At 69.9% G+C, this 47,785-nt stretch carries 30 protein-coding genes and 8 pseudogenes; 25 read left to right on the forward strand and 13 right to left on the reverse strand.

Annotated elements, in window-relative coordinates; translation table 11 throughout:
• Positions 1-311 precede the first annotated feature (311 nt).
• The 3 genes from ACWFRU_RS38850 to ACWFRU_RS38860 all read left to right on the forward strand — a co-directional run bounded on the left by ACWFRU_RS38850 (position 312) and on the right by ACWFRU_RS38860 (position 3,596).
• Positions 312-605, forward strand: coding sequence for an allene oxide cyclase barrel-like domain-containing protein (locus ACWFRU_RS38850; protein WP_453693036.1), 294 nt, complete (start codon positions 312-314; stop codon positions 603-605).
• Between the two features lie 57 nt (positions 606-662).
• A protein-coding gene (locus ACWFRU_RS38855; RefSeq protein WP_453692982.1) for an IS3 family transposase occupies positions 663-1,900 on the forward strand; the annotation gives its coding sequence in 2 pieces (ribosomal slippage) (positions 663-993 and positions 993-1,900; 1,239 coding nt in all).
• Between the two features lie 745 nt (positions 1,901-2,645).
• Positions 2,646-3,596 (forward strand): MerR family transcriptional regulator, encoded by a 951-nt coding sequence (locus ACWFRU_RS38860; protein ID WP_453693038.1) that lies wholly within the window; start codon positions 2,646-2,648, stop codon positions 3,594-3,596.
• A 180-nt stretch (positions 3,597-3,776) separates the two neighbouring features.
• On the opposite strand, the pseudogene ACWFRU_RS38865 reads toward ACWFRU_RS38860, so the two are convergent.
• Together ACWFRU_RS38865 and ACWFRU_RS38870 are read right to left on the reverse strand one after the other, a co-directional pair.
• Positions 3,777-4,672: pseudogene (locus ACWFRU_RS38865) on the reverse strand (IS5 family transposase).
• Between the two features lie 134 nt (positions 4,673-4,806).
• On the reverse strand, positions 4,807-4,980 hold the full coding sequence (locus ACWFRU_RS38870; protein WP_453692984.1) for a hypothetical protein: 174 nt from the start codon (positions 4,978-4,980) through the stop codon (positions 4,807-4,809).
• An 86-nt stretch (positions 4,981-5,066) separates the two neighbouring features.
• Between ACWFRU_RS38870 and ACWFRU_RS38875 the strand changes: the two genes are divergently transcribed.
• From ACWFRU_RS38875 to ACWFRU_RS38895, 5 genes and pseudogenes are all read left to right on the forward strand, one after another.
• The gene (locus ACWFRU_RS38875) at positions 5,067-5,480 is read left to right on the forward strand and encodes a hypothetical protein (protein WP_453692986.1); all 414 of its coding nucleotides are present in this window, start codon (positions 5,067-5,069) and stop codon (positions 5,478-5,480) included.
• A gap of 14 nt (positions 5,481-5,494) precedes the next feature.
• Positions 5,495-5,674, forward strand: a pseudogene (locus ACWFRU_RS38880) (NF041680 family putative transposase); the annotation flags it as partial.
• On the forward strand, positions 5,641-6,045 hold the full coding sequence (locus ACWFRU_RS38885; protein ID WP_453692988.1) for a winged helix-turn-helix transcriptional regulator: 405 nt from the start codon (positions 5,641-5,643) through the stop codon (positions 6,043-6,045). The pseudogene ACWFRU_RS38880 and the gene ACWFRU_RS38885, both read left to right, overlap by 34 nt.
• Positions 6,046-6,843: 798 nt before the next feature.
• Complete coding sequence (locus ACWFRU_RS38890) at positions 6,844-7,062, forward strand: hypothetical protein (RefSeq protein WP_453692990.1); 219 nt, start codon at positions 6,844-6,846, stop codon at positions 7,060-7,062.
• Between the two features lie 82 nt (positions 7,063-7,144).
• Positions 7,145-8,944 carry an ABC transporter ATP-binding protein gene (locus ACWFRU_RS38895; RefSeq protein WP_453692992.1) on the forward strand — a complete coding sequence of 600 codons (1,800 nt, stop codon included), beginning with the start codon at positions 7,145-7,147 and terminating at the stop codon, positions 8,942-8,944.
• Between the two features lie 831 nt (positions 8,945-9,775).
• Here the strand turns inward: ACWFRU_RS38895 and ACWFRU_RS38900 are convergent.
• A complete protein-coding gene (locus tag ACWFRU_RS38900; RefSeq protein WP_453692994.1) occupies positions 9,776-11,032 on the reverse strand; it encodes a DUF418 domain-containing protein in 1,257 nt (418 codons plus the stop codon).
• A 563-nt stretch (positions 11,033-11,595) separates the two neighbouring features.
• Between ACWFRU_RS38900 and ACWFRU_RS38905 the strand changes: the two genes are divergently transcribed.
• The gene (locus ACWFRU_RS38905; protein WP_453693040.1) at positions 11,596-12,222 is read left to right on the forward strand and encodes a response regulator; all 627 of its coding nucleotides are present in this window, start codon (positions 11,596-11,598) and stop codon (positions 12,220-12,222) included.
• The gene (locus ACWFRU_RS38910) at positions 12,219-13,343 is read left to right on the forward strand and encodes a sensor histidine kinase (protein WP_453692996.1); all 1,125 of its coding nucleotides are present in this window, start codon (positions 12,219-12,221) and stop codon (positions 13,341-13,343) included. The genes ACWFRU_RS38905 and ACWFRU_RS38910 overlap by 4 nt, the downstream gene beginning before the upstream one ends.
• 55 nt (positions 13,344-13,398) lie before the next feature.
• Here the strand turns inward: ACWFRU_RS38910 and ACWFRU_RS38915 are convergent, their stop codons facing one another.
• Positions 13,399-15,909 carry an ATP-dependent Clp protease ATP-binding subunit gene (locus ACWFRU_RS38915; protein ID WP_453692998.1) on the reverse strand — a complete coding sequence of 837 codons (2,511 nt, stop codon included), beginning with the start codon at positions 15,907-15,909 and terminating at the stop codon, positions 13,399-13,401.
• A gap of 1,103 nt (positions 15,910-17,012) precedes the next feature.
• On the opposite strand from ACWFRU_RS38915, the gene ACWFRU_RS38920 reads away from it, so the two are divergent.
• Positions 17,013-18,095, forward strand: coding sequence for an AraC family transcriptional regulator (locus tag ACWFRU_RS38920; protein ID WP_453693000.1), 1,083 nt, complete (start codon positions 17,013-17,015; stop codon positions 18,093-18,095).
• A gap of 180 nt (positions 18,096-18,275) precedes the next feature.
• Positions 18,276-19,396, forward strand: a pseudogene (locus ACWFRU_RS38925) (hypothetical protein).
• 220 nt (positions 19,397-19,616) lie between these two features.
• Here ACWFRU_RS38925 and ACWFRU_RS38930 read toward each other — a convergent pair.
• A complete protein-coding gene (locus ACWFRU_RS38930) occupies positions 19,617-20,237 on the reverse strand; it encodes a short chain dehydrogenase (protein WP_453693002.1) in 621 nt (206 codons plus the stop codon).
• A 70-nt stretch (positions 20,238-20,307) separates the two neighbouring features.
• On the opposite strand from ACWFRU_RS38930, the gene ACWFRU_RS38935 reads away from it, so the two are divergent.
• The gene (locus tag ACWFRU_RS38935) at positions 20,308-21,183 is read left to right on the forward strand and encodes a LysR family transcriptional regulator (RefSeq protein WP_453693004.1); all 876 of its coding nucleotides are present in this window, start codon (positions 20,308-20,310) and stop codon (positions 21,181-21,183) included.
• A gap of 110 nt (positions 21,184-21,293) precedes the next feature.
• On the opposite strand, the pseudogene ACWFRU_RS38940 reads toward ACWFRU_RS38935, so the two are convergent.
• Positions 21,294-22,031 (reverse strand): annotated as a pseudogene (locus ACWFRU_RS38940) (branched-chain amino acid ABC transporter permease).
• 185 nt (positions 22,032-22,216) lie between these two features.
• Here ACWFRU_RS38940 and ACWFRU_RS38945 point away from each other — a divergent pair.
• Positions 22,217-22,507 (forward strand): annotated as a pseudogene (locus ACWFRU_RS38945) (transposase family protein); the annotation flags it as partial.
• 129 nt (positions 22,508-22,636) lie between these two features.
• On the opposite strand, the gene ACWFRU_RS38950 reads toward ACWFRU_RS38945, so the two are convergent.
• The 3 genes and pseudogenes from ACWFRU_RS38950 to ACWFRU_RS38960 form a co-directional block, all read right to left on the reverse strand.
• The gene (locus ACWFRU_RS38950) at positions 22,637-23,068 is read right to left on the reverse strand and encodes a VOC family protein (protein ID WP_453693006.1); all 432 of its coding nucleotides are present in this window, start codon (positions 23,066-23,068) and stop codon (positions 22,637-22,639) included.
• A 783-nt stretch (positions 23,069-23,851) separates the two neighbouring features.
• Positions 23,852-24,414 (reverse strand): annotated as a pseudogene (locus tag ACWFRU_RS38955) (IS5 family transposase); the annotation flags it as partial.
• Positions 24,415-24,519: 105 nt separating this feature from the next.
• Positions 24,520-25,260, reverse strand: a complete 741-nt coding sequence (locus ACWFRU_RS38960) for an SDR family NAD(P)-dependent oxidoreductase (RefSeq protein ID WP_453693008.1) — start codon at positions 25,258-25,260, stop codon at positions 24,520-24,522.
• A 346-nt stretch (positions 25,261-25,606) separates the two neighbouring features.
• On the opposite strand from ACWFRU_RS38960, the gene ACWFRU_RS38965 reads away from it, so the two are divergent.
• The 9 genes from ACWFRU_RS38965 to ACWFRU_RS39005 all read left to right on the forward strand — a co-directional run bounded on the left by ACWFRU_RS38965 (position 25,607) and on the right by ACWFRU_RS39005 (position 42,106).
• Positions 25,607-27,361 (forward strand): non-ribosomal peptide synthetase, encoded by a 1,755-nt coding sequence (locus ACWFRU_RS38965; protein WP_453693010.1) that lies wholly within the window; start codon positions 25,607-25,609, stop codon positions 27,359-27,361.
• Between the two features lie 192 nt (positions 27,362-27,553).
• Entirely contained in the window at positions 27,554-32,329 is a 4,776-nt protein-coding gene (locus ACWFRU_RS38970) for an amino acid adenylation domain-containing protein (RefSeq protein WP_453693012.1), read from the forward strand.
• Entirely contained in the window at positions 32,326-35,754 is a 3,429-nt protein-coding gene (locus tag ACWFRU_RS38975) for a beta-ketoacyl synthase N-terminal-like domain-containing protein (RefSeq protein WP_453693014.1), read from the forward strand. Before ACWFRU_RS38970 ends, ACWFRU_RS38975 begins: the two co-directional genes overlap by 4 nt.
• Before the next feature lie 78 nt (positions 35,755-35,832).
• Positions 35,833-37,425 (forward strand): amino acid adenylation domain-containing protein, encoded by a 1,593-nt coding sequence (locus ACWFRU_RS38980; protein ID WP_453693016.1) that lies wholly within the window; start codon positions 35,833-35,835, stop codon positions 37,423-37,425.
• A 5-nt stretch (positions 37,426-37,430) separates the two neighbouring features.
• Entirely contained in the window at positions 37,431-38,768 is a 1,338-nt protein-coding gene (locus ACWFRU_RS38985; RefSeq protein WP_453693018.1) for an MFS transporter, read from the forward strand.
• Between the two features lie 44 nt (positions 38,769-38,812).
• Complete coding sequence (locus ACWFRU_RS38990; RefSeq protein ID WP_453693020.1) at positions 38,813-39,865, forward strand: MupA/Atu3671 family FMN-dependent luciferase-like monooxygenase; 1,053 nt, start codon at positions 38,813-38,815, stop codon at positions 39,863-39,865.
• Complete coding sequence (locus ACWFRU_RS38995) at positions 39,862-40,464, forward strand: flavin reductase family protein (RefSeq protein ID WP_453693022.1); 603 nt, start codon at positions 39,862-39,864, stop codon at positions 40,462-40,464. Before ACWFRU_RS38990 ends, ACWFRU_RS38995 begins: the two co-directional genes overlap by 4 nt.
• The gene (gene fabD / locus ACWFRU_RS39000) at positions 40,461-41,324 is read left to right on the forward strand and encodes an ACP S-malonyltransferase (RefSeq protein ID WP_453693024.1); all 864 of its coding nucleotides are present in this window, start codon (positions 40,461-40,463) and stop codon (positions 41,322-41,324) included. The genes ACWFRU_RS38995 and fabD overlap by 4 nt, the downstream gene beginning before the upstream one ends.
• Positions 41,321-42,106, forward strand: coding sequence for a thioesterase II family protein (locus tag ACWFRU_RS39005; RefSeq protein ID WP_453693026.1), 786 nt, complete (start codon positions 41,321-41,323; stop codon positions 42,104-42,106). The genes fabD and ACWFRU_RS39005 overlap by 4 nt, the downstream gene beginning before the upstream one ends.
• A gap of 239 nt (positions 42,107-42,345) precedes the next feature.
• On the opposite strand, the pseudogene ACWFRU_RS39010 reads toward ACWFRU_RS39005, so the two are convergent.
• Together ACWFRU_RS39010 and ACWFRU_RS39015 are read right to left on the reverse strand one after the other, a co-directional pair.
• Positions 42,346-43,299: pseudogene (locus ACWFRU_RS39010) on the reverse strand (IS481 family transposase).
• 116 nt (positions 43,300-43,415) lie between these two features.
• A pseudogene (locus tag ACWFRU_RS39015) lies at positions 43,416-43,710 on the reverse strand (helix-turn-helix domain-containing protein); the annotation flags it as partial.
• A gap of 670 nt (positions 43,711-44,380) precedes the next feature.
• Here ACWFRU_RS39015 and ACWFRU_RS39020 point away from each other — a divergent pair.
• Positions 44,381-44,755, forward strand: a complete 375-nt coding sequence (locus ACWFRU_RS39020; protein ID WP_453693028.1) for a hypothetical protein — start codon at positions 44,381-44,383, stop codon at positions 44,753-44,755.
• A 321-nt stretch (positions 44,756-45,076) separates the two neighbouring features.
• Positions 45,077-45,817 carry a hypothetical protein gene (locus ACWFRU_RS39025; protein ID WP_453693030.1) on the forward strand — a complete coding sequence of 247 codons (741 nt, stop codon included), beginning with the start codon at positions 45,077-45,079 and terminating at the stop codon, positions 45,815-45,817.
• A gap of 284 nt (positions 45,818-46,101) precedes the next feature.
• Here the strand turns inward: ACWFRU_RS39025 and ACWFRU_RS39030 are convergent, their stop codons facing one another.
• The gene (locus tag ACWFRU_RS39030) at positions 46,102-46,533 is read right to left on the reverse strand and encodes a Dabb family protein (protein WP_453693032.1); all 432 of its coding nucleotides are present in this window, start codon (positions 46,531-46,533) and stop codon (positions 46,102-46,104) included.
• Positions 46,530-47,162, reverse strand: coding sequence for a TetR/AcrR family transcriptional regulator (locus ACWFRU_RS39035; RefSeq protein ID WP_453693034.1), 633 nt, complete (start codon positions 47,160-47,162; stop codon positions 46,530-46,532). Before ACWFRU_RS39035 ends, ACWFRU_RS39030 begins: the two co-directional genes overlap by 4 nt.
• Positions 47,163-47,785: the final 623 nt, after the last annotated feature.

The raw sequence follows: 47,785 nt of genomic DNA on the forward strand, positions 1-47,785 counted from the left end.
AACGCGCCACCAGGGGCAACCCGTTCCATCCCCCACTGAGCACCATCTCAGTCGAGACGCGTCAGACCAAGATCTCATTCTGAAACGATCAGTTAGCCTTGGACTCCCCAACTCGCTTCGTCGTAGCGTCGGGTTGTTCGCATTCGTGGATCGCCATGGGGATTTTCGATGACGGGGAACAGCCGTAGCCGACGTTTGTTCAAGCCTTTCGCCGCTCTGTCGCTGGCCGCCGCGGCGGTCGGCATTTTCACCACGGGGGCGCGCATGTCGATGCCTCGGACAAGGGCCGGGTCGAGGTCATCGAACTCCGACTGAAGGACCTTGAGTTCGAGTCCGTCGACGTCGGCAAGGCGGGGCCGAGCCTGGGCGACATGAGCGTCTACTGCGCCACCGCGGTGGAGAACGGTCGCGTCGTCGGTCAGGGGGCCGGGACTGCTCAGGTCGTATACGTCAGCGGTGGAAAAGTCACGTCGCAGGCTGTGATCACGATCGAGCTCAAGCGTGGCTCGTTGACGATGCAATCGCTGCGGTCACAGGAGGCGAGTTCCCTCGACATGGCCATCACCGGCGGCACGGGCGCTTTCAAGGACGGGGCCTCCCCCTGAGTGGTGGACACGCTGATACTGGATCTGCTTGATCCGGAGGAAGCGAGAAGACCGCCGATGGCGATGAAGGACTACTCGGACGAGTTCAAGGCCGATGCCGTGGCCCTGTACGAGTCCACACCCGGGGCGATCTACAAGAGCATCGCCGCTGATCTGGGCGTCAACCGGGCGACCCTGCGTGAGTGGGTGCTGCGGGACCGCGAACGCCGGGGCGTCATCGCCGCGGTTGCGAAGCCGGGCGCCCCGCCTCGGGAGGCGGTGCCGTCCGCTGATCCGGACGAGCGGGTGCGGCAGTTGGAGGCCCGGGTGGCCGAGCTCGAGGCGAGTGAGCGCAAGCTCGCCACCGAGCGGGACATCCTCCGCAAGGCGGCCAAGTATTTCGCCGGAGAGACGAACTGGTGATCAGCCGCTTCCAGTTCGTTGACGACCATCGCAACACCTACGAGGTGAAGCGGCTCTGCCACGTCCTGGACGTGAACCGGTCCAGCTACTACAAGTGGCTCGCCGGCGCCGAGGCCCGGGCCACCCGGCAGCGGGAGGACCGGATCCTGGCTGAGGAGATCCGCGAGGTCCACGGCGAGTCCGGCGGCGCTTACGGCTCCCCGCGAGTGACGGCCGAACTCCGCGAAAAAGGGCGGCGGGTCAACGAGAAGAGGATCGCCCGGATCATGCGGACGTTCTCCATCACCGGCATCCGCCTGCGCAGACGCGTGCGCACCACCGTCCCGGACCCGGCAGCCTCACCGGTCCCGGACCTGTTCCAGCGGGACTTCACCGCTACCGAGCCGGGGCGCAAATACATGGGCGACATCACGTATCTCCCGCTCGCAGGCGGGAAGTTCCTTTATCTCGCGACCGTGCTGGACTGCTTCAGCCGCAAGGTCGTCGGCTGGTCCATCGCCGACCACATGCGCACCGGCCTGGTCGCCGACGCACTGCGGATGGCAGCCTCGACCCGTGGCCGCCTGGACGGCGCCGTGTTCCACTCCGACCACGGAGCGCAATACGGATCCCGGGCCTTCGCCGGCCTCTGCGACCAACTCGGGGTCACCCGGTCGATGGGCGCGGTCGGCACCAGCGCCGACAACGCGGCCTGCGAAAGCTTCCACGCCTCCCTCAAACGCGAGACCCTCCAGGGCGCCCACGACTACGGCGACTCCGACACCTGCCGCAGGGCCGTCTTCGCCTGGCTGACCCGCTACAACACCCGCCGCCGGCACTCCGCCAACGGCCACCTCAGCCCCAACGAATACGAACACCGACACCACACCGCTAAACTCACGCTCGCCGCGTGATCAATGACCGCGTGCCCACCTTCACGGGGGAAGGCCCGACGCCCGGGGCAGTGTGCGCTACTGGGACGTCAACACGCTTAAGGAGAGGCTGCGCGCCGAGATCCTGCACTGATGGAAAGGGGGCGCCGTGCTCGCAGCCTTTGCACCTCAGGTCGACCTCTGTCGTGGAGAGGTGCTCGATGCCGGGGCGAAACCAGTGGGGATGGAGCAGATGTCGCGGAAGCGGATTGTGGCATTGAGGACGGCTCGGGTCGGCGGGGCGGGTCAGATCGACGAACTCGCCGTGACAGGCCGCTCTCGGTGTCAGCTTCAGCTTCACTCTTCGGTAGGCGCCTGGGATTTGAAAGCGTGTCAGCGAGCCACGTCTTGGATGTGCAGGGGAGAGCGTCAAGGAGGCCCCCGACCGGCAAGGGCTGGTGGTACAAGCAAATTCCCCGGGCACGGCTGGTTTCTTCGAAAAGCAGCGAACGAAGCTGAAGGTCGCGAGGCGGGCCGTGGCCTCGAAACTGTGTGGGGGCGCAGTAGCCGACGTTCGCCCGAGCTTTGGTGACACGCGAGGCGGGTGGTGGCGATGCGGGAGAGCAGGGTGACATCAACTGCGTTTCAATAGCCGAGTGGTGGATGCCCAAGTCTCCGAAAGTTGCGCGCAACGCCCCGCTCTTGCGGTGGTAAGGGCTTGCACGTTCCGTAGCGGCATGTGGTCCGCTGGATGTGCGTCCTGATGCCTTGAGGAAGGTCCTTGCTCGTGCGTTCGTCTTTCATGCCGCCCCGCCAGGTCAAGATCGGTGACGCGGCGGCCTTCGCCGGCAGCACGCCACGGGCGATTCGTCACTACCATGAGATCGGCCTGCTCCCTGAGCCTGAGCGGGGCGGCGTTGACCGCCGCCGCTACGGGTACCAGGACATGATTCGCTTGCTGTGGATTCGAAAGATGGCCGACGCCGGGATCGCCCTGGACGACATTCGTGACGCCTTTGCCGCCGGCTCGGCTGCCCCTGGCGCGGAGTGCGCAGAAGGTATCGCAGGCGTCTTGGAGCGGCTGGAGGTAACCCTCGCCGAGCAGGAGGCTCAGGTGCGGAGTCAGCGGAGCGCCGTGCAGCGGATGCGAACCCAAGGCAGCCGCATGGGCCTGCTCTCCGACTTCGTCACCGAACGCCTCGAGAGCCTGCCCGAGGGCTCGCTGCGTCAGGCGGACCTGGACAGTCTGCTGGTCACCGAGCGGGTCTTTGGCCCGCTCGGCGCGGCAGCCCAGGCCACCCGCTTCATCGTCCTGGCCACGCATCCCACTCTGCGGGAGGTCTCCGACCGCATCGATGAGGCCGAGGAAGCACTCGATGACAGTGTCGCCGTCGATGACCCCCGGGTGGCTCAAGTGGCCGCCCAGCGGCACGCCTTCGAAAGCCTCCTGCAGGCCGCCATCGAGGAGTCCGGCTGGGGGAGCGACGACGACGCCCTGTTCGACGCCTGGAACATGTTGCATCTTGCCGATGCCGATGCCGATAACAGCGAGGGCGAGGCCGCCCTCGGCTCCGACAGGCGCGAGGCCGATTCCATGAGGGTGGTCGAAGCCATCGGCAAGATGCCCTACGACTTCTCCCCGGCCCGCCTGCGCTGTATGGAACTGGCCGAAGAGCTATCCGCTCAAGAGTCACCCGCTACCTACAACACACCTAGATCGTCCGAACGGAGCGGGTGATGCAGGTTGCGTCATGGCGGGCCTTCCGCGACCTGGGCGCCCGCGCCCGTATCCAGCTCGCCGCGGCGGACCTCAATAAACTCACCAGAGCCGTGAAACGTCGACGTAAGAAGATCCAGTACCACCCTGCCCTCGTCGATGGCTGCATCGCTGCCACTGGCCTGGGCACTGCTTCTCGGATCATGTGCGGAGCCAGATGGTGAGTGCTGCGAGGGTGATGGTGCCGAGGCAGATGTAGGCGCGTTTCTCGTAGCGGGTTGCGACGGCGCGGAAGCCCTTGAGGCGGTTGATGGCCCGTTCGACGGTGTTGCGTTTCTTGTAGCGCTCGCTGTCGAATCCGGTGGGCCGATCGCCGCGGGAGCCCGGATTGAGCCGGTGTCTTTGCTGGTCGAGGCGTTCGGGAGTGGTGTGCGGTATTCCGCGTCGTCGCAGGTAACGGCGGTCCTTTCGGAAGGTGTGGCCTTGTCGGCCAGCACGTGATCGGGTCGGCTGCGGGGCCGTCCAGCTCCGTTGCGGGGCACGGAAATCTGGCTCAGTACCCGCTCGAACTGAGGGCGGGCCGTCACCGTAGTGTCCGGGTGTCAGGACGAAGGTGAGGGGTCTGCACCGTCCATCGGCGGCGAGGTGGATTTTGGTGGTGAAGCCGCTCCTGGAACGTCCCAGGCATTCGCCGAGCGGACCGCCTCCGTCAGCCGAACGACCAGTTTCCGCAACACCGGATCACTTTGGTTCGTACCCAGGCCCGCCCCCTTTTGAGGGCGCGGGGCAGGCGGGGCCTTCCTCGCGCCGGCAGCATGCTGGTGAGCCCGCACCGCGGTGGAGTCCACCGAGATGTCCCAGTCGATCCGTCCCTCGGCATCCTCGGCGGCCTGGACGCGAGAGGGCAGCATCGCCCACGTCCCGTCCGCCGATCAGCGGCGATGACGTTTGTAGACCGTCTCCCAGGGTCCGAAGCGCTCCGGCAGATCACGCCACTGCACACCCGTCCGCACCCGGTACAGGACGCCGTTGATCACCCGCCGGTGGTCACTCCACCGGCCTTCACGCGCACCACCACGAGGCAGGAGCGACTCCAGGCGATCCCGCTCCGCATTCGTTCAGTCCCCACGGCCCATACACCCAGCCTGACCCAACATCCGTGTCAGGTCAGGAGATCCGAGAAACAGCGCCTGAGTCTGGACGCCGACCAACATCGGGGGTCGGTCCCGGATCACGCATCCCAGTCCGCATAGTCCCCGAGCGCCACGTCGTCGCAGAAGGTCTCCCAGAACCCGCCGGCCGCAATAGCGGTCCCGTCGACGCCGGAGATGAGCTCGCGCAACTCTTCCGCCACCTCCTCGCACCTTGCCTCGTCGCCCTCCGCATAGAACGGGAAGCGGGCCACGCGCCGCGTCGAAGGCGCCAGCCGACCGTCAGTTGCAGGTGCTGCGACGCGGGGTGCCTCGTGGCAAACCGCGTACTCTCGACGGCGTGCCACGCCATTCGAAGAAGCCCCGTAGGCTGATCGTCGACGACAGGGTGTACGTGTGGACTATGCGCCACAGCCACCGCAGGGACGATGACGGTCGGGCCGTGGACTGCCGCCAGGTCCTCGTCCTGTTCCCGCAACCGGTAGGCACCGGCGCACCGCTGCGCATTGTCTTCGCCGACGGCCCCGGCCGGTACGTCCCGGGCGGGGCCCCTTTCGGCTCCGGGGACGTGGGTCTCACTCGGGGTGCGAACCTGAACCTGCATGAGCCGGGTGCTGTCCGGGCCCTGCTCGACGTGGCGCTGGCCGGTGGATGGCAGCCGGAGGAGCGGCGAGCGGTGGAGGTCGACGGTTGGTCCCTCCTAGAGCCGGCGGCGGCCGCGCGAGCCGAGGACGCCGACACCGACAGCCCGTAGAGGATCCCCCCGGCAACTGGCACCGCCCGGTCGCGCCGACCAGCGCGGATCGCCTGTTCTGCCACGTCTACGGGCGCGGTGGTCGTCGGTTCTGGGACCAATGCGTGCCCCGGCCGGCCGTACTCGTCCGTCGCCGCCCACGAATCGGGCCGGACTCTGGGTGTCAACTCTTGCATGCTCCGCCCGCCGGACCGGGCCCTGTGCCCGCTGGCCGGCCGAGCAGGGCGAGACCATCCGGCAGATCGTCGAACGGGCCGGCGACAAGTGGGCCGTGCTGGTGATCAGCGCACTGGAGAACGGCCCCCTGCGCTACACCGACCTCCAGCGCTCCATCTCCGGCATCTCCCAGCGCATGCTCACCCATACCCTGCGCCAGCTGCGCCGCGACGGCCTGGTCACCCGCACCGCCTACCCCGAGGTTCCGCCGCGCGTCGAATACGAGCTGACCGAGCTGGGCGCCACGCTGCTCGACGCGGTCACCGCCCTGATCGACTGGGCGGGCGCCCACCACGACGAGATCACGCGCAACCGGGAGCACTACGACAACGAGCCCCTCGGCAGCTGATCCGCTCACCGGACCAGGTGCCTTGCAAGCACCTTCCAGGATCGCGATCCTTTACGACAGTCGTCGTGGCGCGCTTCTACGGGCAATACGTCAATGCGTCTCCGGGCGGGATGAATTCACAAACCTTCACCAGGTGTCCGCCTCACTTTTCTGCTTCTCCCTGCGCAGATTCCCTTGAACCATCACCGACCGCATCATCCCTGGAGGCGGTGATGAGTGGAGCGGACAAACTCGGTAATCTCGGGGCGCCACTGTCGCGGCGGTCCCTGCTCTCCGCGGGCGTTGCCGGATCGGCCACATAGACAAGCTCGACCCAGATCAGCTGCATGACCAAGTGCGCACCCTCGGCCGGGCCATCAACATCGTCGATCGCACCCCGCGGGCGGAGTTGCGGCCGTAAGGGCGCTGACCCTCGTCGCCCTCGCCAAGTAAGCCGACGTCCCCAGAAACGCCCGCGCCCAACGCCACGTGGGGGGAACCAGCAGCTGCGGACTGAACTGGCCACACGAGAGGGACACTTCGCTTGCTGCCCATATGACCGCAGCCGCTGTGGCCGTGAACCGAACACGAATCCGCGGGCGGGGAACGCAAGTGAGTTGAGCGCCACTCACACGCTCGGATACGCGAGACGTGCAGCAGGCCGTGCTCGAGTACGGAGCACGGCGCTGTACGCCGTGGCCGCTGTGAGCGTGGGACACCAGCGGTCACAAGCGTGCTGGGGGTTCCAGCCACTTGGCGGGGGTGTGGCCGACGATCGTCGGATGGCCGACGGAAGGCATGGGCTTCCAGGCTGGTGGCATGACAGAGCGTGCGCACGAGCCGGAGCCCCACACTTCCCGTCGGCCGCAGGCCGGAGCAGGGGACCGTGGGGACATCGGCCGGCGCAGGAGCGCGCTTTGGGAGTTCCTCGGCATGGCGCTCGTGGCGAGCGGCCTCTGTCTGGCTGTCGTCAGCCCTGACCTCCGCGCTGCCGTTGTGCACACGATCGCCGCGACGGCCGTCGAGCTGGCCCGCTGAGCCGAGCGCCACGTCCCCCCCTCGGGCCGATGCCCGCCGCTGCCGACGCGCTGCGCGTAAGACCACGTACGAAAGGAATCCTGTGAACACCGCATCCGCCTCGGAGGCGACGACGGGTGCCGAGTCTCTGCGCGTCCGCGAGACGCTCAAGGCGCTGCACGGGTACGTCCGCCCGCACCGGTGGGCCGTCGTACTCGGTCTGCTGTTGGCGCTGGTGGGGGCGGCCGGAGGACTGCTGCAGCCGCTGGCCACGAAGGCGCTGGTCGACCGGCTCTCATCCGGCGGCACGCTCACCGCCATCCTGCTGGCCCTGACCGTGCTGGTGCTGCTGAGCACGGTGGCCGAGGCGTTCGGCGCCTATGTGCTGGAGCGGACGGCCGAGTCGGTCGTCCTGGCCGCCCGCCGCAGCCTGATCGGCCGGCTGCTGCGGCTGCGGCTCTCGGCGGTGGACCGGATGCAGCCGGGCGATCTGATGTCGAGGGTGACCTCCGACACCACGCTGCTGCGGGCGGTGAGCACCCAGGCGGTGGTCAACGCCGCGACGGGGACACTGACGCTGATCGCGGCCATCGTCGTGATGGCCTTCCTCGATGCCCTGCTGCTCGGTGTCACACTCGGTGTGGTCGTGATCATCGGCGCGGGCGCCGCCCTGGTGATGCCGAGGATCGGGCAGGCCGCCGAGCGCTCCCAGGCCGCGGTCGGGGAGATGTCCACCGGCCTGGAGCGGGCCTTCGGCGCGTTCCGTACGGTGAAGACGTCCGGCGCGGAGGAGCGGGAGACCGCCCGCGTCGAGGCGTCGGCCCGACGCGCCTGGCGGCACGGCGTCCGCGGCGCGAAGTGGGAGGCCCTGCTGGGAACGGCGGACAACCTCGCCGTCGAGCTTGCGTTCCTCGCGGTGCTCGCCGTCGGCGGGGCGCGGGTGGCGTCCGGGGACATCCCCGTCTCCACGCTCATCGCCTTCCTGCTGTACCTGTTCTACCTGATGGAGCCGGTGTACAAGCTGGTCGAGGCCGCCTCGGCATACCAGGAGGGCGCGGCCGCGATATCCCGGATCAAGGAGGTGGACCGTCTGGCGGCGGAGCCGCCGGCCACGCACCTTCGGCCCCAGGCTTCGGCAGCGCTGAGGCGTCCGGCGTCGGTCCGCTTCGAGGACGTGTCCTTCCGCTACGGGCCCGGGCTGCCGTACATCCACCAGCAGGTGGACTTCGCGGTGCCCGGCGCGGGGATGACCGCCTTCGTCGGCCCCTCGGGTGCGGGCAAGTCGACGGTCTTCTCGCTCATCGAGCGGTTCTACGAGACGACCGGCGGACGCATCCTGGTCGACGGCACGGACATACGGCAGTGGCCGCTGTCCGAACTGCGGTCCGCCATCGGGTACGTCGAACAGGACGCACCGGTACTGGCCGGCACGCTGCGGGAGAACCTGGTCTTCAGCGCGCCCGGCGCGACAGACGACGACATCCGCGCCGTCCTCGCCCGGACCAGGCTCGACACCCTCGTCGACCGTCTCCCACACGGCCTGGACACCCTGGTCGGGCACCGCGGATCGAAGCTGTCCGGCGGTGAACGCCAGCGCGTCGCGATCGCCCGCGCGCTGTTGCGCAGGCCCTGGCTGCTGCTCCTGGACGAGGCGACCTCACAACTCGACGCGGTCAACGAGCTGGCGCTGCGGGACGTCATCGCCGAGACGGCACGCGAGACCACCATCCTGGTCGTGGCGCACCGCCTGTCCACGGTGACGGACGCCGACCGCATCGTCGTCATGGACGCCGGCAAGGTCCGCGCGATCGGCACCCATGAGGAACTGGTGGACCGGGACGAGCTGTACGCACGACTCGCCGCGACCCAGCTCCTGCTCCCGACCGGGCCTTCCGGCGGGTGAGAGGAGTGGCCCAAGGGCTGCCCCCACCGCAGGCGGGGGCAGCCCTACAGGGGGTGGCGCAGTGGCACCAGACATCCGTCGGATACCGGCGGACTATGCGACGCATGAGGCTGAGGCCAGCGCCGCATCACCAGGCCGTACGTCCCTCCGCGGTCTTCCCGCCACCTCACCTGGAGCCCCCAGGCCCGTCCTCATGGCCCAGGGCCAGTAAGTCCCGCTGACCAGAGCGGACGGCCACCGGCTCAACCTCACGCGGACGAGCATCGGCCGGCAGCCCGCGCCGCGCCCCGGACCGCTCGGCAGTCTCGCGCTTCACTGGCGAGACCACCCTCGGCACTGTCGCTCTGCTGTACGGCCACCACGGCCGGCCCTCGACACCTTTTTCACAGAGGGCTCAGCCCATCCGGACGGCTCCATCGAGTACATCGACATCGCCGACCCCGCGACGGGGAACGCCACGGACGAGAGGAGGGCCAAGGAGTCGGTTGTCGTCCGCCTGACCCGGCTGCCTCCCCACGCGGACGGCGTCGAGTTCGCCGTCAGCTCCTTCGACGGCAGCGCTCTCGGCACGGTATGGAGCGCGCGCTGCCGGCTTGTTGACGAGAGCCTGGGCCATGACGGCCCTCGGTGAGTCGGTGCGTGCACCACCTTCGCCGATCTCCTCGGCGGGCGCCTCTCCCGTCCACCCGTCCGACGACGCGTGCGGCCTCCCCCTCCTGGACGGAGTACCTGTCCAGGAGGCGGAGGCCGACGATCAGCGGAGCGTCCAGTCGGCGGCGCGGGGCCTGCCAGACGGGCGCGGTCACACAGGCCGGGCGCCCCGGCCCGGCGTCAACGGACGTACCTCGCCGGCTTGGTGGCGGCGTTGAGCAACGCCTCCAGCGGTCCGCGACGGAAGAAGCGCGACCAGACGGCGGCGAACACGATCGCCCCGAGGATGAACGTGAGCACAGGGATCCAGGACGCCTGGGTACTCTCACCGGCCGATACGCCGAGCATGGACTGGGCGAGGAAGTGGCCGACGTAGGCCGTCAGGGACATGGTGCCCACGGCGATGACGGGTTTCGCCAGGCTGCGCAGGCGCGGCAGGCGGTCCATGAGCATTGTCGCACCGACGATCACGAGGATGGCGACACCGACGCTGCCGATGATGTCGAAGGTGGTGCCGCTGTGCGGCCCGGCGGACAGCAGTTCCGAGGCCGCCCGCTGGGGGGCGTCGAAGGATCCGCTGTCGAAGGACGACGCCTTCTCCGACCCGGCGGACGACTTCCCGTCCTCCGCCATGCTGCGCAGCGCGTCCTTGCCCGCCAGGAGCAGGGACAGGCCGTACGCGCCGACGGTCAGGGCGGCGCCGAGCGAGGCCAGGCGACGCTGCACGGCAAGGGCCGACAGGTCCAGGCGGGCCAGCGCCATGCCGGCGACGACGAACGACATCCAGGTGATCGTCGGGTAGAAGCCGGTGAGCAGCAGGTCGAGCACACCGACCTCGCTGACCTTTTTGAGCGGGTCGTAGGTGTTGATGGTCTGCTGGACGGACTCGCTCAGCTGCGAGTTCAGGACGAACGCCAGCTGCGGTGTGATGAGCGCGAGCCCGGCCGCGGTGACCGCCAGTGCCTTGGCGGACAGCCGCAGCAGGGGCAGGGCCAGGAGGAAGTACACGCCGTAGAAGCCGAGGATGATCACTCCTCCGTACTCCATCGCCAGCACCGTGCCCAGAGCCAGCAGCACCACGGCGCGGATCGCGATCCGGGCCTTCGCCTGCCGGCCCGCCAAGCCGGTCTTCGGCTCACGACGGCCGGCGATCAGCATCAGCGAGAACCCGGCGAGGGTGGCGAACAAGGCCGACGAGTGCCCGTCGGCCAGATACCGGATCCAGGTGCCGACGCCGTGCGTGGACGAGAGGACCGGTCCGATGTGGACGATGTACATGCCGAACACCGCCAGCGCGCGGGCCAGGTCCACGCCGACCAGTCGTCCCATCGAGGGGCCGCCCGAAGGTTTCCCGGCGGAGTCGGGCGAGGCTGCGGGCACGGGAGGTGCGTTCTCCCGCGGAGCTGACGTCGCTCGCGGCGGCTGTATCTGTGTCATACGAGGAATCTCCCGGTGGGGCGGGGAGGCGGACCATCCGGCAGGTTTCGGTGGCATCCCCGCCGACCGGCCGGGGCCACCCCGCCGACCGGCGGGCCAGGGCGGACGGACCAGAGGTGGCGGTCGACGGCGGGCAGGAGGTCTTGGAAGGGAAGGTGGCCCCGCAGTCGGCCCCGCAGGCGGGTTCGCCGATGGCGGTCAACTGCCATGCCCCGTTGACGCGCGAGATCTTGGCCATGATCTGGGCGGTGTGCGGTACGAGGGCGACTGCCGCCATCCGCCGAGCCTCACCCGGCGGCCTGCCGATCGGCCGGAGAGCACCCCCCGAACGGCTGGAGCCGACCCGCCGGGTGTCCACACTCCAGGGGTGAGCACGCCAGCACGTACCCTGCCGCACGTACGGTCGACGTGACGGTCGACGTCAGGCGACCCGTACAAGCACGCGAAGCACCTGGGTGGGGTCGCATCGCAGCTGAACAGAGCAGATCAGAGCGTGAGGCGGAACGCCGGTGATCCGGGTAGTGGTGGTGGACGACGAAGCCCTGGTGCGGTCAGGCTTCCAGATGATCCTGAACGCGGCCGACGGCATCGAGGTCGTTGCGACCGCCGAGGGCGCCCGGGCGGTTGACGTGATCCGAGGCGACCTGCCGGACGTCGTGCTCTTGGACATCCGCATGCCGGACGTGGACGGCCTGACCGTCCTGCGGCAGATCCAGGAGCTGCCCGAACCGCCGTACGTGGCCATGCTGACCACCTTTGACACCGACGAGTACATTCTCACCGCCCTGCGCTCGGGGGCCTCCGGCTTCCTCCTCAAGGACACCGAGCCCGAACAGCTCGCGCAGCTGGTCCGCACCCTGGCCGCAGGGGGAGTGGTGATGTCACCGAAGGCCTCACGCGCGCTGCTCCGCAGCCACCCCGGGGCCGGAGCACCCCAGGACGCGGACGTAGCGCGCGTCGGCTTGCTCAGCGACCGGGAACGCGCTGTCCTCACCCTGATCGCGGAAGGACTTTCCAACGCCGACATCGGCACCCGCATCCACCTGAGCCAGGGCACCGTCAAGGACCACGTCAGCTCGATCCTGACCAAGCTGCGGGTCACCAACCGCGTCCAGGCCGCACTCCTCGCCGAGCGCGCCGGACTGCTCGCGCGCACCGACGACGGCCCGACACGGGACAACGGACGATGAGTAGCACGGGCCGGGCACTGTGGCGACGCCTGCCGCCCTGGGCCATCGACACGGGCCTTGTGACACTGGCCGCGCTCGACGCATGGATCAACCTCCTGTTCGAGGGCACCCCTGTGATGTGGGCGTGCGCCGCCATTGGCTCAGCCGGACTGTTCCTGCGCAGACGCTTCCCGCTGCCTGTCTTCCTGCTGACTCTGCCCATGACCCTGTTCATGGACGTCGCGGTCGCCCCGATCGCCGCGCTCTACACACTGGCCGCGTCCACCCGCAACCGCCCGCTACTCGCCGGCTGCGCGCTGCTGAACGCCGCCGCGAGCACCCTCGCATGGCCGCTGTCCGACGCGTTCGACGGCGACCGGACCTGGACACTTGTCCAGTTCGTCTACACGCTCGCCACGGCCCTCGCACCCGTCCTGTTCGGCCAACTCGTCCAGGCCAGGCACGACGTGGCCCGCCAGCTCGTCGAAGTCGAAGAAGCCCGGGAACACGAACGGGCCCTGTACGCCGAGACCGTCCTCGCCCGCGAACGCGCCCAACTGGCCCGCGAGATGCACGACGTCGTCTCCCACCAGGTCAGCCTCATCGCCGTCCAGGCCGGAGCCCTGCAGATGGCCGCCCATGACTCCGGCGCCCGCGAGGCAGCCCGCACCATCCGCACCCTGAGCGCCGACACCCTCGACGAACTCCGCCACATGGTCACGCTGCTCCGCGCCTCGGGCGGCAAGGCAACCGAACTCACCCCCCAGCCCACCCTTGCCGACCTCCGGCAGCTCATCGCCAACAGCGGCATCGAGACCACCCTGACCGGAGAGCTTCCTCCCGGCATCAGCACCACCGCCCAGCGCACCATCTACCGCACGGTCCAGGAAGCCCTCACCAACGTGCGCAAGCACGCCCCCGGAGCCCGTGCCGACGTACGCCTGTGGCAGGACGCACACCACTTCGGCGTCACCGTCACCAACACCGCTCCCACCCGCCCGACCGTCGCCCTGCCCAGCGCACGCCACGGCCTCATCGGCCTGAAAGAACGCGCCGAACTCCTCGACGGCACCCTCACCGCCGAACCCACCCCGGAAGGCGGCTACAAGATCGAACTACAAGCCCCCGGCCGGCCCGCCTGATCGTGGGTCTTTGCTCCGGACAGATCGGTGGCGGTTGCGCGCGTCGGCTGTCCTGTCAGCCCGTCGTGGCCGGCTCGCCGGGGTCCTCGCGGTTGCCGGGCTCCTCCCGGTTGCCGGGTGAGACCCTGCACTCGATCTGGTCGTCCCGCACGTCGCAGATGACGGTGTCGCCGGGGCTCACCTGGCCGTCGAGGAGCATGGTGGACAGCCGGTTGTCGAGTTCGGTCTGGATGGTGCGGCGCAACGGCCTGGCCCCGAACTCCGGCTGGTAGCCCTGGTGTGCGAGCCATTGCTTGGCTGCGTCGGTCACCTGGAGAGTGACCTGTTGGGCGTGCAGCCTGCGGCGGCTGCGTTCAAGCAGCAGATCCACGATGTGCACGAGGTCGTCGCGGGTGAGCGCGTGGAAGACGACCACCTCGTCGATGCGGTTGAGGAACTCGGGACGGAAGTGGCTGCGCAGCTCGGCCATCAGCTCATCGCGGATCTCCTCGACGGCGCCGTGGTGATTCAGGATGAGTTGAGATGCGAGGTTGCTGGTCATGATGACGACCGTTTGGCGGAAGTCGACGGTACGGCCTTGTGCGTCGGTCAGCCGCCCGTCGTCGAGTACTTGGAGCAGCAGGTTGAAGACGTCCGGGTGCGCCTTTTCCACCTCGTCGAACAGCACCACGCTGTACGGCTTGCGGCGGACGGCCTCGGTGAGCTGGCCGGCTTCGTCGTAGCCCACGTACCCCGGAGGTGAACCGACGAGGCGCGAGACCGTGTGGCGTTCCTGGAACTCGCTCATGTCGAAGCGGATCAGCCGGTCTTCCTGGCCGAAGAGGATGTCCGCGATGGCCTTGGCCAGTTCGGTCTTGCCGACGCCGGTGGGGCCGAGGAAGAGGAAACTGCCGGTGGGCCGGTCGGGGTCGCCCATCCCCGCACGCCCGCGCCGTACCGCCTGTGCCACTGCGGTGACCGCCTCGTCCTGGCCGATCACCCGCTCGTGCAGGGTCTCCTCGAGGCGGGTCAGGCGTTCACGCTCGGAGGCCGTCAACTGGGCGACGGGGATGCCGGTGCGCCGGGAGACAACTTCTGCGATGTCCTCCTCGGTGACCTCAGCGGCGGGTGCCCGTTCGCCGTCCAGGCCCGAGAGCCTGCCCTCCGACTCGTCGATCTGCCTCTTGAGCCCGGCGGCTCGTTCGTAGTCCTCGTTGTGGACGGCCTCGTCCTTTTCCCGGTTCAGCCGGGTCAGCTCCTGATGGATCTCATCTGCTTCGGGGCTGTCGGCGCCGCCGCGCAGTGCCACCCGGGCGCCCGCCTGGTCCATCAGGTCGATGGCCTTGTCGGGCAGGAAACGGTCGGTGATGTAGCGGTCGGAGAGGGTCGCCGCGCTCTCCAGTGCCGTGTCGGTGAAGCGGACGCCGTGGTGGGCCTCGTAGGAGTCGCGCAGTCCCTGAAGGATCTCCACGGTCTCCTCCACCGTGGGTTCGGGCACGATGACCGGCTGGAAACGGCGTGCGAGTGCGGCGTCCTTCTCGATGTTCTTGCGGTACTCGTCCAAGGTCGTGGCGCCGACCAGGCTGAGGTCGCCGCGTGCCAGAGCGGGTTTGAGGATGTTGCCCGCGTCCATGGCGCCCTCACCGCCGCCACCGGCGCCGACGACCGTGTGGAGTTCGTCGATGAACAAGATGATGCTCTCCTGCGCATCGGTGACCTCGTCGATGACCTTCTTCAGTCGCTCCTCGAACTCTCCGCGGTACTTCGAACCGGCCACCAGACCTGACAGGTCCAGTGCCACCACCCGCCGGTCCCGCAGGGTCTTGGGCACGTCGCCGGAGACGACGCGCTGCGCGAGACCCTCCACGATGGCGGTTTTGCCGACTCCTGGATCGCCCAGCAGCACCGGGTTGTTCTTCGAACGCCGGGAGAGGATCTCCACCGTCTGCTCGATCTCCTCCGCGCGGCCCACCACCGGGTCCAACCGCCCGGCGCGCGCCTCGTCCGTGAGATCGCGACCGTACTCGTCCAGCGTGGGCGTGGCAGCGGACCCGCCCGCCGCTGCACCGCCGGCCCCGCCATGGCCCCTGCCGCCGCGGCCAGTTCCCGCACCGCCGTCAGAGCCCAGGACGCCGGCCGCGCCGGACGAGGGGTCCTCCACGACCGCGGCAAGCAGGTGCTCGGGCCCGATGTACGACGCACCAGCCTCCTGGGACTTGGCGTGGGCCTTGAGCAGGGCCCGCTTTGCCGCCGGGGTCAGCTGCGGTTCCTCCACCGAGTCGCCGGTGGGCAGCGACTGCTCCACCTGTGCCGCCAGCGCGTCGGGGTCGGCGCCGGCCTGTGCGAGGAGTTGGCGACCGGGATCGACCTGGGTGGCGGCCCACAACAGGTGCACGGTGTCGAGATCGGCCCCGTCCGCGGCGGCCCGCCCGCCGGCCGTCGCCAGAAGTTCCTGCGAGGCGTCACTGAGCAAGCGACCGATGGGCACGCGCTGGACCGCCGGCGGGGAGGCCGCGGGGCTCGTGCCGAAGAAGCGGTTGAACAGGTCCGAGAAGGGGTCACCGGACCCGAAGGGCGAAGTGGTCACAGCGGCTGTCCGTCCTGACGGCGTCCGGCCCACCCGACGAGCCGGATGCCGCGTTCGTTGGCGAGAAGGAGGCGACTCGCGGAGACAAGCTCATGCTGTCGGGCGGTGGCAGGGGTTGCCGGTGCGCGGGCCTTTCCCCACCGTGGTAGCTCAGCGGTGTCGGCGCACGTCAGCCGCCGCGCCGTTCGTCCACGCGAGTGACCCGCCGTTTCGGGGGAGTGAGTGTCGGAGCACTCGCGTCCGGAGCCTGGGGCAACGCCCTTGGCCGGTATTGCATCGGCCGCCGACGTGTGCGTCGACGCGGGCGGGGACAGCCTCAGGCAAAGGAGACCAGAGGCCGCTCGGCCTCTCATCCCTCGAGTGAGGGGAGTGCTTGCGCCTTTGCCTGCGGGGTTTTGCACCCGCACCCTGTAGTAGGTGACTGCCGAGGGTGACTCCTGCTCGCTGAGTGCCGGTACGCCATCCGCGAGGGCCTGTCTTCGGCTGGCGGAGGACCTCGGGGCTGCGCCTGACGACGGAGGGGGCCGCTGAGGCGGGACTGCCGGACACTTGGCACGGCGTGATGATGCTGGGGATGGTCCGCTCGGTAGGGGCCGGGTCGTTCGCGACGGTGGTTGTTTTCCCGGATCGCCGGCATCTGTGTCGCCCCAAGGCATGAGGGCCGGGGGCGCCGATGGAGCTGACCCAGAGCAGCCCGACGTCCCGGGTGCGGGGTCCGGGCACCCGGGACGCGACGGCCGCGGGCGCACCGAGCGGTGTCCCCTTGGCCGGTACTGCGGTAGGGCTGGGGATTGCCCCGGTTCCACGTTAGGCATAACCCTTTGTGGACATGATCCGGTCAGCGCAGGCCTTGATCCTTTAAGCGCAACCGTTTCGTGCCTGCGGCGGAGGTTCAGCGTGAGCTCAGGTGCCGGGACGGCAGACTTGCATGAATGCCGAACTATTCTGTGGCCGATGTTCCGCAGGAATGTGCGATTCCGCCGCTCTGGCCTCGGCCTGCCGACCCGGTGCCGGCCCGCGAGCCGGCCGGCGGTGGAGGACCGGCTCCTCGACCCGGATCGCGCTGTATCAGCCCCGCCCATGTCACAGACGGAGTCACGGCATTGCGCCTGGATGTTGAGACCGACAAGCACCACATGCCGGCCGGCAGGCAGGAGACGGGACAGCCGTCGGCCCGCCCGGCCGCGCATCAGGGAGCGGCTCTTCGCGCCGAAGCCACCCGGCCGGTCCGACTCCGTACCGGTGACCTGGACGAAGCCCGGCAGATCATCGAGCAGAACTTCTACAGCAACGCCGTCGACCTGCTCCAGCCAACGGCCGCCCTCTCCGGGCGCTTCGCGGTCAGCCGCCTCAGCGGTGTGACACTCGGCGTCCTGCAGTTCGGCGCGGATCTGCGGATGCGGTTCGGCGAGCTCGGCGCCTACCACGTCGACATACCGCTTTCCGGGACCATGGCATGGCACCAGGGACGCGTCGAACCTCTTCTGGCGACGGTGGACGAAGCCGCCGTCTTCCAGCCGGGCCGCACCACGGTGCTGGACCGGTGGAGCGGTGACTGCCAACTCCTCGCGGTGAAGATCGAGCGGCCCGCGCTGGAACTGCAGATGGAGCGTCTGCTCGACGCCCCGCTCCGGCTGCCCCTGCGGCTGCGCCCCGCCATGGACGTCTCTCGTGGCCATGGACGCAGCTGGGTCCGGCTGGCCCAGACGGCGGCGGAGGATGCTCAGGCATCCCAAGGGCTCACCGGGCAGGCACTGGTGGCCGACCGGCTGCACGAGGCGCTGTTGATCGGCCTGCTGCTGGCAGCGGAACATCCTTACCGCGAAGAGCTGGCGCGGCCGGTCCGGCCCAGCCGTCCCGCCCCGGTCAAGCGCGCCATCGACGCGATGGAGGCACACCCGGAGCATCCGTTTACCGTGGCAGCCCTCGCGGAGATCGCCGGGGTGGGCATCCGACGGCTGCAGCAGGGTTTTCGCCAGCACGTGGGCATGTCTCCCATGGATTACCTGCGCCGGGCACGGCTGGCCCGCGTCCACCAGGAGTTGCGCGCGAAGGAATCAGGCCAGGTGACCGTCACTGATGTCGCCTTCCGCTGGGGCTTTACCCACCCGGGCCGGTTCGCCGCCGCCTACCGTCAGCGTTATGGAGTGGCACCCTCGACAACGCTGTCCGAGACGGTCCCTTAGGAGTGGCGAACCCTGGGCCGGTCGAGCCGCAGAGCAGCGTGGATAGCCACTACGAGCACCACCGCGACCGCGCCGAAGGCGGCACTGGGTGTGCGGAAAAGCGTGTCACCGCGGATCGCGGCAACCGGTGGGGCATCCTGTTGGCACAGGTGCTCCAGGGCAGCCGAGAGGGGTGGGGTCGTGCGGACATCGTCTTCGAGGGTCACTGTCGTAGCTCTTCTGGCGGATCCGGACGCACCGACAGCGGTCGCACAGCGCTTGGCACGCGTCCTTCCGGCTCGGCTCGCCGGCAGATCCGGCCCGGGGCGACGGTTCGACATCGAGGTGGTGAGCGAGCCCTTCACTTCGGGCAGCGAGGACCCGCCCACGTTGATGAGCCGGATCAGGGAGCGTGCAAGCTCGGAGGGCTGGGACGTCGTTGTGGCGCTCACCGATCTTCCATTGCACGCCGACGGGCACACGTTGGTGGTGGATGTGCAGCGCAGGCACGGCCTGGCACTGTTGTCCCTGCCCTCGCTGGGTGGCTTGCGGCTACAGACAAGAGCCCGGCAGGCCGTGGAAGAAGCCGTGCTTGGCCTAGTGGATCCGAAGGCCGAAGGGGGCAAGGAGAACAGACACCTCCAATCCTTGCGGGCGCCGCTCGCCGGACGCCTCGTGCCTGTCCACCCGGACCCGGCCGGTGGCGAGGACGTGCCTGATCTTCGTTACGTCGTCAGCGGCCGACGGGGCCGCCTACGGGTGCTCGGCGGGATGGTCCGCGCCAACCGGCCCTGGCGGCTGGTACCGGGGCTGTCGAAGGCGCTGGCGGCCGCGTTGGCGACCGGGCTATCGCCACCGTGAACTCGACCGTCTGGAGTCTGGCCGAAGCCCTGAGCTCGCCTCGTCTTGTCATTGCCACGGCTGGATCTCTCGCCATCATGATCGGATGGCTGATCGTGGACGCGCAGCTGTGGCATCGCCGGTCGAAGAGCTCACCGGAGGCGAGACAGCGGGCAAGGCTCTATAACGCCTCGACGATCGTGACCGTCGGGATCGGAGTGCTCGTCTGCTACGTCGGCTTGCTGATCATCAACTTCATGTGGGCGCTGTTCATCCTGAACGATCGCGTCTTCGCGTCCATGACGCGATCCCCCCTGGACGCAGCGGATTACGTGACGCTGGCCTGGTTCGTTGCTTCGGTCGCCACCGTGGGCGGTGCGCTGGGATCGGGCCTGGAAAGCGATGAGGCGATCCGGGCGGCCGCCTACTCCAAGCGTGAACAGGATCGCCGTCGTGTACTGCAGGGTGACCGCGGCGACTAGGAGCTGTTCGGTGTTCGGGTCATGTAGTGGGGGGCGAGGTGTTTCGATCGCATGATCGAGCCTTGTAGGCGGAGGCCGACCTCGTAGTTTCCGGGGGTTTGTCGTAGCGAGTGGGTGCGCCACGAGGCGCCATGGAATCAGAGTGCGCCACTCGAACTCGGCACACCGGTACAGGTATTGGAGCCTGGATACGGGTGGAAGTCATGCCGCGGAGGTGTGGTCAGATCCGGTAGATCTGGCCCGTCTGCGGCCCCTCCACCGACCTTACGTAGGCCTGTGCCACGTGCTCCAGCGGAACCGACCCCATGCCGGGGAAGAAGTCTCCGTACGTGTCGAGGGACTCGGTGAAGACGTTGGGGGAGACCGCGTTGACACGCTGCGGGGCGATCTCGATCGCAGCCGCGCGGACGAAGGACTCGACGGCGCCGCCCGCCAGAGAGGCGGCGGCACCGGTGCGGATGGGCTGCTGGGCGAGAATCCCGGTGATCACCGTGAAGGAGCCGCGCTCCGAGAGGTGGGCGAGGCCCTGGCGGACGAGTTCGACCTGGGAGAGGACCTTGCCGGTGAACGCGGACTGCCACGCGTCGGGACCGAGTTCGGGCAGCGGCGCGTACGGGACGTTGCCTGCCGCGCTGACGACGGCGTCGAGCGGGCCGATCGCGCCGGCGGCCTCGTACAGGGCGGTGATCTGGTCCGGGTGGGAGATGTCGAAGCGCAGGTCGCCGGAGGTGCGGCCGACGGTGGTGACCTTGTGACCGCGCGCGCTGAGCGCCGCGTCCACGCCGGCGCCGAGGGTGCCACCGGCGCCGATCAGAAGGATGTGCTGGGGCTGATTCGTCATGGAGGCCACGCTAGGCAGCGCGGATGCAGGCAGGGAAATGCCTTTTGGGCACCGCTTATGATCGTGGGTAATGAATGTCGAGCTGCGTCATCTACGGGCCGTGCGGGCGATCGGCGACGAGGGGTCGCTCACGGACGCCGCGCGCGTCCTGCATCTCACGCAGCCCGCCCTCTCACGCACTCTCGCCCAGCTCGAGCAGCGGCTCGGCGTACGCCTCGTGGAACGTACGACACGCAGCGTGCGGCTGACCGGGCCGGGGCGTCGGCTGTGGGAGCACGCGCACCGGATCCTCGGCCAGCTCGACGACGCGCTCGCAGAGGTGACTGGGGCCGGTGTGCCCCGTCCGCTGCGGCTTGCCTTCGCCTGGGCGGCGCTCGGCAGCCACACGGTCCCGGTGCTGCGTGGATGGCGCGAGCGGTGTCCCGACATCCCCGTGGAGGTGCGCCGGGCCGACGACCCATTGGCCATGCTGCACCGCGGCGGCGCCGACCTGGCGTTTTTGCGGGCGCGTCCCGATGCTGACGACGCGCAGGTTCGGCATCGGGCGCTGACCAGCGAACCCCGGGTGGCCGCTGTGCCCGTGGGGCACCCGCTGGCTGACCGCGCGGACGTGACGCTGGCCGAGCTGGCCGAGGAGACCGTGGCCCTGTGCGCGACGGCGGCGACCACCGGGGCCGAGCTGTGGAGGGATGGGAAGCGGCCGACCACCATGACGGTGCCGGGCGTCGACGAGTGGCTGACGACCATCGCGACGGGCATGGCTGTCGGCGTGACGGCCGAAGGGACGCTCCATCAGCACTCGCATCCGGAGGTCCGCTACCTGCCGGTGCGTGACGCTGAGCCGGTCACGGTGCACCTGGCCTGGCCTGCGAGGCCGCTGCATCCGGCAACGGAGGCATTCCGTCGGCACGCCGAGCAGTACCTGGCGGAACACGGGGTGGGCTGACCGCCGGGGCGGGGTAAGGCGCGTTTCTCTCCTGACCGAGCATGCGAGAGCGACCGAGCGCGGCACCTACGGTCGGCAGCGATGCGAGGCGCTCCCCGGTCGCCGATGACCTAGGAGCGACATGGGCCGCTCACGTAGTCGGGCATGCCGGGCTGTGCGCCGATGTCGTTGAGCCAGTGCACGAGCAGTGTGATGGACGAGGCGCCGACCAGTGGGCCCCATACGGTGCCGAGGCCGCCGACGACGGCCATGACCAGAAACTGGATGGACAGCAGTACTCCGAAGGAGCCTGGGGCGAGGTAGGCCATGAAGAAGGCGAAGATCCCGCCGGTGAGTCCGGTGAGTCCGGTGAGTCCGGTGAGTCCGGCGAACGCCGCCGAGAGGCCGAAGACCGCCAGCTTGTAGCGACCCACCGGCACCCCACAGGAGGCCGCCGCCATCTCGCTGGTGGCGAGCGCGCGCAGGCCCCGGCCGGGACGGGAGCGGACGATGTTGATGGTGAGGACCATGACCGCCAGGAGGGCCAGCCGGGCGGCCCAGGCGTAGCCCCAGTATCCGGTGATCTGGTGCGAGCTGGCTCCGAGGGCGGGGATTCCGCTCAGGCCGATGTCTCAGCCCAGCCAGGACTCTTGGCCGATCACCGCGAGCACGATGAGCTGGAAGGCCAGTGTGGCGAACGCGAGGTAGTGCCCGCGAAGGCGCAGCAGCGGGATGCCGACGGCCAGGCCGGTCAGCCCGGCGGCGAGCGGGACGCAGGCCAGCCCGAGCAAGGTCGGCAGGCCGTGGAGTGCCAGCAGCGCCGCGGTGCAGGCGCCCACGGCGTAGAACGCGCCGTGGCCCAGGGAGATCTGGCTTCCCTCGTTGCTGTCAACTCAAATGGCGCCGCTTTAAAGAGGGTTGACCAGATTGGTGGTGCCTGGCCGGGTTGACCCCGGTCACCGACGGCGTGATCGAACCTACCGCTCAAGGGCTCTCTTCCCAGAGAGCCTTTTCTGTTTCTACCGGGCCCCCGGACGAGCATCCCGGGGGCCTCCGCATGTCGACGAACCACCAGGTGGTCATCGACCCCGACCTCCGTCTGGTTGTGGTGGTCGGCCAGCCCATGCCCGGCAACCGCAACGCCTGCCGGGCATGGGAGGAGTCCGGGGCCAAGGCCGCCGTTGGCCGGACAACCACGATCGCCGGCGGTGTCTACCTCGGTACAGGCCTCGTCATCCCGCACCGCCTGCCCCGCGGCGGCGAACTGACCGGCTGGCAGGCCGAACACAACTACGACCACAAGCAGGTTCGCGCCCGCGTCGAGCACGCCTTCGCCCGGATGCGTAGGCGGGCAACGCCGGGCATCGCGTGGCGCACACCGTAGACCTCGCTCTCACGGGACGGCTCCCGCCGCATGCGGGACCTGAGAAGGCCCCCGGGAGACGGCTCCCCAGCTCGCAGTCCCGAAGAAAAGTCAGTCGAGGCAGAACTCGTTGCCCTCGATGTCCTGCATCGTGATGCACGACTCGTTGACGCCATCGGCGCGCTGCGTCAGCACGTGCTTCGCGCCGAGCGCCATCAGCCGTGCGCATTCGGCCTCGAGGGTGGCCAGGCGCTCGTCACCCACGAGCCCGGCGCCGGCCCGCACACAGAGATGCACCCGGTTCTTGACGATTTTGCCTTCGGAAACTCGCTGGAAGAGCAGACGCGGGGCCACGCCCGAGGGATCAGTACACGCGAAGTAGATCTCGTCCTCAGGCGGCAGCGAGTGGTGGTACTCCTCCCACGTGGTAAAGCCCTCCGGGACGGTCGGTACGACATACCCCAGCACCTCGCACCAGAAGGAGGCCAGGCGCGCAGGTTCCGCGCAGTCGAAAGTCACTTGGAACTGCTTGATCGTTGACATCGGCGCACGGTAACAGGGGCCCTGCTCATCTCCCCGGACGGGGGGATCCACACGTTGCCGGGAGGACGGCCCCTGCCATCCGCTGCTGGGTCGTGCGGTCACGGGGGCGAACCGAGGTCAGTGCTTTCCCAAAGGGGAACCACGATCCCGGCCACTCTCGTGCTGCCAAAGATCAATCGTCCGCGCCCACATCCAACTCAAGGCCCCCACCGGCCCCCGGGAGTCACGCGAGGGTCAGGCCCCCTCGTCCTTGTCGTCCTTGTCGAAGGGGCCTTCCTATGTCCCGTTCGGGCCGGGTGGGCCCGGTTCGGTTTGCTGGCTGGAGCATGGGGGCGAACAGGCGGAGGAAGTCGCGCGGGGCGACGTCGGGGAGGCGTTGGCGCGGCGGCCGCGGGCGATGCGACCGGGCCGGCCGCGTCGTAGCGGGCCCTGCACACCGGCCGCGTGCCGCGCCCACTTCGCGACCGTCTCCTTTGGCACCTGGATGTAGTGCATCGAGGCGGTGCCGGTAAAGGCGCAGGCGGGCATGGCGCAGTGCACGGGGGAGGCATCGATGCCCAACAAGGGGTAGGTCATCGAGGCGGGTGGCGATTACTGGGCTGCGCCTCCCAGGCACACGGTGATGGGGCGGCGGGGTGGGTCGGTGGTGTGGTGGATGGTTCTGCCTGGTGGTGCGGGTGCCGCCGGTGATGCGGTGTCAGCTGATGCCGCTGCCGCTGCCGCTGCCGCTGCAGGTGCTGCAGGGGCCTGTCCTTCGGCGTTCGACGGGGAGCAGATTGCCGGGTGGTCACGGATCGCGCGTGAGGAATAGGCCCTGTCGGCCAGGACCATGTCCGGCCGGGTGCGGGGCCGTCCGGGGGCGCCGGGGCCCCGCAGACGGGTCATGACATTGGTGAACGCGGGTGCGTCGCCGGCTTGCCCGGCGGTCAGGACGAAGGCCAGGGGCCGGCAGCGGCCGTCCGAGGCCAAATGGATCTTTGTGGTCAGTCGGCCGCGGGACCGGCCGATGGCGTGGTCGGCCGGTTCACCGGGCGGGGCCCCTTTTTGCGGGCCCCGGCCGCGTGCTGGTGGGCGCGCACGATCGTGGAGTCCACCGAGACGGCCCAGTTGAGGTCCTCCTCGGCGTCGGCCTGGGCCATCAGCGCGGTGAAGACCCTCTCCCACGTGCCGTCGATGGCCCACATCCGCAGCCGGTTGTAGACGCCTCGCCAGTTGCCGTACCGCACCGGCAGGTGAACCCACTGCGGCCCGGTCTGGAACGTGAAGGCGATCGCGTCGATCACCTCACGGTGATCTCGCCACCGGCCGCCCCGCTTCGGCGTCCGGTCCGGGAGCAATGGCTCAATCCGCGCCCACTGGCGTCAATCAACGAGAAACCCGGACCAACGACCGACTGATCTAAACGAAACCGCCTAGTAGACACGGCCTGCGGCGAGTGAGATGGCTGCGGATCAGACGATGTGGCGGCCGCCGTCGACCGTGATGACGTCACCTGTCGTGTAGGTGGCGCGGATCAGAAAGTGGACCGCCTCGGACACGTCCTCGGGAGTGCCCACGCGCTTGAGCGGGGTGTTGGCGGTGATCCAGTCGCGGGAGCTTTCCCAGACCTCGTCGGCCTCGGCGTACCAGGCGGTGTCGACAAGTCCGGGGGCCACCGCGTTCACACGGATATCCGGGCCGAGTTGGGAGGCGAGCAGACGCGTCATGTGGTTGAGCGCGGCCTTGCTCACGGCGTAGGGGATCGAGCTGCCCAGGGCGCGGGTGGCCGACACGGAGGAGATGTTGATCACCGAGGCGGAGCCGGAGGCGCGCAGGTGAGGAACGGCGGCGGCGGTCAGCTGCCAGGCGCCGAAGACGTTGACGTCGAAGATCTCCCGCCAGGCGCTGATGTCTGCGCCCTCAAGGTCGTTCAGTGGGATGAAGCGTGTGGTGCCCGCGTTGTTCACCAGGACGTCGAGGCGGCCGTATGCGTCGATCGCCGCCTGCACGATGCGCTGGGCGTCCGCGGGGTCGGCCACATCACCCTTGACGTACACAGCGTCCGGCAGCGACGACGCGAGTTCCTTGCCGGCGGCCTCGCTCCTGGCGGAATTGACGACTATTCGCATTCCTTCGTCGGCCAGCCGGCGGGCAACGGCTGCGCCAATTCCAGATGACGAACCGGTGATTAGTGCGACGCGGCTCTCGGTCATTTCCCGTCCCCTGTTTTGCTGTTGACATGATCAGGAGCGGATCATAGCCTACCGTCAGACGGAATAGGTATTCCGCATTGCGGAAGTCTATCGGTGAAGAGTGTCCCGTTCGGGCAGCGTCGCCCCATTTTCTACCGGACCCTTCCCCGCGCCCCGGGACTCTTGCGCCACGGGTGATCCGGCGTTCATTCATGCCCTGGGAGGGCGTCCTCTGCCCGGGTAGGGCACTCGCAGCGAATTTGGGGGATTCATGCCGTCATGGCCTGTGGCTGGTTTGCGCAGCGGTACCGGGGGAGTGCACCGTCTTGTCGCTGAGCGCATGAGGGACGGCTCCGCAACCTTGTCCGTGCGTGAGGCACTGACCGGACGTGAACTCAGCCGCGAAGAGGTGTGGCGGGAAGCCGGCGTTGTGGCCGCTCGGCTTGCGGGACGCGGGATCGGCACCGGTGACGTCGTCGCACTCGACCTGAACCGCAGCGCGGATCTCATCGTCGCCGTACTCGGGGTGGTCCGGGCCGGGGCCGCCTATCTCCCGGTGGATGGCCAGGCGCCGACCGACAGGATTGCCACGATTCTTCAGGACGCCCGAGTGGCGGCCATCATCGTGGGCCGGGGCGAGGGCTACCGTGACCGGCCGCTGGGTACTGACGCTGGTGTGCCCGTCCTGACCATCGGCGACGGGGACGACCCGTATGGGGCGCTCGATGCCCCCGACGTCACCGTGGCCGACGACGCCCCGCTATGCGTGGGGTACACCTCGGGCTCCACCGGCGTTCCCAAGGGTGTCGTCGTACCCCACGGCGCCGTGCACGACCTGGTGACCGACACCGCACAGCCCGGCGCAATCACTTCCAACGACCGAGTCGGACAGCTCGCCAACCCGGCCTTCGACGCTTTCACCTGGGAGGTCTGGGGCGCCCTGACCACCGGCGCACCGCTGATCGTGCTGCCCACCGTCGTCGAGACCGACCTCGAGCGATGGGCGGGCCTCCTCGTCGCCGAACGGATTTCCACTGCGCTGCTGACCACCTCGCTCTTCCATATGGTGGCCCGCGAAGCCCCTGCGGCGCTCGCTTCTCTGCGCCAACTCCTGGTGGGGGGTGAGCAGATGGAGCTGGCCGCTACTGAACGTGTGCTCGCCGCGGGCGGGCCCGAACTGTTGCTCAACATCTACGGGCCCACCGAGACCACCGTGTTCGTCACAACGTTCACCTGCACACCGCAAACGTTGGCCGGGCGTACCCGAATCCCGATCGGGCAGCCGGTGCGCAGGGTGCGGCTGCATGTGCTCGACGAAGAGATGCGCCCAGTCGCCCCAGGCGAGACGGGTGAACTCTGTGTCAGTGGCCCCTCGGTGACCAGCGGCTACCTGCACAACCCCGAGCGCACCGGTCGCTCCTACGTTGCGTACACGGCGCCCGATGGCGCCACCGGAACCATCTACCGCACAGGTGACCGCGTGCGACAGCTGCCGGACGGTCAGTATGAGGTCGTCGGCCGCGCCGACCGGCAGGTCAAGCTGCGCGGCTTCCGTATCGAACTGGAGGAGATCGAACAGGCCGCCGTCGCGACCGGCCGCACCGAGGCCGCCTTCGTGGAGAAGCACGGCGAGGGGCACACCGCCCGCCTGGTGGGCGCGTTCCTGCGCCCTGCGGTATCAGGGGAGGCGGCAGCCGGAGAGCTGGCCGCAGCACTGGCGGAGCTGCTGCCCGCCTATATGCTGCCCGCCATGTGGGTGCCGCTGGCCGAGCTGCCGTTCGGTTCCACCGGAAAGGCCGACCGGACCCGTATCAAGTCCGTGCTGGCCGAGGCCGCCGAAGCTGCCGTGACCACCCCGGCGGTTGCCGAAGAGCCAGCCGCGACCAACCCGGCCGGTGCGGTCGTCGCCGAAGTATGGGCCGAACTCCTTGGCCTTCCCGGCCCGTCGGACGTGCAGGCCACCGACGACTTCATCGGCCTGGGCGGCAACTCGATCCTGGCGACGCAGGCGGCGTTCCGCATCGGTGAACGCCTGGGCATCCGCCTCGACCCCACCGACGTGCTGCTCACGCCCAGCTTCGCGGAGCTGGTGGACCAGCTGGGCCGAGCCTCGAAAGTCTGAATCCGACCAGCCCTCAAGCACAGACGTCCGCAACCTCTCCCGGGTGCGGGCTCCCCTCTCATCGCGCAGCCGCGGATCTGGCCGTACGGGCCGGACCGCCATGCGGGCGTGCGGGCGAACCGCCGTGTAGCGGCCTGCTGCCGTCCCGCCGCATTGCCGCACTGTCCTGAACCATTGTTAGGAGAACCACTGATGGCGCCTGAGCGCCCACCGGCGCCCGCACGCCGCGAGGTCACCGTCGCCCCCCTCTCGCAGGCCCAGGAACGGCTCTGGTTCATCCACCAGGCGGCCCCCGCATCCCCTGTCTACAACGTGCCCCTGCTCACCCGCTGGCATGAGCCGATCGACCTCCCCGCTCTGGCGCGTGCGCTGGAAGCACTGGCTGCACAGCATGCGGTCCTGCGCACCACGTACACGATGCGCGGCGGCCGCCCGGTGCAGGTCGTCGGCGCACCCGGTCCCGTGCCGCTGGAGGTGGTCTCCGCCACGGCACCCGATCCGGACGAGGTGGCGCGCCGCGCCCGTGCCCCCTTTGCGCTGGAAAGCGAGGCGCCGTGGCGCGCCACCGTATGGCAACAAGCGGACGGCGGGCACGGCGCCCTGCTTTTGACCATTCATCACATCGCCGTCGACGGCTGGTCGTTGCCCGCCCTCTACGAGGGACTGGCCTCGGCATACGAGCAGGCACTGGCCAACGCGGACCGGATCGACCTTCCCGAGCCCCCCGTGCACTATGCGCAGTTCGCCCTACGGGACCGGGAAGCCGCGTCAGAAGCCGCACTTGAGGAGTTGGTCGCGCAGCGGGCCGTCGTCCTCGCTCCGGCTGCGGGCCGTGACCTCGCGCTCGGCCCCTGCCGACCGCGGCAGCGGACGTTGGAAGGTGACCGGGAAGGGGCGCAGCACCGCTTCACGCTGCCCGCCGAATTGGCCTCCTCCGTGACGGGCTTGGCGCGCACCTTGAGGGTCACGCCCTTCGTGGTGCTTTTCGCCGCGTTCCAGGCCGTGGTCCAGCGGTGGAGCGGTCGGGAGCGGTTCCTGCTTTCCACCGTCGCGGCGAACCGGCCGAGCGCCGATGTCGAAGGCCTCGTCGGGTTCTTCGTCAACACCGTCCCGCTGATGTGCGCCCCCGACTCCGAGGCCGGATTCGACCGGCTGTGCGCCGACTCACGCGGAGAGGCCTTCCGCGTCCTGACGCACCAGCGGATCCCCTTCGACAAACTCGCCGCACGCCTCGGCGGCGAAGGGCTCGCCGACGTGGGCTTCATCCTGCAGAACGCCCCAGCCGCGAGCACCGGCGTGCGGTGGGCGCCGCCCGAACTGCTGCCGACCGACACGGCCAAGCAGGACCTCTCGTTCGTCCTGGAATACGCGCCCGGCGGCGGACTGGCCGGCACGGTGGAGTACGCCACCGACCGGTACTCCGCCGCCACGGCCCGGCGCATCGCCGAGAGTTACACGGCGCTGCTCACCGCGGCCGTCGCTGCACCCAACACCCCGATCAAGGACCTACCCGTCACGCTGCGGGCTTCCGGCGCGCTGCCGCACGGAGTCCTTGTGGGACGGACCGCCGCCCCTTTCCCGGCCGTCACGGTCGCCGAGGCACTGGAGTCGGCGCTCGCCGCCGCGGACCCCGAGCGGATCGCCGTGGAGTGTGCGGGCACCAGCCTGACCTGGGGTGAACTCGCCCGCTGGTCCGGCGCGGTGGCCGCGCACCTGCGTGCCGAGGGGGCAGGCCCCGCAACCTGCATTCCGGTCCTCGCCGCCCGGGGCCCGGCTCTCGTCGCCGCATGGGTCGGGGTGCTGCGATCCGGTGCGGCCTTCGTGCCGCTGGCCATGGACACCCCCGCGGCACGGATCGCGTACATCCTCGAACAGACCGCTGCCGACACCGTCCTCGTCTGCGCCGCGGGCGCCGACCTGCTCGCCCACCTAGACACCCTCGCCAAGCCGCAACTCCTCGAGGAACTCCGAACACTGCCTGGTGAATTCACCCCACCGGCCGCCGCGGCGGGACCGGACGACCCGGCGGCGGTGATCTACACCTCCGGAACCACCGGCCGCCCCAAAGGCGTCCTCGTGCCGCACCGCGGTCTGCTCGCCACCGCCCTGTGGTGGGGTGACGACTGCGGTCTCGGCCCCGACGACCGGCTGCTCCTGACCGCGGGCACCGCCTTCGACCCTGCCGCCTTCAACGTCGTCGAGACCCTGCTCGCCGGCGCCCGCCTCGTCATCGCCGACGATGTGCAGCGGCGTGACCCGCGCGCCCTGTTGAGCCTGGTGCGCGGTCCCGAGGGCGCCACGGTCGCCGGCTCGCTCACGCCGAGCCTGCTGCACGCGATGCTGGAGGCCGACTCCGGTGGCGCGCAGGGCAGTTCACTGCGAGTGGTGTACTCGGGCGGTGAGGCCCTGCCCCAGCGCCTCGCCACCGAGTGCGCAGCGCGCTGGGGCGCGCGAATCGTCAACGTATACGGCCCGACCGAGGCCTCCTGCAACAGCACCTACGCACCGGTCGACCCCACCGCGGACGAGACGCCCGCCATCGGCGTGCCGCTGCCCGGGATGCGTGCGTACGTCCTTGGCCCGCGCGGCGAGGAACTGCCACCGGGGGTCCCTGGTGAGCTGTATGTGGCAGGTCCGGGCGTGGCGCTCGGCTACCTCGCGGCGCCCGAGCAGACGGCCACGGCCTTCCTGCCCGATCCGCACGCCGAGCGGTTCGGCGCCGGTCCGAAAGCCCATATGTACCGCACCGGCGATCTGGTGGTGCTGCGCGAGGACGGCCAACTCGGCTATCTGGGCCGCGCCGACGGCCAGCTCAAGATTCTGGGCAACCGCATCGAGCCGGCCGAAGTCGTCCGCCTCATCGAGGAGCATCCATCCGTCGCGATGGCCGCAGTGCACGCCGCCGGATCACCGCCCGCGCTGGTGGCGTATGTGGAACTCGCCTCCGGCGCCGAGCCACCCTCCCGCGAGGACCTGGTCAGGCCACTGCAACGCTGGCTGCTGCCCGCAGTTCTGCCGCGCGAGGTGTACGTGGTCGACGGACTTCCACGGACCGCCAACGACAAGGTCGACTTCGAGGCCCTGGCGACCCGGCGGGACCGGCCGCTGTCCGCGGCCGAGCAGAGCGGACCCGTCGACCTGACGCCGATGCAGCGCAGAGCAGCCCTCCTGATGACCGACGTGCTCCTGCGCAGCCGGGGCGCGGACCGCGGGAGGACGCCCTGCGAGACCGAGTCGCTGCCCGGCCCGGACGCCGACTTCTTCACGCTGGGCGGGCACTCGCTGCTGGCCGTACGGGTCGTCGCCGAGGCCGAGCGCCGCTACGGGAGGCCCGTGGCGCTGCGCACCTTCCTCGGCGATCCCACCGTGGCCGGTCTTGCCCGCGCTCTGGAGAACGCAACGCCGGCCGATGACAGCGGCATCGAGTTCGACCCCGGTGCCGAGCACCCCGCGAGCCCCGTGCAGCAGCGACTGTGGTCCCTGGACCGGATGCGGAACGTGCGGACCTCGTATCTGGCGCCCGGCATCGTGGAGTTCGACGGGCCCGTGGACCGTCCGCTTCTGACGGAGGCCTTCGCCCGCGCCCTCGCTCGCCATCCGGGACTGCGCTCACGCTTTCGTCTGGACACCAGGGCCCGCCGGGTGGTCTACCGCACCGACGGCCCGCCGCCCCAGGTCGCCTCGGCCGACGCCGCCTCGTGGAACGAGGCGGAGCGCGAGGAATACCTCGCGAAGGTGTGCTGGACCCCTTTCGACCTCGCCGCCGAAGCCCCCGCGCGGGGCGCGATCGTAGGGCTTGGGCCCGAGCGGACCCTGCTCGTGTACGGGGTGCATCACCTCGTCTCCGACGGCTGGTCCCTCGACCTCGTCCTGTCCGACGTGGCCGCGCTGTACCGGTCCCTGACCCATGGCACGGAGCCGAACCTGCCGCACGCAGCTCACCCCGCCGCCCTACGCGCACCGGCAGCTCCGGACGCAGCAGCGCTGGAACACCTGCTTGCCTCCCTGCGCGAGGCGCCCATCGACATCGAGCTGCCGCACGACCGGCCCCGCGGCACGTTTCAGACCGTCGAGGCGGACCAACGAGAACTGGCCCTGCCCGCCGGTCTGGCCGACCGGCTGCGGGATGCTGCGGCCGAGCTGCGCTGTACGTCGTTCATGCTCGGCGTCGCCCTGCTCGGGGCGGCACTCGCCCGGCGCGGCACACAGCGTGACTTCCTGTTCACCTTCCCCTGGGCGGCCAGGGACGGCGCTGCCCGAGCCTCCACCGTCGGCATGTTCGTCAACACCCTCGTCGTGCGGGCCGATCTGACCGGCGGGCCGAGCTGGCGTGAACTCCTGTGCCGCGTGCGCGAGTCCGCGCTGTCGGCCTACCGGCACGCCGACACTCCGTACGACCTGGTCGCCGCAGCGCTGCAGCCCGACCGGGACCCCAGCCGGCCCGCCGTCACCCCCGTCTACCTCACCGCGGCCGACGCACCTGCGCAGCCGCCCGCGCTCGGCGAGGCGGTCCGCGCACGGTTCGTCACCCCGCCCCGCCTGAAGTCCAAGTACGAGCTGGAGCTGACCGTCACCGGTGGACCAGGCCGCTACCACCTCTCTCTGACCTACCTCACCGCCCTGTTCGACGGTGCCACCGCCGCAGGGCTCCTCACCGACCTGGCGCAAGCCGCCGCCGATCTCGCCGACGATCTGGAGAATCCCGTGCTCACTCCCGCTTCCGACACCCAGCAGGCACCCGCGGCCGACCTCACCGACCAGGTGGCTGCCCTGTGGACCGAGGTCCTCGACGGCGCCGAGGTCGCCGGGGACGTGAACTTCTTCGACGCTGGGGGCGACTCACTGCTCCTGATGGTCCTCATGGAGCGTCTGTCCGAGCTCACCGGCCGGGACCTCGACGCGGCCGACCTGTTCGAACACAGCACCATCGACGCTCAGGTGGCCTTCCTTGAGGAGGGCTCCGCGTGAGCCACGACGGTTCCATCGCCGTCATCGGCATCGGCTGCCGCTTCCCCGATGCCTGGAGCCCGCAGGAGTACTGGGCCAACATCGCCGCGGGCCGGGTGTCGGTCCGCGACCTCGATCCGGCCGCGCTCAGGGCTGCCGGTCTGAGCCAGGAGACCTTGGACGCACCTGACTTTGTCAGCCGGGCGGCGTCCGTACCGGACGCCGGCGCCTTCGCCGCCGACTTCTTCGGCTACTCACCGGCAGAGGCGGCGGCCACCGACCCGCAGCAGCGGATCTTCCTCGAAGCATGCTGGCAGGCGCTCGAATCCGCCGGACATGCACCCTCGGGCGGCAGGCTCGTCACAGGAGTGTTCGCGGGCGGCAGCCCGAGCACCTACATGGCCGCTCTGCAGGCCTTTCGCGCCCACACCGATGGGGTCATGGGCGCCGTCGACGACGTCGCCCTGCACCTGGGCGGCCTGGGCGACTTCTTGCCCTCGCGGGTCGCCTACAAACTCGGGCTGCGCGGCCCGTCCATCGGGGTCCAGACCGCTTGCTCCTCGTCGCTGACCGCGGTGCATTACGCGGTCCTCAGCCTGCGCGCGGGTGAGTGCGACCTGGCGCTCGCGGGCGGAGCCTCCGTCAACGAGCCGCTGCTCGGCTACCGTCACCACCCCGGTGGCCTGCAGTCCACCGACGGCTACTGCCGCCCCTTCGACGCGCGGTCGACCGGCACCTCCTTCAGCTCCGGCGTCGGTGTCGTGGCGCTGCGGCGACTTTCGGACGCCCTGCGCGACGGTGACACCGTCCTTGCGGTGCTGCACGGCACCGCCGTCGGCAACGACGGGGCGGCCCGATCCGGCTTCACCGCACCGAGCCCCTCGGGCCTGGCCGACGTGGTGGCGACGGCGCTGGACGTCGCCGGGGTCCGTGGCGATCAGCTGCGCTACGTGGAGGCCCACGGCTCAGGCACACCGCTCGGCGATCAGATCGAACTGCGAGGCCTGACCGCGGGATTGCGCGCCACAGCGGACCGCACCGACGCGCCCGCGGCATTCTGTGCGCTCGGCTCCGTGAAAGCGAACATCGGGCATGCGGGCCCGGCCGCCGGAATCGCCGGTCTGATCAAGGCGGTCGAGGTGGCACGGACCGGCGCGCTGCCGCCGCATCCGCTGTTTGAGCGCCCCCGTAACCCGGGAGTGCTCGCCGAGAGTCCGTTCACCATCAACGCCGACGCGGGCCGGGTGGCGCCGGAGGACGAGAGTTACGTCCTGGTCAACTCGATGGGACTGGGCGGCACCAACGCCACCGCGGTAGTCGGCCCGCCGCCCGAGCCACAGCGCACCTGTGCCCCAGCACGTGACCGGGTACGCCTGCTGATCTCTGCCCGCACCGCGCAAGAACTGACGGTTCTGGCGGAGGAGTTGGCCGACACTCTCATGACCGATAGTGCCCCGGCGCTCGCCGACGCAGCCCACACCCTGCGGGTGGGTCGCACGACACACGCGTACCGCCGAGTCATCGAAGCCCCCGGGGACAACCCGCGGGCGGTGGCCGCCGCGCTGCGCGAGCACCCCCCGACCGACCCGGTCAAGGTCGTGCGCAAGGTAGTGCTCGTGCCGCCCGCCGACACCCCGGACCATCCGGTGCTTGCGCTGCTGACCGCGGCCCTGCGCGGTCGCACGGAGATCCGCGTCCCCGGACAGCCGCCGCGCGCCGACCGTTTCGCGATCCTGATCGGCCACGGCGAGCCGGCTCCGGATCGCCACGTGCTGCCGGACAGCGCCGGTGGCATACGGCCCGAAGACGTGGAAGCCGCGCTCACCGCCGCCTGGCAGCGCGGCGCAGCAGTGGACTGGGAGGCGCTGCCCGAAGCCACAGGCCGTCGTGTGCCGCTGCCCACCTACCCCTTCACCCGCGGTCGTTATTGGGCCCTCGACACTCTGCCGCCGATCGCGGCTCCGCTCGGCGGGATGGCTCCGCAGGCCGAGGCACCGGCCGAGCAGGAGGGCGAGGTACCGACTGGTGCCGACGCCGTGGAGCGCGAACTTCTGGCCATCTGGCGCCGGTGTCTCGGTCACGCACAGCTCGACCCCGAGGACACCTTCGGCTCCTACGGGGGCGACTCGCTGACCGCCATGCGGATCGAGGCAGCCGTGCGGAAGGCCTTCGGCGTGGACATCAACGTCTACCGGGCGGGCGGAGCCGAGGCGACCGTTCGCCGTATGGCCGAGATGCTGCGCACCCCGACCGCCGCCGAACAGACGGGCGACGGCGGCGACCTCATCAATGCCGACCTCGCGCTCGACCTCGGCCCACCGACTGCGCCCGCAGCCCGCGCCGGGGCCGACGACACTCTACTGACCAGCACCACGAGGTTCCTGGACACCTTCGTCCTGTATGAACTGCTGCGCAGCACCGACGGACTGGTCCACTGCGTCGTCCCCGCGGACAACGAGGACGAGGGCCGCGCCTTGCTGCGTGCACGGGCCGCCGCCTGTGCGCTGCCCGAACCCGACCCGCAGCGCGTGGCTCTGCTGCCCGCAGGTGCCGACGAGAAGCGCGACTGGACCGCGTACGACCCACGGCTCGCGCGCCGGATCACCCGTGTGGTGCACACCTGTGCCCCCTTCGGCCTCACCGGCACGTACGACCAACTGCGCGAGGACACCGTGCTGGTGACGGCCTCCCTGCTGCGCTGGATGCGGCAGCACGGCATCGACGACCTCACGGTTCTGTCCACGCTCAGCGCCTGCGGTTCCGGTCTCGGCGCGCAAGCCCGGATCGAGGAGAGCCGGGAACAGCCGCTACGGCCCGGCATGCCCGGCGGCGCCGTCGCCGCCTGGGTCGGCGAGCAGCTCGCCGAACGCGCGGAGCGGGACGGCATGCGGGTACGGGTCTTTCGCACCGGCCTGCTCCTTGGCGCGCAGAACAGCGGAGCGTGTGACCCCGACCACCCGCTGTGGAGGCTGATCGCCGGTTCGCTCGCCGCGGGAGCCCACCCGCGCGATGACCGTCCGCTCGCCGTGAGCCCCGTGGACCTGGCGGCCCGCGCCATCGCCCAGCTGGCTCTGTCGCCCGCGTCCGAGGGACGCGCGTATCACCTGGTGGGGGAGGAGACCCTCACCACACAGCGCCTGTTCGACCTGCTCGCCAGCGTCGACCGGCCCACCCGCACGGTCACTGAGCGCGCGTGGCAGCGGGCCGTCGCGCTGCGCGCCCTCGACCGCGAGAACGAAGCGCTCGATCCGCTTGCGATCCGGGACATGGGCCGGCTCGTGCTGGGCGCGTCCAGTGTCGAGGCTCAGGCCTGGCAGCCCTGGCTCAAGGCCGCGGGCCGCGACCCGCGCCCCGGCCCGGACACCCTGCTGAGCAGCCTCGCTTTCGCCGCGGCCTGCCGAGCGGGCTACGCGGAGCTGCTCACCACGGCCGCCGTAGCCAGCTGACCGGCCGGCCGCGGGACCGAAGCGACAGCCCGGTCCGAGCAGACCACTCATGAACTTTCTGACGAAACAAGGATTTCGATGACCGACCCCATCGCTGCCGTCCACCCGGCGGCATACGACCGCACGCTCTACGACTGGTTCGCCGGTTCGCTGGCGGACCACCCCGAGGAGCCCGCCCTCGAAGTGCTCGGCACCACCTACAGTTACCGCGCGCTCGACGAGCGTGCCGCCGCCGTCGCGGCAGCCCTGCTCGCGGCGCACGGCGGGACCGCACCCACGAGGATCGCGCTGCTCGCCTCCCGAAGCCTGACCGCATTCGCCGGCTACCTCGCCGCACTGCGCCTCGGCGCCACCGTGACGCCGCTCAACCCGGGCTACCCGGTCGCCCGCAACCGCGCGGTGTGGCAGCTGGCTCGCGCCGACGTGTTGCTCGTGGACGCCGGCGGTGCCGCGCAACTGACCGTCGACGAGCCCGAGGTGACCGTCGTGCGGCTGTCCGAGGAGCAGACCGCCGCGCTTCCCGTGCCCGCCCACCTGCCCGAGCACACCACGGCACCTGGCGACGTGGCGTACGTGCTGTTCACCTCCGGTTCCACCGGGCGCCCCAAGGGCGTGCCGATCAAGCACCGCAACCTCGCCCCATACATCGCCCACAACATCGACCGCTTTGAGGTCGGCCCCGGCTGCCGTGTCTCGCACACCTTCGACCTGACCTTCGACCCGTCGGTCTTCGACCTGTTCGTCACCTGGGGCGGTGGCGCCACGCTGGTCGTGCCGCAGCGCAGCGAACTCCTCGAGCCCATCCGGTACGTAGAGGACCGGCGCATCACGCACTGGTTCTCGGTGCCCTCCGTGGTCTCGGTCTCGGCGAGCCTCGGCAAACTGCCCGCGGGCCAGGCCACCGGACTGCGCTACGGCATCTTCATCGGCGAGCAGCTCACGCAACGCCAGGCCCAGCTGTGGGCCGAGGCCGCCCCCAAGGCCTGCATCGAGAACGTCTATGGACCCACCGAACTCACCGTCGCCTGCACCGAGTTCCGCCTGGCCGTCGAGACATCCGACTGGCCCGCCACGTCCAACGGCACCATTCCCATCGGCCCCGTCTACCCCTTCCTCGAGCATGTGGTCCTCGGCGAGGACGGCCTGCCCGCCGAGGAGGGCGAGCTGTGCGTCCGCGGCCCGCAGCGCTTCGACGGGTACCTCGACCCGGCCGACGACCACGGCCGGTTTCTCGCCCACACCCCGGGCAGTGGACAGCCGGCCGAGATCTACCAGGGCGCGGGCCCACTGACCGCCGAGCACTGGTATCGCACCGGCGACCGAGTGCGCCGGGAGAACGGCACCCTCACCCATCTCGGACGCCTGGACAACCAGGTCAAGGTCCGCGGCTACCGCATCGAGCTCGGCGAGATCGAATCCGCGCTGCGCCGCCACCCCGGTATCGCCGACGCGGTCGTCCTCGCGGTGCCGGGCCCGGCCGAGACCGAGCTGGTGGCCGTGCACACCGGTGATCCGCTCAAGGCCACCGACCTCATGCTCTGGCTGCGCAAGCAGGTGCCGGTTCACATGGTGCCGCGCCGCTACGAGCACGTCGACGCCCTGCCCTTGAACCCCAACGGCAAGACCGACCGCCCGGCCCTGACGCGCCGCTACACCCCCGAAGGGAGCTGACTGGCATGGTCATCGACTTCGCCGCCCTGCTGCGCGATCTGAAGCCGCCATCGCCCGTGGTACGGGTGCTCGCCCTCAGCAATCTCGCCCGCACCGTTGCGAACGGCTTTCTGCTGTCGGTGAGCGTGCTGTTCTTCATCCGGGCCGTGGGCATTGATTCCGCCCGCGTGGGTCTCGGCATGACTGTCGCCGCGGTCCTCGCCATGCTGGCCAGCATTCCGGCCGGACACCTCTCCGACCGGCTCGGCTCTCGCAACACCTCGGTTGCCTTCGGCATCGCCCAGGGCATCGCCGTGTGCGCGTACGCCCTGACCGGCGGGTTCATCTCCTTCCTCGCAGTAGTCGCCCTGTCCGCCGTGATGGACGCGGGCGGTGCCGCAGCCCGCGGCGCACTGATCGCCGAGGCGCTCCCGCCCGCCGAGCGCGTACGGGCCCGTGCCTATCTGCAGTCGGTCATCAACGTCGGTCTGTCCGTCGGCACGCTGGCGGGCGCCATCGCCCTGGCGGCCGACTCCGGTGCGCTGTACCGCGGGCTGCTGGTCGCGGCCGGCGCCCTGTTCGTGGCGGCCGGACTGATGTGCCTGCCGCTGCCCGCCGCTCGCGCGGCCGCAGCCGGACGTCCGGATGAGCGCCGCAATGTCCTGCGCGACACGCCCTTCGTGGTCGTCGCAGTGCTCAACGCGGTCCTGGTCCTGGGCACCGATGCCCTGCTCACGGTGGCCCTGCCCATCTGGATCGCCGAACGCACCGACGCGCCCGTGTCGCTCTACGCGGGCCTGATCTTCATCAACACGGCGATGTGCGTGCTGTTCCAGGTGCGGATGAGCAAGGGAGCCGAGGACATCGCGGGTGGCGCCCGCGCCATGCGCCGCGCCGGCATGCTGCTCGCCCTGTGTTGCGCCTGCTTCGCACTGTCGGCGGGTCAGCCCGCCTGGGTCGCCGCGGTGTGTCTCGTGGTCGGTGCCGCGGTGCACGTATGCGGCGAGATGCTGCACTCGGCCGGCTCCTGGGCCCTGTCGTACGAGCTGGCACCGGCCGACGCACACGGCCAGTACCAAGGCATGTTCAACCTGGCCCAGCGCTTCGGCGCCGCCGTCACGCCCGCCCTGACCACCGCCGTGATCATCGGCTGGGGCTGGCCCGGCTGGCTTCTGTTCGCAGGCATCCTGCTCGCCGGCGGTCTGGCGACCCCGGCTGTGGCCCGCTGGGCCGAGCGCTCCCGTGCGGTCGAAGCAGCCGAGGAGCGGGGCGGTCCCGAGCAGTCCGCCGGCGCCGCGGAGCGCACCGGGCCCGCGCAGCCGGCGCCGTCCGCCAAGTCCGAGCAGCCCGCCGACGTGGCGTAACCCCGCCCAGGTCCTGCATTGACCGACACACACAGAGAGTTCCGATGGACTTCAGCCTGTTCTACTTCGGCAACGACAGCACAGCACCGGCCGACAGCGCGGACCGCTATGAGCTGGTGATCGAAGGCGCGCGCTTCGCCGACCGCCATGACTTCACCGCCGTATGGACTCCCGAGCGGCACTTCCATGCCTTCGGCGGCCTCTACCCGAACCCGGCCGTCACCGGAGCCGCCATCGCGGCCGTCACCAGCCGTGTCGCGGTGCGGGCCGGCAGCGTCGTGGCACCGCTGCACCACCCCGTGCGGATCGCCGAGGAGTGGTCGGTGGTCGACAACATCTCCGGCGGCCGCGCCGGACTCGCCTTCGCCTCCGGCTGGCACGCCACCGACTTCGCCTTGCGCCCCGAGACTTACGAGAATCGCCGAGACGTCCTCCTGGAGACCGTCGCTCAGGTCCGCGCCCTGTGGCGCGGCGAGGAGATGGAGGTGCTCGACGGTACGGGCGAGCCGCGGCGGGTGCGCTCCTACCCGCGTCCAGTCCAGGCCGACTTGCCCGTCTGGATCACCAGCGCGGGAGGCGTGGAGACCTTCCGCAACGCGGGCCGGCTCGGCGCCGGTGTGCTCACGCATCTGCTCGGCCAGGACATCGACGAACTCGCCGAGAAGATCGCCGCCTACCGCGAGGCGTACGCCGGCCGCCCCGACGCCAACGGCTCCCGAGGTCATGTCGTCGTCATGGTGCACACCTACCTCGACCGTGATGAGGACGCCGTACGCGAGCTGGTACGCACACCCCTCACCTCGTATCTGCGCACCTCCGTGGGCTTGCTCCTCGGCTCCCAGGCGCACGGCCCCCGCCGGATCGACCCGGCCAAGCTGCGCGACAAGGACCTCGACTTCCTGGCGGCCCGTGCCTTCGACCGCCACTACGAGGACGGAGGTCTGCTCGGCACCGTGCCGAAGGCCGCACGGATCGTCGAGCGCCTCGCCGCGATCGGCGTCGACGAGACCGCCTGTCTCATCGACTTCGGGCTGCCGGCGAAGACAGTCCTCGACGGTCTTCGCACGCTGGACGAACTGCGGAGGCTGACCACGTGAGCGCCCCCGTACCCACCGCGGCCGCGAGGGCGGAGGAGACGGAGACACCCCGCCGTCGCTTCCGCCGCACGGCAGCCCGCTTTCCCACCGGCGTCACCGTCGTCACCGCGCTGGCCGAGGACGGCGAACCGCACGGGACGACCGTCAACTCCTTCACCACCGTGTCCATGGACCCGTACCTGGTGATGGTCGGCCTCGGCCGCGGCTCGCGGCTGCACGACCGGATCCTCGCCCGCGGCGCCTTCGCCGTAAGCGTGCTCTCCAACACCCAGGAGGCCGACGCCCGCTGGTTCGCCGACCCCGCGCGGCCGGCCGGCGCGGCCTCCTTCACCGGCCTGCCCTGGCGGGCAGCGGACCTCTCCGGTGCTCCGGTGCTGATGGAGGCGGTCGCCTGGTTCGACTGCACGGTCCACGCCACCCACGCGGCCGGCGACCACACGCTGTTCATCGGCCGCGCGGAGGCCTTCGGTGTGCTCAGCGACCGGCCCGCACTGACCTTCGCGGACAGCCGGTTCGCGTCGCACGAGACCGCCGACAGCCGCTTCGCCCCGCGAGACGCCCCACCATCCGGCCCCTCCGTACGAAAGGACCTGCCGTGACCCGCGTCCTCATGTTCCCCGGGCAGGGCGCGCAGCGCGTCGGCATGGGCGGCGCCGAGCTCTTCGACCGCTTCGCCGACCTCGTGGCCGAGGCCGACGCCGCACTCGGCTACTCGCTGCGCGACCTCTGCCTGACTGACCCTCACCAGCGTTTGAACCGGACCGAGTTCACCCAGCCGGCCGTCTACGCGGTGAACGCTCTGTCCCTCGCGGCACTGCGGGCCGACGGCCAGCCCGATCCCGACGCCGCGATCGGACACAGCCTGGGCGAGTACAACGCGCTGCAGGCGGCGGGAGTGTTCGGCTTCACCGACGGGCTGCGCCTTGTGGCCGCCCGCGCCCGCGCGATGGCCCGGATCACCAACGGCGCCATGGCCGCCGTCATCGGCATGGACGAGGCCGTCATCCGGCTGCTGCTGCGCCGCGCAGGCCTGGAAGCGGTCGAAGTGGCCAACCTCAACACGGCTGACCAGACCGTGGTGGCCGGACCCGCGGCCAAGCTGGAGGCGGCCACGGTCCTGTTGAAGGAGTCCGGCGCCCGGGCGGTACGGCCGCTGAAGGTCTCAGGGCCGTTCCACACCGCTCACATGGCGCCCGCCGCCCGCGAGTTCGGCGAGCTGCTGGCCCGGACACCGCTCGCAGCTCCCCGCTTTTGCGTGTACGCCAACCGCACCGCGCAGCCCTACTCCGCCGAGCACACGACCCGGCTTTTGACCGAGCAGATCGATCATCCTGTGCGATGGCGCGAGACCGTCGAGCGGCTACTCGACACCGACCCGGACACCGAGTTCCAGGAGGTCGGGACCGGCCCGGTACTCACCCGCATGCTCCGCGCGATCCACACCGAGAGGACCCCATGACGACCACCGCCGCCAGGGCCGCCATCCGCCCCCGCCCCGTCGACGACCCCGCACTCAGGCTGTTCGTCCTACACCACGCGGGCGGCTCACACCTCGCCTACACCGACTGGGTCGAGCACTTCCGCGATGACTGGGACATCTGCCTCATGGAGGCGCCCGGCCGAGGACCGCTCAGCGGCGTGCCGGCCCGGGAGGACGCCACCGCGCTGGCCGCGTACCTGCTCAAGGACATCCATCCTCTGCTGGATGCCCCGTTCGCGTTCTTCGGCCACAGCATGGGCGCACTCACCGCGTACGAGATGACGCTCCAGCTCGTCGAGCGTGGCCTCGACCTGCCTGTGTGGCTGGGCATCTCCGCCTGCGAGGCACCCTTTGATGAGCAGCCGCCCTTCGGCGGTGCCCCGCTGCACACCCTGCCCTCGCCGAAGCTCCGCTCGGCCCTTGCCGCGATGGGCGGGCTGCCGCAAGCGATTGTGGACGACGAGGACATCTGGCAGGTCTACGAGCCCCGGCTGCGTGCCGACTTCAAGCTGGTGGAGACCTGGCGGCCCCGTCCGAAGGACCGCAGCCGCATCCCCGTCCCCTGCTCGCTGTTCGGCGGCGAGGACGACCATGTCGTCAGCCGCGCACAACTGCGCGCCTGGGGTGAGGGCGCCGACCGGCTGATCGGTGAGCACTTCTTCCCTGGCGCCCACTTCTACTGGGACCGGCAGATCCCGCTGATCACCGCACAGATCGCGGAGGAGGTCGACACGGCGGCGCCGGGCCTGTCTGGCTGGTGAACCACACCCCAACGGACTCCGCACACCAGGTCGCAGACGTACGGTCTACGGTTCGAGGACGCGCCGACCACGGCCATGGCAGGCGGTGGTCGGCTCCGTCGCACAGGCGTCGTCGGGACGCGAGCCTGCGGATGCTCACAGTGTGTCCCTCCAGTACACCCGACGAGAACATCCGTATGACTGGCACCACGCACGTGTACTACACCGCAGGCCGCAGGCGTGCTGTGGGCCCTCACTGCCTAGGTGTGTTGTTCTGTCACGTTGGTGACGCGGCTGGCTGGGGTTTGGCCGCTGATTCCGGTGTGGGGTCGGTGGTAGTTGTACCAGTCGAGCCAGTCGGTAAACGCTGCTTGGCGTTCGGCGTCGCTGGTGTAGGGCTGGTGATAGGCCCATTCATCGAGCAGGGAGCGGTGGAAGCGTTTGACCTTGCCATTGGTCTGCGGTCGCCAGGGCCGTGTCCAGCGTGGCTGGATGCCCAGCTGCCGGCAGGTCTGGTGCCAGGTGGTTTTCGTGTAGGACCAGGCGTTGTCGGTCAGCACGCGTTTGACGGTGATGCCGTGGCCGACGAACCAGGCGGTGGCCCGCTGCAGGAAGCCCGCGCAGGTGGCCGCCTTCTCGTCGGGCAGGTCTTCGGTGTAGGCGAGCCGGGAGTGATCGTCCAACGCCGTGTGCAGGAAGGCCAGTCCGGCCTGGTCGCGGTTCTTGCTGCCTGCGGCCCGTCCCAGCATGCGATGGCCGCCGCCGTTGGGGATGGGGCCCAGCTTCTTGACGTCGATGTGGAGCAGTTCGCCGGGCCGGTCGCGTTCGTAGCGGCGGATGGGCCGACCGGTGGCCCGGTCCAGCGTGGCCAGCGGTGGTAGCTGGTGGTCGCGCAGGATGCGGTGCACGGTCGAGGCGGCGATGCCGGTGCGTATCGCGATCCGTTGGGGACCGATCCGATGTTCCTGGCGCAGCCGTACGACCTGCCCCTCCACAGTGGCGGGGGTTTTATGCGGTGAGTGGTGCGGGCGGCTGGAGCGGTCGTACATGCCCCTCCAGCCTTTCAGGCGGTAGCGGTCGGCCCAGCGTTATGCGGTGGTGTGGCTGGCCTGGAACCGTTCGGCGGCCCGCCGCAGCGGCTAGCCGTCCTCCACGATGCACCAGGCCAGGTGCAGTCTGCCGGTGGGAGTGAGCGGGGCGTTACGGTGGCACATGAGGGCCTCCTGCACTCGGCGGTAGATGTCGCAGTCGCAATCACCACCGAAACCAGAAGGCCCTCACCCATGCAAGACCGCGCTCGCGTCACCAACGTGCCCGAACAGCACATCTAGCGCTGGTCCTCCCAGCCGTGCACGGCTGGGCCCCGCGCCAACTCCCGCTCCAGCTCGGCGAACCGCGCATCGGAGAGCTTGGGCAGCTTCGGTGGCCCCGCAGGCCAGGGCATTCATGGCACCCCCGCGCCAGGCGCGCCGCCAGCGCTCCAACGACCGCTCGCTGACCCGCAGATGCCTCGCGATCACCGCGTTCTTGTCACCCCGCGCGAACCGCTCGCCGGCCTCGAACCGGATCCGTTCCCGAAACCGCTGCCGCTCGGCGGTCAGCCCACCACCTTGCGCGTACCGCAGACCACCGGCCTGCCGCAAGGGTCACCATCCGTCACCCACTCCGACAACACCCCGGAGGTCAGTAATTGCCGTAGTGAGCAGAGGACACGGGGGTGGGGCGGGAGGACGCAACGGAGGGGCATACCGGATGGTGCTCTGTGTCGACTGCGCCCGCCCGGCGTACTCGCCGTGCCGGGCTTGTGTGCTCCGCACGCGCCTCCTCTGGCGGACGCCGCCATGACGGTGTACCGGCATGAGGGTGAATGGCCGTGCCGCCGGTCCACGTAGGTCGTTCTCCAGGCATGAAGTGCGGGGGTGGTCTGCTTGCAGGAGGTTGCCATCGTCCCGGCCCTCAGTAGTGCTGACGGCTATGTCGGAGACCACGAAAACAACTGTATGAACGGAAACATCATCGATCATTCTTAGCCGTTCCGGCATCAGGCACCACTCGTGTTCGACGGTGCGTGCCCGCCACGGGAGCCCAACCAGGCCAGCACGATCAAGCCTGTTCCGGGGCGGGCATTCCGCGGAGTGTGAGCGTCCGGCGTCCCAGCAGCCCTGGGTAACTCCCGGACCTGGGAAGGCGCCCGGAGGACGCTTGGGTGCCTGCTATGGGCTGGCGGCGAATCATGCCGTCCCGGACGAGTGCCTGGGCAGAGCCCCCGATCTCGCCAGCTACCGTCGCGAGCGCGTGCAGAGGTCGCGGATCCCGGAACGTGTGGCGGCCGCGGTCTACCGGGTTCTGGCCGGCAGCGACCGGACGAGCCCGGCGCTGCGGGAGTCTTTGTTCGACGTGTGGCGGCGCGACCCGCACGAGCGCTCCCACGCCATGCGGCTATTGGCCCTGGACGAGTCCCGCCGTAGCGCCTTCGGCGGCTCCGTCGCCAGCATTGCCGCGGGCGCGCTCGCTCGCGCGGTCGGCGACGAACGCACGGATCTACTGGACTCCGCGGCGGCGGTCACGGGTCTCGCAGAATGGCTGCTGCTGCGGCTGACGGGGTCGCGAGTCGGCATTCCCCCACAGCAGTCCGTGCGCCAAGTGGCGGCCATGGGAGGCCGCTGGTGAGGTGCGCGCACCCGACAGCGGACTTTCCTCCCGCCGCACGTTCACCTGTTGCCCCACGACCGCCTCAACCGGCCCAACGACCCGGACTGCCCCTACCGGGTGGGCTCCCCGCGTTGGCGGCAGTCGAATCGCGCATGGTGGCAGCGGGCAATCGCTCGCTCCTTGGGCGCGACTCGTCTTCGATGATGCCCGCGGCCGGGTTCCTGCCCTTGGTTGCGCTCGCTTTTTCGCCTTTGGCCTGCGGTGTTCCCATCGGGGCGTGCGCGCGGCGGACCCCCGGACAGTGTTTCTGCCTCCTCAGCGGCGGGTCATACTGCCTGCATGGACACTGACCCCTTGGACAGTTCGTCCGCTGGAGACGACGCCGCACAGTCCCCGCCCTCCCATCGCCGGGGCCGGCAGCAGGCTGCCGACGAGCGCGAGGCCGCCGCCGACCGTCGTGAGGCGGCTGCCGACCGGCGCGATGCCGCCGCCGACAGCCGGGAGGCCGTCGCCGACAAGCGGGAGAGGGCCGCGGACGCGCGCGAAGCCGCCGCCGACAAGCGGGAATCGGCCGTGGATGCGCGGCAGGAGCGAGTCACCGATCAGGAGGAGAGCCTGGATCAACGGCTGCGTTCCGCGGGGGAGGCGGCGCCCTCCCTGCGCCGGCGCTCATACGAAGGGATCGACCGGGCCCGGGAACTGCTGGCGGCAAGCCGGGAGCGTTTGGACCGCAGACACGCACGGCTGGACCGCGAGGTCGAAACCGACCAGCGTGAACAGGCAGCCGTGGACCGGGAGTCGGGTGCCTCCGCCGCACGTCTGGGCAAGCCGTCCCCGGTGCTGCTCCAAGTCGTGGAGGCCCGGGCCGCCCGGCTGCGGAAGCTGGCCACGGAGGCGGTGCACTCGCTGGCCAGAGCCGAGGATGCACTGGCCCACGAGCACGCACTCCATGACCACGCCGAGCAGGCCGATGTTCACCGGGCGCGCGCCGAGCAGGCCCGCACGGCGGCCATCGCACTGCACGCCCTCGGTAAGACCGCGCCCGGAAAGGACATCGGCACCGCACCTGGCCCGGACTGATGACGGCCCCGGGGCGCAGGGGCCGTTCGCTGCCGGTGGTCTCCCGCTGATCGGCGCCGGACTGCGCATCGGCATTCCCTGCCCAGCGCCGGGCACCGTCATCAAGGCCGGAGGGCACTTCGGCGCTCCTGCCATGCCACGAACGCGGTGTTGTCCTTCGCTGGCGCCCTTTCACCGGCCTCTCCATCGACGCGAACCGCACGAGCGGCATGCGCCCAAGGCCGGGGAGGCATGGGTTGCCGCCTCACTCGCGGTGTGTCCTACTCCGCTCACGGCTGAGGCGCTCAGCGGGCTGCGCTGCCGGGGTTGGCGGGGGCCGGCGCGCCGCTGCCGGTGTAGGAAGGGAGGTTGGCCACCAACTCGGTGAGGGCCGGGTCGCCGGCGTAGCGTCGCGTGTGCAGATCGGCGATCTTGTGGGCGATGTCGGGGTCGTCGCTGTCGGTGGTGTCGTAGGAGACGAAGGACTCCAGCAGCGGCAGACCGATTCGGTCGGTGTGGGCGTGCGAGGGTGCCATCAGGTACTCCCAGTAGCCGTCGAGATCCTTGAGGAGGAAGACGGCGCCGTACTCGAACTCGCCGCCGACGTCTCTGCCGACCACGTAGCGTGTGACCGCGTCGATCGACTCGCCCTGGTTGCGCAGGCTGGCGAGGGCCTCCTCGCGCTGCTCAGCGGTGGCGGTCGCCTTGAAGGTGAACCGGTTGTGGTGATAGATCATTTCTCTCCCTTGGCGGCCTGCGGGGGGCTTTCGGGTTTCACGGTCGGGGCTGACCAGTAGCCGAGGAGTGCGGTCACTGCCTGATCGGCCAGGCGCAGGGAGCGGTCGAAGCCGATGTCCTCGATCGACCCGATGCTCGCGAGGCCGTGCAACGTGCCCCACAACAGGTCGCAGGCGTCCTCGACACTGGCAGGTTCGGCTGCGGTCTCGGCCGCCCACGCACCGATGAGCTGCCTGGTGAAGGCGATCACGTCATCGGCGGCGGCGCGGCGGGTGGAGGCATCGACGTCCGTGCCCGGTGCGCCCGACATGAGCTGGTACAGGCCCGGCCGTGACCGGGCGAACTCCAGGTACACGGTCGCCGCCAGGTGCGGGCCCCGTGACGCCGGTTCGCCGGCCACCGCGGCCCGCATCCGCTCCGCCAACTCGCCGTTGACGCGCTCCAGCAGCGTGTGCAGGAGGGCCTCTTTGCTCGGAAAGTGCTGGTAGATCACCGGCGCGCTGTAGCCGATCTCAGCAGCGATCCGCCGGATGGTGACCGCCCGCCAGCCCTCGGTCTCGGCCATGCGGCCCGCTGCCTCCAGGATCTCGGCGAACGTTCGCTGACGTACCTCTTCTCGCTTCCCCACCAAAACCCCTAACGACGTTAGAAAATCTAACGTCGTTAGTATTTTGTGGCCTCTCGAATCTGTCAACCCGGCGCGGCCATACTCGTCAGCCCTGGAGGCTCCGCTCGGCGTCGTCGTCCGAGGTCTGCCGCGCAAACACGATCCACCCCCGGCATACCTTGGAACGACCTGCCAACCCTCACCGCACGTCGCGGAAGAGGAGGTTGGTGGCTTCCGGGGGCATCCGCTCGGGGGCGCTGACGGAATCGGTCGGACGCGCGTCGGGCGGCACTGCTGGTGTGTCTGTCCTGTGCCGCGGGACCTGGAGCATGTGCCACCGAACCTCGACGGACGCCAGCCGGTGCCATCGAAGTGTGATTACTCCTGGCTCGAGGCTCGACACGGAGGAGCGGTGCTGACGGTCGACAGCAATCGGACGGCTCGATCCTGCCCACTTTGGAGTGCGCGCACTGCCGGTCCCGGAGGACGCAGGGCGGCGTACTGCTTCACAGTGAGCCTCCGACCCGGGGGACGGCCCCTTTGGAGCGCCTAGGCACTGTTTCTCGGATCATGTTCGGAGCCAGATGGTGAGGGCCGCGAGGGTGATGGTGCCGAGGTAGATGTAGGCACGTTTCTCATAGCGG

Source organism: Streptomyces sp. NPDC055099 (assembly GCF_053607685.1).

Bases quoted from the DNA above. Each gene is read 5' to 3' on its own strand.
- ACWFRU_RS38935 (WP_453693004.1), top strand. From the start codon at position 20,308: ATGAATGTCGAGCTGCGTCATCTACGGGCCGTGCGGGCGATCGGCGAC.
- ACWFRU_RS39030 (WP_453693032.1), bottom strand. From the start codon at position 46,533: ATGATCTATCACCACAACCGGTTCACCTTCAAGGCGACCGCCACCGCT.
- ACWFRU_RS38985 (WP_453693018.1), top strand. From the start codon at position 37,431: ATGGTCATCGACTTCGCCGCCCTGCTGCGCGATCTGAAGCCGCCATCG.
- ACWFRU_RS38910 (WP_453692996.1), top strand. From the start codon at position 12,219: ATGAGTAGCACGGGCCGGGCACTGTGGCGACGCCTGCCGCCCTGGGCC.
- ACWFRU_RS39025 (WP_453693030.1), top strand. From the start codon at position 45,077: ATGGACACTGACCCCTTGGACAGTTCGTCCGCTGGAGACGACGCCGCA.
- ACWFRU_RS38890 (WP_453692990.1), top strand. From the start codon at position 6,844: ATGACAGAGCGTGCGCACGAGCCGGAGCCCCACACTTCCCGTCGGCCG.
- ACWFRU_RS38950 (WP_453693006.1), bottom strand. From the start codon at position 23,068: ATGTCAACGATCAAGCAGTTCCAAGTGACTTTCGACTGCGCGGAACCT.
- ACWFRU_RS38930 (WP_453693002.1), bottom strand. From the start codon at position 20,237: ATGACGAATCAGCCCCAGCACATCCTTCTGATCGGCGCCGGTGGCACC.
- ACWFRU_RS38970 (WP_453693012.1), top strand. From the start codon at position 27,554: ATGGCGCCTGAGCGCCCACCGGCGCCCGCACGCCGCGAGGTCACCGTC.
- ACWFRU_RS38900 (WP_453692994.1), bottom strand. From the start codon at position 11,032: ATGACACAGATACAGCCGCCGCGAGCGACGTCAGCTCCGCGGGAGAAC.
- ACWFRU_RS38980 (WP_453693016.1), top strand. From the start codon at position 35,833: ATGACCGACCCCATCGCTGCCGTCCACCCGGCGGCATACGACCGCACG.
- ACWFRU_RS38990 (WP_453693020.1), top strand. From the start codon at position 38,813: ATGGACTTCAGCCTGTTCTACTTCGGCAACGACAGCACAGCACCGGCC.
- ACWFRU_RS38960 (WP_453693008.1), bottom strand. From the start codon at position 25,260: ATGACCGAGAGCCGCGTCGCACTAATCACCGGTTCGTCATCTGGAATT.
- ACWFRU_RS39005 (WP_453693026.1), top strand. From the start codon at position 41,321: ATGACGACCACCGCCGCCAGGGCCGCCATCCGCCCCCGCCCCGTCGAC.
- ACWFRU_RS38905 (WP_453693040.1), top strand. From the start codon at position 11,596: ATGATCCTGAACGCGGCCGACGGCATCGAGGTCGTTGCGACCGCCGAG.